This is a genomic window from Pedobacter psychrodurus (genome assembly GCF_004331735.1).
GTDB lineage: Bacteria > Bacteroidota > Bacteroidia > Sphingobacteriales > Sphingobacteriaceae > Pedobacter > Pedobacter psychrodurus.
In genome coordinates, this window is record NZ_SJSO01000004.1 from 288,357 (window position 1) to 346,027 (window position 57,671).

Genomic DNA, 57,671 nt, shown 5'->3' on the forward strand with positions numbered 1-57,671 from the left:
TAACTTTTACGGCAGAAAGTATTGCACCAACGATGATGAGCGATGGTTTAATGCATTACAAAACGGTTGACATCCCGATGGGCGAATTTTGGCTAAACAGCCCTACACATGATAAACCAAACGATATGTTGGATGCCATTTCAGGGGCACATATTTATGGAAAAAACATTATCCAGGCGGAGGCATTTACCACCGTTCGGATGGATTGGAACGAAAGTCCTGCAAATATGAAAACCTTGCAGGATCGTAATTATGCCCTTGGGATCAATAAACTGGTGTATCATGTTTTTACACATAATCCCTGGACAGATCGGAAACCAGGTATGACTTTAGATGGAGTGGGGCTTTACTTTCAACGCGATCAAACCTGGTGGAAGGCGGGAAAAGCCTGGATCGAATATGCAGAACGGACTCAAAATTTACTTCAACAGGGCAAACCAGTTGTCGACATCGCCGTTTTCACTGGAGAAGAATTACCCCGCCGTTCAGTTTTACCAGATCGTTTGGTTGAGACTTTGCCCGGCATTTTTGGTGCAGATGTAGTGGAGGCTGAAAAGAAACGTTTGGCAAATATTGGTGAACCTTTAAGGCAAATTCCTGCTGGTGTAACACATTCGGCAAACATGGCTGATCCCGAAAACTGGGTAAATCCACTGCGGGGCTATGCATACGATAGTTTTAATCCTGATGTATTGAGTACGGCAACCGTTAAAGATGGCAATGTTGTTTTTGAAAGCGGTGCAACTTATAAAATTTTGGTTATACCTGGTTTTATGAAAATGAATCCGAATTATCAATACATCAGCTATCAAACGATTAAAAAACTTTTAGAATTGATTAAGGCCGGTGCTAAAGTAATTATTGCAGATAAACCGCTGTACCAAAATGGAATTAAACAAGTTAATGAAACTGAATTCAATAAAGTTATAGAAGAAATTTGGGAAGGGAATTTTGAGTCTTATAAAAATAATGGTCGACCAGTTTATAAAAAGAAGTTAGGTTTAGGACAAATTTTTAAAGCCCCATTTTTTGGTGAAACATTCGGCGTTTTAGGATTGAATCCAGATTTTTATTCAATAGAAAATGGAGCCATTTCTGAACCAATTAGTTACGCAAAAAATGTCGCTTATACACATCGAAAAAATAGTGAACTTGATATTTATTTCCTCTCGAATCAAGAAAATAGGCCTAGGGAATTTAGGTTTTCATTACGTACAGCGGATAAAGTCCCAATGATTTATAATGCTGTAACCAATGAAAAAACTAAAATAAAACGGTGGTCTTTGATTGATGGTAGAACTGTTTTCAATTTAAAACTGGAAGCAAATCAATCTGTATTTATTCTATTTGAAGAATCAACAACCCAAAAGGCTTCTAAAGAGGGAAACAACTGGTCTAATTTTAAAACCATTCAAGATATTTCCAAATCATGGCAAGCCAAATTCGACACCGCTTATGCTGGCCCCTCAAAGCCTATCATTTTTAACGACTTAAGCGATTGGACAAAAAGCAGCGACAGTTTAGTGAAATACTATTCGGGAACTGCAACATACAGCAAAAATTTCACCTTCAATGGAGACCTTAAAGATAAAATCTGGCTTGATTTGGGTGATTTCTCTAGTATCGCCGAAGTAAAAATCAATGGAATAAACTGCGGTACGCTGTGGACTGCTCCACATCGGTTAGAAATTAGTAAAGCCATTAAAAAAGGCGAGAATCAAATTACTATTGAAGTGACCAATACCTGGGCTAACCGTTTAATAGGCGATAGCAAATTACCAGAAAATAAGAGAATTACCAAAACAACTGCGCCTTTTAGGTTAGAAGGTAAACCGTTAAATCCTGCAGGGTTATTAGGTCCAGTAATGATACAATTGGAAGAGTAAATGGGAGTTTAATATTTCAAAATAAATGAAAAAAATAATTGTATTACTTCTGGCTTTTACCCAAACTATTGTTTACGCTCAACAAAAGAAGGTGAAGGATAATTTTAATGTCCAGATCAGATTAGAAAGGGGCGATTTAAATAAAGATGGTTTAACCGACAAAACCGTAATTATGATGGATACGATCGATACAGTGGTTCCTTTAAGGTTGCAAATATTTTTTTTACAACCCAATAAGAAATTTAAATTGGTTTTCTCTTCAACTGATGTAATTGAACCCCAATATATAAACGGTACACATACTAAAAATACAATTCCATATTTTTTTATTGAAAATGGATTTTTATTAATGAACGCTGAAAAAAATGATGTTCGCTTTGAGTATAAATTCATCTACAAAAATGGAACTTTTCAATTGCTTAAAGTCTCTAGCGTAGTTTATGATGGGCAAAATTCGACAACTGAGACTGCATTTGATCTTTTAACAGGAGTTAGAACTGAAACTACAACGCCCTTAGGTTCCGGAAAAATCCTAAATAAAAATATAAAGAAAATGATGATCAGGCCATTACCTACGCTTCAAAATCTAAGGACTTTTGGTAATAAATTAGATTGATAACACTAAACTAGAAACATTTCCAGGTTAAAAACTAAAAAGTAATGAAAAAGCTACCTCATATAACCGAAAATTTTGTCCTGCAGACTTTACGATTTCAGGTAATTATTTGCACAACGCTTTTTCTAACGTTAAGCTCGAAAGCCCAAGACAAAGCTTTGGTTAACACATCAAATTCGCCATATGCGAAATTGCATAGCATCAATATGGCAGATGTAACCTGGACAAAAGGCTTTTGGGCCGATCGTTTCAAGGTAGCTACCGAAACCATGGTGCCGAATATGTGGGCCATTTACAACGATCCAAAAATCAGTCATGCTTTCCAAAATTTCAAAATTGCAGCAGGATTGGATACCGGATCTCATTCGGGACCATCATTCCACGACGGCGATTATTACAAAACTTTAGAAGCTGTTGCCGTGCTGTATGCCTCAACTAAAAATCAAAAGTTGAACGAAATGATGGATAAAGCCATTGTGGTGATCGGTAAATCACAGCGTGAAGATGGATACATTTATACCAAGGCCATGATTGAGCAGCGAAAAACCGGTTCTAAAAACCAATTTCAGGATCGGTTGAGCTTCGAATCGTACAATATCGGGCATTTAATGACAGCAGGATGCATTCATTTCCGTGCAACAGGAAAAACAACTTTGCTCAACATTGCTAAAAAGGCAACCAACTATTTGTATAATTTCTACAAATCGGCATCACCAACGCTTGCTCGAAACGCCATTTGTCCGTCGCATTATATGGGAGTAATAGAAATGTACCGCACGACAAAAGATCCCCGATATTTAGAATTGGCCAAACATTTAATTGCCATTAAAGGTAAAATTAATGATGGAACAGACGATAACCAGGATCGGATTCCATTTTTGCAGCAAACTAAAGCCATGGGCCATGCCGTAAGGGCAAATTATCTTTATGCTGGTGTAGCTGATCTTTATGCCGAAACAGGAAAAGATTCGCTTTTAAATGCTTTGAATTTAATGTGGGATGATGTAAACCAACATAAAATGTACATTACAGGTGGTTGCGGTTCGCTTTACGATGGTACTTCACCAGATGGTACTTCTTATAATCCAGCTGATGTACAGAAAATCCACCAGGCATTTGGTCGCGACTACCAATTACCCAATTTTACCGCCCATAACGAAACCTGTGCGAATATTGGTAACGTACTCTGGAACTGGCGGATGTTGCAGATTACCGGTAATGCCAAATATGCTGATGTAATGGAACTGGCTTTGCATAACAGTGTGCTATCGGGGATTAGTTTAGATGGAAAGAACTTTTTATACACCAATCCATTGGCGCAATCGGATGATTTACCTTTCAAACAGCGCTGGTCGAAAGATAGAGTGCCCTATATTGCATTATCAAATTGCTGTCCGCCAAATGTGGTGCGTACCATTGCCGAGGTAAGTGATTATGCTTATAGCGTTTCAGATAAAGGTCTGTGGTTTAATTTATATGGAGGTAATAATTTAAGTACTAAATTAGCGGATGGAACTAAGATTTCTTTAGCTGAAGAAACGAATTATCCATGGGATGGACAGATAAAAATTACAATTAAAGAAACAGGGAATAAACCATATGCTGTGTTTCTCAGAATCCCTGCCTGGACACATGATGCACAAATTAGTATTAATGGAAAAACCGAAAATATTAAAGCCATTTCTGGAACTTACGCAGAAATTAACCGCGTTTGGAAAAAGGGAGATGTGATCGAATTAAACCTGCCAATGGAGGCCACCTTGATTGAGGCAAATCCTTTAGTGGAAGAAAACAGAAACCAGATTGCCGTAAAGCGCGGACCGATTGTTTACTGTTTAGAATCGACAGATCTGCCTGGCAAAAGTATTTTCAATGCTTTTGTACCCACATCAACAAAGTTCGAGGCCAAATCCATAAATATCGACGGTGCCGAAATGATGAGCCTGGTTGGAAATGCAAAAATCGTAGAGCCCAACAATTGGAAAAATGTATTGTATAGACCAATTGATAACAAGAATGTACAGACAGAGATAAAACTGGTCCCGTATTTTGCATGGGGAAATAGAGGCCATTCGGAAATGTCCGTGTGGTTGCCTGTGAGTAGATAAATACGTGCGATCGTCATTTCGAGCGGAGTGCAACGCAGTCGAGAAATCTATAGTAGATCTCTCCATTTCGCTACGCTACAGTCGAGATGACGACTCTTTTAAAGATTCTATCAATTGATTGGATCAAATATTTAATTGTTAAAAACAGATGAAACTAAAACTCTTCATACTCCTGAACCTCGCATGTTGCTTCATTGCATCTGCAACGGTTAAACCTGCATCTATTTTTACCGATCATATGGTTTTGCAACAGCAAAGTAATGTGGCTATTTGGGGCTGGGCCAAACCATCAACCAAAGTAAAAATCAATACTTCCTGGAACAAAAAAAGTTATGCAGTTATTTCTGATCAAACTGGTAAATGGAAAGTTAAAGTTACAACGCCGACAGCTGGTGGTCCATATGATATTGAGCTAAACGATGGTGAAAAACTGATTTTAACCGATATCTTAATTGGTGAAGTTTGGTTTTGTAGCGGACAATCGAACATGGAAATGCCCATGAAAGGTTTTAAAAGTCAACCCATAATCGGTTCAAATGAGGTAATTTTAAAATCATCAAATAAAAATATCAGGTTATATACCGTTCCGCGATCGTCAATAATAGAAAGACAAGACAACAGTAAACCATCACCATGGAAATTGGCCGCACCAGAAACCGTTTCAAATTTTAGTGCAACAGCTTATTACTTTGGCTCATTATTGAGTGAAATACTAAATGTACCCATTGGAATCATCAACGATAGTTATGGTGGTTCAACTATTGAGGCATGGATGTCGCCTGAGGATTTAAAACCTTATACCGAAATCAAAATCCCATCAAAAGGAGATAGTATTAAGGAAGTTAGCCGTACACCAACAACTTTGTATAACGGCATGCTTTATCCGGTGATTGGTTACGGAATTAAAGGTGCCATCTGGTATCAGGGCGAATCTAACTACGACCGTCCGGACCGTTACGAAGATCTATTTCCAGCAATGGTTTATTCATGGCGTAAAAACTGGGATAATAATGGTGATTTTCCATTTTACTATGCTCAAATTGCACCCTATAATTACAACTTCTCATCGTTATCCAAAGGAAGCAAAAACAACAATTCTGCCTATTTGAGAGATGCCCAGCGCAAATCCTTAGCTAAAATTCCAAATTCCGGAATGGCAGTTTTATTGGATATTGGTGAAGAAAAATCAATCCACCCGGCAAATAAAAAACAAGGAGGAGAAAGGCTGGCCTATTTGGCACTGGCTCAAACTTACGGCATTAAGGGTTTTGGTTTTGCAAGTCCCACTTATGAGTCATTAACGATTGAAAAAAATATGGCTGTAATCAAGTTTCAAAATGTACCAAATGGATTAACTTCTTTTGGTAAAGAACTATCTTTATTCGAAATTGCAGGTGCCGATCAAAAATTCTATCCAGCAAAAGCAGCCATAAAAGGAAGTAGTGTAAATGTTTCAGCAGCAGAAGTTAAAGTGCCTGTTGCTGTTCGTTATGCATTTAAAGATTTTATAATTGGTGATTTATTTGGGAATGATGGTTTGCCGGTTTCTTCATTCCGTACCGATAACTGGGATAATTAATAATGATTTTAACCACTAAGACACAAAGCACACCAAGTATTTCGGCCAAGAACTTAAATGTTCTTAGCTGTTTGATATGGTTAAAATTTATTTTACATCCTGCCTTATCTGCCATCAGGTGTCTTAGGTCGTTAAAATCAATGCCTTTCTTTGTGTTCTTTGTGCCTTTGTGCTTGATCGCCTCAATTGCTTTTTCTCAAGAAAAAGATAATGTCGTGTGGACCACACAAAGTAGAAATTCATCAGAATCGATGCCTGTTGGTGGGGGAGATATTGGCCTAAACCTTTGGGTAGAAAAAGGCGAAGTATACGTCTATCTATCCCGTAGTGGAACATTCGACGAAAATAATACCTTACTCAAACTCGGTCGCGTAAAACTGAAGCTAAGCCCGAACCCATTCGAAGGAAAAATCTTTAAACAAGAATTGATCTTAAAAGATGGTTATGCCCAGATTTCAGGCTCAAATGGCAAACTAAATACTCAAATTAAGGTTTGGGTTGATGTTTTTAATCCTATCGTTCACCTTGATATTAAATCGAACCAGAAAGTTACTACCGAGGCCAGTTACGAAAGCTGGCGTTTTGAAGATCGGATAACAAAGGGTAAAGAAAATAACCAGAATTCGTACAAATGGGCACCCCAAGGCATTGTAAAAACATTTAAAGACGAAATAAGCCTAAAAAATAATGTCGTTCAATTCTACCATCAAAATAAGTCAGAAACCGTTTTCGATGTTACCGTAAAACAGCAAGGATTGGAAGATAGGAAAGCTGATCTATTTAATCCTTTAAAAAATCTCATCTTCGGCGGCTCCATGCAAGGCAATAATATGGTGCCGACTGGAAATTACGCTGGAATATACCTCAATACACCATTTAAAGCATGGACTTTAAGAAGTAAAACGCCTTCCGTTTCAAATCATATCATTATTACGTTTAATACCTCAAAAACGGAATCAATTAGCGAATGGGAGAAGGATTTAAATGCTGTAGAGAACAAAACCGACCAGAAAGCCAGTATAAAATGGTGGAATGCTTACTGGAAAAAAAGTTTCATTTACATTAATGCTAAAGACGAAACCGCAAATCAATCTGCTAAAAACTATCAATTGTTCCGGTATATGTTGGGTTGCAATGCCTTTGGAAAATACCCAACAAAATTTAACGGCGGACTTTTTACCTTTGATCCTCAATTAACCGATACCACTTTAAAATATACACCAGATTTCAGAAACTGGGGCGGTGGAACACATACCGCTCAAAATCAGCGATTGGTTTATTGGCCAATGTTAAAAAGCGGAGATTTCGACCTCATGAAACCTCAGTTCGATTTCTATTTGGATTTATTAAAAAATGCAGAAATTAGATCGGAAGCAGCCTGGGGGCATAAAGGCGCGAGTTTTACGGAACAGTTAGAGAATTTTGGCCTACCAAACCCTGCTGAATATGGTTGGAAACGCCCTGCAGATTTTAACAAAGGTATGGAATATAACGCGTGGTTGGAATATGAATGGGACACTGTGTTAGAATTCTGTATGATGATTTTAGAAACTGAAAGATACGCAGGTAAAAATATCGAAAAGTACCTTCCTTTAATCGAAAGCTCGCTTACTTTTTTTAAAGAACATTATACTTATTTAGCAAAACAGCGGGGAGCAAAAGCTTTAGATGCCGAAGGGCATTTGATATTATATCCAGGTTCAGCAGCCGAAACGTACAAAATGGCTTACAATTCCACTTCTACAATTGCAGCTTTAAAAACGGTTCTGGAAAGATTGATTGAGCAACCAACTTTAACTGTAACCAAGAAAGCAGAATGGGCAGCAATGTTGAAGACCATTCCACCAATCAATTTCAGGCAATTTGATGGTCACACCACCATTTCTCCTGCAAAGGTTTGGGAACGTATCAATAATACAGAAAGTCCTCAATTGTATCCTGTTTATCCCTGGGGTATCTACGGAATAGGTAAACCTGGTTTAGATATCGCTATAAATACTTTTAAATACGATACCGACGTGCTGAAATTCAGAAGTCATATCGGCTGGAAACAAGATAATATTTTTGCAGCAAGACTAGGTTTAACAGAAGATGCTGCGAAGCTAACAACCGCTAAATTAAAAGATTCAGATAGAAGATTTCCTGCATTTTGGGGACCAGGGTTCGATTGGACACCAGACCACAATTGGGGCGGATCAGGTATGATTGGCTTACAGGAAATGCTGATGCAAGCTGATGGAAAGAAAATATATTTGTTTCCAGCTTGGCCAAAAGATTGGGATGTTCATTTCAAGCTTTATGCGCCTTATCAAACCACCGTTGAAGGAACGTTAAAAGATGGGAAATTAGTAGATTTGAGAGTATTGCCTGAATCAAGAAAAACGGATATTATTAAAATGATTAACTAAGTATCGTCATCCTGAGAAATCAGTTTTTAGAAAAACAATGGAGTGACGATGACAGGATACGGGATATCGTCATTCCCAACCCGATAGCTATCGGGTTGATTGGGAATCATAATGCCTTGATAGGGGTTTGTAGGTTGCATTAAGATTCCCGCCTGCGCGGGAAAGACGACGATTTTCAGAATCTGTCATTGGTAACTTGTTTCAGGATCTTAACAATTAGACCCTGAAACAAATTCAGGGTGGCGACACACTAAAATAATTTAGAAAAAAATATGGATTTACAGTTAAAAGAAAAAGTTATTATCATCACGGGTGCTGCAAAAGGCATTGGCCGTAGTATTGCAGAGGTGTTTGCCAAAGAAAATGCAATTGCCGTAATTGTGGGTAGAAAAGCAGAAGACAATCAGAAAGTTGTTGATGCTATAACTGCAAATGGAGGAAAAGCAGCACAGTTTGTGGCTGAGCTATCCAACCCTGACGATTGTGAAACCGTTGTGAAAAACATTGTAGATCAGTTTGGTAGAATTGATGGCTTAGTGAATAACGCAGGAGTTAATGATGGCGTAGGTTTAGAAAGTGGAAACTATAAAGACTTTATGGCATCGTTACATAAAAATGTAGTGCATTATTATTTGATGGCGCACCATGCTTTGCCAGAATTGATTAAAAGCAAAGGTGCAATTGTAAATATTACTTCTAAAACAGCAGAAACAGGGCAAGGAAATACTTCTGCTTATGCAGCTGCTAATGGTGGAAGAAATGCATTAACCAGAGAATGGGCCGTAGAGTTGCTAAAATATGGAATCCGCGTAAATGCAGTTGTTGTTGCTGAATGTTGGACACCTGCTTACGAAACCTGGATTGAAACTTTGGATAATGCGGAAGAAAAATTAAAAGAAATTACTTCGAAAATTCCTTTGGAAAACAGAATGACAACAGCCGAAGAAATTGCAAATATGACGGCCTTTTTAATGTCGAAGAAATCAAGCCATACCACCGGGCAGATTATCCATGTTGATGGCGGTTATGTTCATTTAGATAGGGCTTTGGCTAATGCTTAATCCCACTGACAACGTCATTTCGAGCGGAGTGCAACGCAGCCGAGAAATCTATCTAAGCAGATCTCTCCATTCCACTGCGCTTCAGTCGAGATGACGATTTTTCTTATTTAATCATTAAATCAAAATGAAAACCCTTACTTGTACAACACCTGGAACTTTCGAATATTCAGAAACTGAAAAACCTGAACTTAAAAAAGACCATGCCATTATAAAAATTAAACGTATCGGTATCTGCGGGACTGATTTGCATGCTTTTGATGGCACACAGCCATTCTTTAATTATCCTAGGGTATTAGGTCATGAGCTTTCTGGAGAATTGGTTGAGGCCGATGGAGCAGCAGATTTTAAAATAGGAGAGGCCGTTACTTTTATCCCATATTTTAATTGTGGCGAATGCATTGCTTGCCGAATGAACAAACCAAACTGCTGCGTTAAAATGCAGGTTTGCGGTGTACATGTTGATGGTGGTATGCGTGAATATTTACAGGTTCCATCCAGAACGCTTTTACATGGCGAAGGATTGAGTTATGATGAACTCGCCCTAGTTGAACCGCTAGCCATCGGTGCGCATGGCGTTCGCAGGGCAGGTGTTCAGCCTGGAGAATTTGTTCTTGTTATTGGTGCCGGGCCAATTGGTTTAGGTACAATGGAATTTGCCAGAATTGCTGGAGCCAACGTAATCGCCTTAGATATTAATGAAGATCGCCTGGCTTTCTGTAAAGATAAATTAAAGGTTACCCATGTGGTTAATGCAATTCAGCCTGATGTAGTGCAACAACTTAGCGATATGACCAATGGCGATATGCCAACGGTAGTAATCGATGCGACAGGTAATCAGAAGGCTATTAACAATGCTATAAACTATATGGCACATGGAGCGAGGTTCGTTTTAATCGGCTTGCAAAAAGGGGATTTAATTTTTAACCATCCTGAGTTTCACAAGCGTGAATCGACATTAATGAGCAGTAGAAATGCCACCATTGAAGATTTTGAACATGTAATTAAATCGATGAAAGCTGGTTTGGTTAATCCTACAAATTACATTACCCATCAGGTTAAATTCGAAGAAATAAAAGATGAGTTTGAAAGTTGGTTAGATCCAAAGAATGGGGTGATTAAAGCAATGGTTAGTGTAGGATTGTAGATGGTATTTTAGTTACGCGTCCTCCTGAACTTGTTTCAGGATCTATCCTGGTGTACAACTTTTTAAAATTAGATTGATATTTAACAATGGGCATAGTATTAAGTACATCTAAAACCATGTATACAGCTATAACGAAAATACTTATATTTGTGATAGCATTAAGTTTAACTATAAGAATTTCTTATGAAAATAGGTGATAGAGTTTCAATTTCTCCACAGGTAACTGATCGAACAGATTGGATTGATGGCGTTATTATAGAAATAGAAAAAAATCCATTTGCAGGTATTGTTATTACGGCAAAATCAGATGACGGTGAAGTTTTCTTTGAAAAAGAAGATCTTTTTAAACTTTTGGGCGAGGAAGCATGTACGCACTAAGCTTTGATATGACCATTTCTGATTTAAAAAAAGAATATGGTGAAAAATATCATAGTGCTTATGCTGAAATAAAAAATCATTTGACAGCTAGCGGCTTTTATTGGATTCAAGGAAGCACCTATGTTACAGAAGGAAATTTGACGGCAGTTTATAGAGCCATCAATATTCTATCCAACATTGACTGGTTTAGAAAATCAGTAAGAGATATTAGAGCATTTAAGGTTGAGGATTTTTCGGATTTCACCTCTATTGTAAAAGGATAGATATTCATAAAAAGATCCTGAAACAAGTTCAGGATGATGATCCTTGCTAAATCTATTTTTCAATTTACTTTACCTAATAGATCTCTCCACTTCGCGTTGCTTCGGTCGAGATGACCATTTTTTATTATTGGAACCTTGCGATATAAAAAGATCCTGAAACAAGTCCAGGAGGACGATCAAAGGGGATGACAATCACAGAATGACGATCGCATAAAAAAGCCGATAATCTTATGGTTATCGGCTTTTAGATTAAGCGTTAATTAATAATTATTTATAAAAAACCTCATTCCAATGCAATTCATTTCTGAACTGATTGATTTTGGTATCAGCACCGATATTTACATATTCTAAGCCAGCAATATTCGCAAAATCCAACAAATGCTCGGTCGTTAAATTCTGGCTATAAGCGGTATGGTGGGCACCACCAGCATAAATCCATGCTGCACAACCTGTTTTCATATCAGGTAATGGTTTCCACAATACGCGTGCAACAGGCAAGTTTGGTAAATCATGTTCAGCTTCAACCGCTTTTACTTCATTCACTAACAGACGAAAACGGTTGCCCATATCAATTAAAGATGCATTTAAAGCATCGCCACCAGCGACATTAAAAACCAAACGGGCAGGATCAGCTTTACCACCAATACCCAATGGATGAACCTCTAAACTTGCTTTACCGCTAGCCAAAGAAGCATCAACCTCAAGCATGTGTGAGCCTAAAACCATCGAATTAGCCGGATCGAAGTGGTAGGTATAATCTTCCATAAATGCATTTCCACCAGCTAAACCTGCACCCATTACCTTACAGGCACGTACTAAAGCCGCAGTTTTCCAATCACCTTCACCCGCAAAACCATAACCATCGGCCATTAAACGTTGCGCTGCAATTCCTGGTAATTGAATCATACCATGCAAATCTTCAAAAGTATCTGAGAAACCTTTAAAGCCACCTTCTTCCAGGAATTTTCTTAATCCCAATTCAATTTTGGCTGCTTCGTAAACAGATGAATGTCTGGTACCACCAACTTTTAAATCATCGGCCATTTCGTAAGTAGCTTCGTATTCCTTTAATAAGGCCTGAATCGAATCCTCACTTATTCCATTAATTACCGCCACCAAATCACCTATACCATAAGTATTTACGGCAAATCCGAATTTCATTTCAGCTTCTACTTTATCGCCATCTGTAACCGCTACATAACGCATATTATCACCAAAGCGAGCGAATTTAGCGCCTTGCCAATCGTGCCAGCCAGCAGCAGCCCTGCACCAGGTATCAATCTGTTTTGCAACTTCTTCATCCTGCCAATGACCTACAACTACCTTACGGTCTTTACGCATGCGCGAAACCATAAAACCAAATTCACGGTCTCCATGAGCACTTTGGTTGAGGTTCATGAAATCCATATTGATGGTATTCCATGGAATATCGCGATTAAACTGTGTATGTAAATGCAATAAAGGTTTTTGCAAAACATTTAAGCCTCTGATCCACATTTTAGCAGGAGAGAAGGTATGCATCCAGGTCATTACCCCAATACAGTTCTCATCAATATTAGCTTGTTGCAAGGTTTCGAAAATTTCCTCTGTAGTTTTTACAATCGGCTTGTACACTACCGAAACAGAAATACTTCCGTTTTGGTTTAACGAATCGGCCACTTGTTGCGCGTGCGCCGCCACTTGTTTTAAGGTTTCTTCACCGTACAAATGTTGCGTACCCGTAATAAACCAAACTTGTAATTTTTTTAAATCAATCATTACTATTTATGTTATTTTTAATTTATATTCTATTTTAAACCTCGCAGGTTTTTAAAACCTACGAGGTTTCTTAAGCTGAATTTATTCCTTTTTTTTGAAAAGCAAGGTTCCGTATTTCATCGGTTAGGATAGTCCTGCTTTCCGTTTTATTTCACCCACCTGCGGTTGGGCTCATGCTCACTTCAATCAGGTTTAGCTCACTTAGGTAAACCTTAAAATGCTAAACCCGACAGTAGCGAGATGCCGATTTTTTTCAATCGGCAGATGCGGGGGCGGGGCTTTCATTGCCTAAGCACCACTGCAATTGCTTTCCTAATCCTTTAAACTTTATTATCCCCTCAAAACTCCGAACTAATAACTCAAAACTCATTTCTGTCCATAATAAGCTCCATCTCCATGTTTCCGCTTTCCGTTTTATTTCACCCACCTGCGGTTGGGCTCATGCTCACTTCAATCAGGTTTAGCTCACTTAGGTAAACCTTAAAGGTTAAACCCGACAGAAGCGGCAGCTCCCGATTCTTTACCGATGAATCGGCACTAAATTAGCATCGGGACTATAGCGAATGGCGGGGCTTTCGTTTCCTAAGCACCACTGTACTTGCTTTCCAAAACCCTTAATTCAATTTATGCAACCAAACTCCAAACTCCCAGCTCTAAACTCACTTCTGTCCATAATAAGCTCCATCTCCATGTTTCCGCTCGTAATGTTTCTCTATCAACGAATCTTTCAGCTTTGGTGCCTGCGGATTGATCTGTTCTGTTAACAAAGCCATTTGTGCCACGGTTTCTAAAACCGCACTATTGTAAACTGCTTTCTCGGCTGTTTTCCCCCAGGTAAAAGGAGCGTGGTTACCCACCAAAATCATTTCGACTTCTTTATAACTTAAACCTAGACTTTCAAAATGGTTCATGATCTGAAAACCCGTTTCATACTCGTAATTTCCTTTGATCATTTCATCAGCCATTGGTGGTGCACAAGGAATATCAACGGTTAAATGGTCGGCATGGGTGGTTCCGAAAATTGGAATTGCCCTTTGCGCCTGTGCCCAGGCTGTGCCATAAGTAGAGTGTGTATGCACAATTCCACCAATTTCTGCCCAGTGTTTATATAAAACCGCATGGGTTTTAGTATCCGACGAGGGACGTAAATCCCCTTCAACAGTATTTCCGTCAAAATCTACAATCACCATTTTTTCAGGTAACAAATCTTCGTAGGGCACACCACTTGGTTTAATGGCAAAAACACCTTTCGATCGATCTGCAGCACTCACATTTCCGAAGGTAAAAAGTACCAGCCCCAATTTGGGCAACTGCATGTTGGCCTGGTAAGCCTGCTCTTTTATATCTTGATAGTTGCTCATGATAAGTAAGGTTTTACATCTTTTTTATTGTATTTCTCCAGGTATCTGCCTAGCCCCAAATATTGTTGGTAATGCTGGCGGTAAAGTTTTTGCTTTTTAATATTGGGTTTGTATTCTTTCTCAAAACCTGTTCCCATGGCCGCCATCGCTGCTTCGATATTTGGATAAATACCTGCCGCTACAGCAGCAAACATAGCCGCACCTAATGCACAGGTATGCTCAAAACGGTGAATACGTATTGGCATTTCCAATACATCGGCCATCATTTGCATAATATAAGCCGATTTTTTTGCTACACCACCAATACCGATAATTCCTTTTACCGGAACGCCCTGTTCTTCAAAACGATCTACAATAGCTTTCGCACCAAAGCAGGTTGCTGCAGCTAACGCACGGAAAAACCGTGGCGCATCGGTCCCTAAACCTAAACCTGTTATCGCGCCTTTTAATTCTTGGTTTGCATCTGGTGTTCTACGACCGTTCAACCAATCGATAGCCAGTTCTGCATATTCCCCCTCTGGTAAAGCTGCAGCTTCGTTACTTAACCTAGCTATTATTTTTCCTTCGAGCTCTGCCTTTAATGCAGTAGCTGTAGCTTCATCAATTACATCAGATTCAGTAAGTAAATGGTTTAATGGCCAGCTGATTAAATTTTTAAACCAGGCATAAACATCGCCAAAAGCAGATTGACCAGCCTCTAAACCTGCCATACCCGGAATTACTGAGCCATTAACCTGTCCGCAGATGCCGTTAATCAATTTGCCATGTAAATCCTGGTTGGGTGCAACCAAGATATCACATGTACTTGTACCCATTACTTTACTCAAGTAGTAAGGCTCAATCTGTCCGCCAACTGCGCCCATGTGTGCATCAAATGCGCCAACACCAACAACTACATCAGTATCTAGACCCAGTTTTGTAGCCCACTCTTCGCTCAATGTTCCGGCAGGAATATCAGAAGTATAGGTATCGGTGAATAATTTATCTCTAAAGCCTGCTAATAGGGGGTCAAGACTACTAAAGAAATCTTCTGGCGGCAAACCATCAAACTCTTCTGCCCATAGTGCTTTATGCCCAGCAGCGCAACGGCTACGTTTCATTGCTGTAATATCGTTTCCACCACAAAGTAAAAAAGGTACCCAATCGCAATGTTCAACCCATGATGCTGCACCTTTTTTAATTGATTTATCAACCCTTAAAATGTGTAATAATTTAGACCAGAACCATTCTGACGAATAAATACCACCCACATATTTAAGGTAATTGGTGCTGAATTTTGTGGCATGTTCATTAATTTCTGCAGCTTCTTTTACAGACGTATGGTCTTTCCAAAGCACAAACATGGCATTTGGATTTTCTTCAAAATCTTTAGTTAAGGCAAGGGGAGTACCTGTTGCATCAACAGCGACCGGACTAGAACCAGTCGTATCAACTGAAATGCCTTTTACCAGATGTGCAATTTCAGCACCACCGGCTTTAGCCAGGCAATCTTTTATGGTGTGGGTTAAACCTTCAATATAATCTAATGGATGCTGGCGGAACTGATTAACAGCGGGTTTACAATATAACCCTTTCTGCCATCTTGGATAAAGAAAAACCGACGATGCTATTTCTTTTCCGTTTGCGGTATCGACTAGAACGGACCGGACAGAATCTGTCCCGTAATCCACTCCAATTACATAGTTTGCTGTGCTCATAACAATAAATAAATGTCTAATTAACGTTTATTTATTTGAATTAAGAAATTTTATTGATTTTTTAATCAAGAACCTTTATTTTAACATAATAGGGGCATTATTTTGTTTATGGGTTTTTGCATCCACTAGTGCTGGATATTTTTTAAATCCTAGTCTTTTTTCACTACAGGGTATAGAAATTTAAAAGAATTTGACACCGCCTGGTGCATAATCGTTGCATGGTTCTCCTGTGGTAAAAAATCGAAGTATACTTTTACACTTTTATTTTTGAACCCTTTTATTTTTTCAGTCAATAAATTTGCATCCACTTCCATTACCCTGGGTATTTCAGTTGGTGTTAGACCTTCCTTACCTACAGCAATGTAAACATCAGTTTGTTGCTTAAAAGTATTTTCCTTTATTTCTGAATCTTGATTCAACAACGAGCCATTATCCCACCATAAACTAGGACTAATAATAATGTATTTATTAAAAATTGCAGGTCTTTTAATCAGGATTTCAGTAGCCAGCAAACCGCCTAAAGATTGACCAATAAGGGTTTTGTTCGCATTCGTTTTATATTTTGCCTGAATATAGGGTTGAAGCTCTTTTTCAATAAAGGAAATAAATTTATCTGAATGGCCTGTTGTGGGATATCTTTTCTTGTCGCCCTCGATGGAGGTGTGGAAAGTAAAATCTCGTTTCCGATCTACAGTGGCAATGCCCACCACAATTGATTTAGGCACCTGATTTACCCATTCGAAACTGTTAAACTGCACAAGCCCTACAATATGAATGAAATCTTCATCGGCAGAACCATCAAGCAAATAAATTACCGGATATTTTGTGGTATCGTTTTGTTTATAGCCTTCGGGAAGGTAAATGTTCAAGATTCTTTTCTCAGCCAGTTCTTTTGATTGGATTTCGTCTATTAGGCCTAAAACAAATGGTTTACTTTTAGCAGTATCGGTTGATTTATTTTTTTGCCCGAAAACTACAGCAGTGGAAAAAGTTAAAAGAAGAATTAAAAATGCTTTATTCATATGTTAATTATAGGCTGTTTGGGGCGTTAAGACTTACTTAACTTGTCGACAGTTTTTTTGGAAAAATACAATTTTCATTTGGCCTGGTAAAATTGATGCTGCATTGCTATTAGAAAAACGATATGGTTTACGTTAATGGTGGTCAGGAGACTTCGAAAGAAATACAAAAGATTCAGATCGCGTCTAAGGAGTTTAGCCTTATCGTTTTTATATGGGATAATTTGTAAGTAGTTTTGCTTGTAGCAAAAAAATATTTATGAGCAATACCCCGCAGAAGTTAAAGCACCAGCAGGTGCAGTACCTTGAATTTCTTTCCCGCGACCTTGAAAAAGTCAAAGCATTTTATACAGCGGCTTTTGGATGGGTTTTTACCGATTACGGTCCTGAATATACCGCTTTTGAAGGGGATTTTGTAGACGGAGGTTTTACCATTGGAGCGCCGTTGAAAGGAAGCATCCTGGTTGTACTTTATTCGCAGGATTTAGAAGGAACCAAAACAAATGTGATCAATGCAGGAGGCGTGATTTCAAAAGAAATCTTTACTTTCCCAGGTGGACGCAGGTTTCAATTTCTTGATCCGGATGGTTATGAGCTTGCCGTGTGGTCGCTGTAATGGGCGGCTCCCTTCGCTATCGTTTTATAAGGTTATTATAGCGGTCAATTTTTAACAAAACAGCGCGTGAGGGGCCTACATTACCTGTCAAGCCATTTTTTAAATTCCGATACCTTGTTTTTACTGATCAATATAACCTCATCCGGCTCTGGCGAGACCACAATTTTCAGTTGGTTTTTGCCATAGATATAAATGGTTTTAATACAGTTAAGGCTAATGATAAACTGCCTGTTTGCACGGTAAAAGATCTCTCCGTCAAGCTGTTTCATTAGCTCATCAAGGCTTAATGCGGTAGCGTACCTTTTGCCATTGTGCGTGATGATATTAACAGCAGCACCATCTAAAAAGAAAAAGGCGATTTCAGTGATATCAAGGTGAATGAGTTCGTCTTTTAAATACGTGATCATCCGTTTCCGGGCAGTTTCCTTGTCTGGGTTTGATGAAACTACTGCATTTTCCTGTTGCAGCTTGGCCAACTGTTCATTTAAGTTGCCCAAAGTGTTCACTTTTTCATTCAGGCTACTGATCTCTAAGGAAACCGATTTTTCATATCGGCCATAAATCTGCCTGATCAGCATTAAACAACTGCCTATGATAATGACTGCAGTGGTGAAAAAACAAATAACAAACTGTGTGTAAAGGCCCGATAGTTCAGCCTGTAGTACTTCGATATTGGCATGTGCCGCCACGATCCAATCGCTGCCCTTAACCGGATAAATATTTACGATCTCTGAACTCCTGTTTTTCGCTTCCGAGAAACGCCTTGTACCGCCCATGCTTTTCTGCTGCGCAATGGCTTCATTAAAAGGTATTGATCCGTTTCTGGACTGAAGTATAGAATTGCCCCCTGCTATTTTCTGGCCGATGAGCGCCGGATTGGGGTGGCAGAGTTCGATGCCATTTTTATCATACATACAGATAAATTCGCTCTGGGTATCGGTGTTTTCTATACTTTGCTGCAGGTTGCGGATCACCTTTTGCTGCGCAAGTCCACTTTGCAGTTGTTGTTCGAGCAAGCGGCCGATTTCCCTGCTTTCCCTGGCGCCCGATTCCATTTTGCTGGCCCATAACTTCTCGGCAGCACTGTTATAAAGGTAACGGAAAGAAAAGTAACTGATCAGTGTTACCGTAACGCTTACAGTAACAAAAAGTAGCAGGTGTAATCGTCCTTTTAACATAGGAATTGGTTAAAAATATCCAGACAAAATTTAGCTGGACTTTAGTGGTCAAGGTCTTAAAAAGATCGGACTATTCAAAGCGGTTTATTCACCTTCAAGGCTAAATTTATCCCTTTTACAGAATTGCAATAGCATATTGGGTGCTTTGAAGACTAATTTTGAGCAGGTTAAAAAATAATCCATGAAACTCAAATTCAAAATCATAGGCTGTATGCTCAGCCTGGTGCTGCTGGCGCAACTGATCAGGCCCGAAGAAATAAGTTCAGTAAAAACAAAGCCGGTTAAAAGGCTGGCAGGTGTACCCGAAGAAGTGGCAAAGGTATTGGAAACTTCCTGTTTCGATTGTCACTCGTCTCAGACGAGATGGCGTTGGTTTGACCGGCTTACACCTGTTAATTTTTTGGTAGCCTCACATATTCGTGATGGGAGGAAAGCGCTTGATTTTTCGCAGTGGGACTCGCTCGCGACCCCACAACGAAATGCCATGTTGTATTTTGCATTAAACGGGATTCTTTCAAAGGAAATGCCCTTAAGCAGTTATACCGCGTTGCACCCTGCAGCAAAGTTAGATCAGAAAGAGATAGATCTGCTTAGAAATTATCTTTTAAATAATGTCGTAAGTAAACCTGCGAGCGTAGAAAGTAATTCAAACGGAGCAGACAAACCATTTATGATGGAAGTGAAAAAATCGCCAAACGGTATAGCTTACCTGCCCAATTACCGCAACTGGAAAGCAATAAGTACTACAGAGCGTTTCGACAATGGTACCATCCGTATCATTTTTGGCAACCCGATAGCGGTTGAAGCCATACACGAAGGAAAAACAAATCCATGGCCGGATGGAACCATTTTTGCCAAAACCGCGTGGAAACAGCAACAAGGCAAAGACGGAAGTGTTTATGCAGGCCAATTTGTTCAGGTGGAATTTATGATCAAAGATGTTAAGCGTTATGCCGGCACAAAAGGCTGGGGCTGGGCACGCTGGAAAGGAGAAAACCTTTTGCCTTATGGTAAAACGGTGAAATTTGATTCCGAATGCATCAGCTGCCACAGGCCAGAACGTGATAACGATTATGTATTTACCAGGCCGCTTGACATTAGGGATTTAAACAAAAAATAAGATGAGATTACCATTCACCGCAGGGGTATTTCCCCTTATTATATTGTTGATGACGGGCTGTAAGCCAAACACAACTGATCGGATCAATAACGCAGCTTCAATAACAAGTACTTCCAGACTTCCTGAAAATCCTTTGGAAATGACGCCAATGGCCGTTAGCCTGCAGCCTGACGCAAAAACAATGTCGACACTTTATGGCAACGGCATTGCCACAAAACGTTTAAGGGATGGCGCAGATTATGCTACCGGTTCGGTACTTTACCTAGTCACCTGGAAAGGAAAGGCTGATCCGGATTGGTTTGGTGCCCGTATTCCAGATCGGGTAACGACCATAGAGCGTATTTCGTTTGATCAGAACGGACAAAAAAGCTATGCTTTTTTTAAAGGACCAGCCTGGTATGCCGATACGGACATGAAAGAGGAGGAAAGGCGGGGCATCATTCTTTCCATACCAATTGCCACATCGCCTTAATGATTAATATTTCGTATTCATACGCTTCATTGGACATATGATGTATGAAGATTTTGGCCGCTGATTTCGGCACTTAACGCAAAGCGCATTAGACTGGCCGATGTAGACGGAAACCGGGGTAGATTGAGCGAGGCTTTTAAAAAATCACTAAGAATATACAGGGATGCTCTGGGCAACGCTTCGGGCAGGCTGGAGGATAAACTGTCTGTAAAACCGGAAATGTTCGAGCATTAATATCAGAATATTTTATTCCAGAAAAGCAATTGTTAACCGCAATGGCGTTCTACTTATACAGATTACTTAACGATTATTAATAGGCTGTTACAATTTCACCTTTCTTACAATAGCGTTAATTCCGCGTTTGTAAAAAAACAAGATTCCGTTTGCCCCTTAATTTAGATCATTCCATTCCGGATAGCCATAATTTTAGTATATTAGGATAATCAAAAAGGGATGATAAGCCAAATCAATCCATCTGATTAAAAATCCCAAAAAAAATTATTCTAATTCCACCTTCACGCCACATTTACCCCACGTTTAGGCCACCTTCCGGCCAGGCTTGCTTTGTACCTGCCTGCACACTGCTTCACACTTGCTTTTGTTGAGTTAAGGCCCTGTTGTAGATCAGGTGGGGCAAAGATTTGCTTCTCTTCTGATTGGCAGGTTAACAATAGCTCAATAAAAAGTAAAGAGAAGGTTATCTTAAGGTTTAGTTGGTTTATAGCTGTGTCGGAGCAGCTAGGGTTAAGGGAGAATAAACGGCTGTTCGGGATTTAGCATAGCGGAGTCCTTTTTAAACAAAAAATCCTCCAACGAAAGAAGGAGGATTTCTGTGATCCCACTGGGATGTGAACTTCGTTCAATTTTCAGCGTTTAAAGGCTATCTGGAAGGGGTTTTAAAAGTGACTCACCGAATCACTCACCTTTTTGTCTGCCGTAAAATATTTAGTTAAAATTAAAAGTTTCTAAAATCTCTTTCTCATGGGTAGCATAAGATTCAATCCCTAACCTGTACATTGTATTAAGCTTCTTAATTTTACTCTCCAACATATTTGTTCCATATTGAGGTTCATTGAAAGTATCATTAACCCTAGTAATTGAAAGCTCTGGAAATAATAGTTTTGTAACAACCTCTGTTGTATTGGAACTCGCAACCAAAATTCGACTGGCAATTTGGCCCATTTCAAACCAGCTAATTACTTTGTGTAGGCGATGGAGTGGCTTTTCAATATAGTTCCCCACTCCGATACTCAATACTTTAATCTCGCTATTTTCCAGATTCAATGCTTTCTTCGCATCTATTAATGCGAATAAAGTAGGATTGTTTGCAATAAAACCTCCATCAATGGCTACTAGTTCTTCCTTATTTTCAGTCTTGAGAGTCTTCTTAGAAAAAACTGGACAAGCAGCACACGACGCTTCTACAGCATCTAAAATAGTTACACCAAATCCTGGAATAAATGAGCTTTTAGTTCCATGCGCTCTTGCCACATCATTTTTAAATATTAGAGGCTTTTGAGTATTATAATTCGTTGCAATTATCCCAATACCTGTTTTAAATTCGTCAAATTTCTTTTCGCCAAAAATCTCCTCACCCAGTTTTCTTAATTTTTTGGATTTTCTCCCTGAACCATAGCATTTCATTATTGGCGGGATAAGTTGTAAATACTTCTGCTTTATTTGATCAACATCATACCCTAATGCTAGCATTGAAGCAATAATTGATCCTGTACTGGTACCATAAATAAGCTGAAATATTTCACATAACGGCTTTCCTGCAGCTGTCTCTATTTCTTTAAGCACCCCTAAAGTGTAAATTCCTTTAGAACCTCCTCCATCAAGGCACAATATATTTGTTGTTTTATTTGTTTTCATAATTTTTAATATTTGCCTACTGATTGAAATCAGTAGGCATGAATTTAAGATGCATCTCTAAAAAGCCTCTCAAAATTATTTTTATCCGCAAAAAGCATATGATTGTATGACGCGGCAACTGCAAGATTAATTTCTTTCACAACCATATAAAGCTTTAAAACTTCTCTTCTGTCGAGATATTCCAGCCCAAATAGTTTCCTAGTGCCATTTGGTACCATTGCATTCTCCATTTGTGAATCATCATTCAATAACCTAAATAGAAAGGATTCACATGAGGCCGACAGAGCTACTGGATTAAAATCACAAGCAATTAGTTCAAAGTTACTTTGAATATAAATTAGCCCAGCAGCGTCATAGCTTGATATATGTATGTCCTCTGAATCTTTAATTATATTCTTTATGTAGCGAACCAACATTTTGTATTTACCGCCAACAGTTCTATCCTTTCCATCGCATTTAGCAATATGTAAAAACGGAAAATTTTGAATGTATTTATTTGCTTTCTTGTCGTATAGTCTGATTCCTCTAGAAGTTAAATCAGTTTTTGCGTAAGAATCTGTATTATGTACCCAAGAAACAGGTACTAAGTCAATTTTTCTGTTCAAAGAACCTCCATCGATTGCAACAGCTTTTCCACCATCGTCGTCTATATTAACTGCAGGAAACTGTGTTTCAATGGTCTTGACAATATCCTCTCTGAGTTGCACCATGTCATTTTTAGCATCTCCAGAATAGGGGCTTAAGACTGGAAGCGGAGGTATAACAACGTGGTATCGGCCTGTGGCTACAAGTAAATCAATATCACTGTGCTGCTTAATGTGTACATTAAGTGGCACAGAGCCTTGGTACTCGAATTCTAGCCCACTATGCTTCCCTGATATGTTATTTTTGAGTTGTTCTATTACTCTATCACATTGTTTATATGTATTTTCGGTATATGATTTAGAAACAGGCTCCATTGCTTCAGATACATATAATATGCTGTCAGAAGTTTTTCCTGAAAAATTTTCAAATAAATCACCCTTGACCAAATCATCGCCAAATTTTCTACGTTGCATTGCCTGCAAGCTCTTTGTGAAATCAAATGCCATCGTTCTTCTCCTTTCTAACTCCCTTAAAAGGCGTACCATCCTGTTTAACATCCATAAACTTTCCTGTTTCAGTATCTCTTTTTACCCACTGTTCTGTTGTTGGGTTAAAGGTTTGCGAGCGGTCTTTTACTGCTCCATGTCGGCGGTTATCGCCAGGCTTTCCATTTGTTGCCATCGTATTTCTATTTATTAAATCTTAGTGCATAACGCACAGTAAAAACATACAGGCTTGCTAAAGCAAAACACAGTACGGAGCTACATAAGTAGCACATTATTAAATTCTATATATGACGTGTTTTTTCGTACAGGACAAGAGGTACGTGAGACCTCGAGGTACATCGGAAGAAAGGATTTTACGGTTTCCCGTAAGTTTTTTTTGTTATTGCGAAACAAAAAGCTTTATTTCGCGTTAAAATTGTGAAGATATCGTTTCTACTTTTCCGAGTACGGGCGAATTAAATTTCAAGGAGTTAAGTGGTGGTACACTTAACTCTTTACTTTTTATATCGATTCCTTTTAATCTTTAGCTTGTATTTTTCATACTAATTATATTATCAAATTTACTATTTATTTTAGTTTAAAAATTAGCGATTTCTCAACAAATTGATCATTTTCCCAACTCCCTAAAAAAAGCAATGAGCTGATGCACCGATGTGTAGGGTTGTGCATCTAATATATGTACTCCTGTGTGTTTTTTCTCCAATCGCTCTGCACGTTCAATAGCAAAGGTTAACCGATTTCCAAGTTCAGTAAAGTGATTTATCTTGGTTTTATGGTAATTTGGCCAATGCTGTTTCAAATATTTTAAACATTCCTCTCCACTATTAAAGGCTTTACCGCAATCCTCAAAATGCAGAATGAACCAATATTCGAGACTGATAGCAGTAAAAGCAAGTTTAAAGCCTTGCCTTAATGCATCCTCTATTACAAGTTGTAGGTGAGGAGAGTTGTCATGATCGAAAAACAACCAAACATCACTGTACGGTATTTTTTCTTTCTTCGCCTGCTTCTTTCTTTCTTTAGCTTCTTTTAATAAACTTGTTGGGTCGTTCTTTTTATAACGTACTACATCCACAGTAACGGTTCTTTGTAAATTACGTGGCAAAAATGCCGTGCGCAAAGCTTTAGAATATACCTCTTCGGTAACCCCCTCGCATAGAATTAATACCCGTGTATGTGATGCAACCCTTCTTTTCACCTAATCCTCCTGCATTTCTACTAAAAAGTTCTCATCCTGAATTACAGGGGTAGCACCTAGTCTACCTGCAATGTACCATTTATCTAAAGGTGTATCCGCACGCACACCTTCTATGTCGGAGCAACGGAACATGCTTGATGCTCCAAACTCGTCTTTCTCTACAAACCAAACCTGATCTCTTCTGAAGGTATCGTGAGATAACTGCGTAATATCATGTGTTGCAAAAATTAATTGTGCATTATTACGATTTATATCAGGGCGATGAAATAAGCGGATTAAAAAAGTAGTAATATCTGGATGAAGATTTTTCTCCAGTTCATCCACGATTAATACATGCCCTTGTTCTAAAGCTTCAATAATGACCCCGCCCAATGCAAATAGGTTTTTGGTTCCTGAAGATTCTTCATTTACATCAAAAGCCTTTTGCCCAACATGTTTGCCACCTTTATAGACTTTATGATATGTCTTAATATCATATTTATATTGATCAAGAAAACTTGCCTTGACTTCTTCAGGTATGTTAGCTGGAAACCGAAACATTTCCTCATTTGCTTCCTCTGCCGAAACCTGCGCTATGCCAGTATCTAATGCACAAATGAGCGCATTGAATTTTCGTGAGAAGCTGGAGTTTGCATCTTCAGCTAAGCGCTTAGCATATAAGCGTTTTAAATCTTCTTCTGCTAAACCTTCTAAAATTGGATATACCTTTAATTTGTTATCGAAAAAACGATAAGCATCTAATAAGACTTCCACATTGTTTTCTACCGCCTTAGATAAAAACAATTGGTTAGGCAAAGTCATGCGTTCTATGGTTTTTTTTCCTCCTCTATAGCTATCGCCAAATTTAATATCCTTACCTTTTTCACGACTAAAAAGCAATGCTTTATAGTTGCCATTATGCACATTCAGTTCTTCAGTTTCAATTTCTTTGCGGCTGTATGAAAGAAAATATGAATAGCGGGTGTCATTTGAAATAAACTCAATTTCAAAACTAACAGGATTGTTTTGATTATCTTCGTCTAATAAAAATGGCTCATACGGCGCAATTACTTTATCTAATTTAAAATCCGCTGAATTCAGGACTAAATATTCTAAAGCTTGGAAAGCCCTTAAAAAACCACTCTTACCTGAAGCATTTGCTCCATAAATAATTGTTGTAGTCAAGAACCTACTGTCTTGGTGCTCGAAATAATTTCCAACATGTCCCTTCAACGTTGACTTAGATATATCGAGTTCGATACGATCCCTTAACGACCTGAAGTTTTCAACTATAAACTTTACTAACATAATTCACTCATTATTCTTATACAAATATACTTAAAAATGGATATAAATACAATTTTTACGTAAAAAATGTTTTTTATAGCATGAAAACCAATCTCGATTTAATTATTCGAGATATTAATTGTGTATTTTTACCGCACATTTAATAGATAATTAAAGTAGAAATAAGGCAGAGATTAAGATCATACACCTTATTTCCAACCAATAATTCAATTAGATTGAGTTTTCTATTTAGAGGTGCAACAGTAGTTTTCAGGTGTAAAGTTCCCCCCCAAAAAAAAGTTGCTAGGTTATGATATCAAGGAGCGAATAGCTAAATTTATTATATTCCAATTTAAATACCCGCCAATTTTGTTTTCAAAAAATATTAATATGGCCTGATGCAATTTGTTATATATGTATGAAAACAAGCTACTTCAAACCCCGCAAACCACTTTCATTTTCTTCACACCCATATGATCTGGGAACATTTATGGGATTATGGCATAGCCATGATGACAACCATTCCTCCTAAAAATTTACAGAACGGATGAAAAGAAGTTTTTCTAAAAGGTTTAGCCATTCGTTCAGTCGGGACGGAAAATAAAGTTTTAATTGCGATCTTTTAAACGCTCACTGATCAGCCACGTAGCCTCGAACAGTTTGACCAATTGTTCGTAAACTGTGATTACTTCAGATTTGGACAGGCTTTCTTCCATGAAGGAGGTGCTCAGCGCATTGTGAAGCCATGTGTTAAGGATTTTTTTGTACCCATCCAGTTTATAGATCCTGAACATTTTCTTTAGTACAGATGAAGGCTTTACGATCTCCCGAATGCTCAGATTTTCAGGATAGTCCCGTAGCTTCTTCCTTTCCGTTTTGATGTACCATTTGGCGATATCATTTTCCTGTTTGTCATCGAAGTCGAGTCTGCCGAGCTTCTGGTTCTTTAAGAGCCAGGCGGCCTCTATGAGCTTTATGGTCAGTTCGTAATTATAGACAAGGTAGTCTGGTTTACATTTTTTTGATCCTTCGGATTCAAGCGCTGCGTCGTTTCGCCAGCGTTTCAGCATCTTCAAATGATTGGGCAACCAGGAGTGACTGAAAAAATCGTGTACCACTTTTATCGGATCTGTTATTTCATCATTGTCAAGATAAACAATCCGGTTGTCTGATATTCTTTTTATTTGCTTCTTCATGGTTTCAAATATTGATCTGTAATATTTTTTCGATCAGTACATGATCAGCGTTTTTTAAGACTGCATAGTCTGATGCCGATTTGGCAAGCAGTTCTATTTTTTCGTTGCACATCTCCTTTGCCAACAAAAGAAAAGATGCGACCCGTTGATAAAGATGCTCCGCATCCTGCCGGGAAACCGTAAAATCACCTTTATAACGTGAACCAGAATAACTTTTTGCCATTACATCAAATAACCGCTCATCTTCAAGAGTGGACAGGAAAAGTTGAAATGGCTTTTCAGAAAAGCATTGACACAAACGGAGCAGGCGGTAAAGGTTGTGGAACTCCGAACGGTAGGCGATATGAACCCTCACCAGACAGATACAAGTCTGTTCTACGGCCTGATGGAGCATAAAGGCACATATTCCAAACTGTTCCTTCTCCAGACATTCGGATGCGCACATCAGAAATCCGTTAGCCAGCGGTATGCGATGTTCATAATGTTTAAGCGCCTTGATTGCGCCCTTTGTGGGGATAAACGCAGATATTGGATCACTGTCTAACAGTCCATCCTTACTGTAGAGCAGTTTTCCATAGGTAAGCACTCCGATAAAAAAGCGGCTGTTTTGCTGTACTGCGTCCATAACCGATTGCTTGCCATGGGAGATCACAGTAATCGTTCCATGCTGATAATAGCTGTTGGCGAAATCCTGCATTTCATAATCTATTCGGGTTGCAGTTTCCGTAACCACCAATAGGCAATGGTCACATTTAAAATAGCCTTGATTGTCATTAAAGCAGCCTTGGAAATTATGCGTGGAGCTGTTCTGCGAAAAGCTGAAGATCTGGAGTGGTTCGAACTTCTGGGCGAGCCGTTGGATAAACGCCCTGAAATGGACAGCGTGTTCGGCCTCTGGTAATAATTTTGGTTCCATATTGATCTCATTTAATTTTAACATTAAATAAGCCTCAACAGGTGGATGCCACAATTACAATAGGGTTGGCAACCCACTCAGTCTAATGTAACTTGGCTCTGACAAAGCCACCCTTCCTTTCAGAAGGGCTCCCACAAAAAGACATAAGCGAGCACCAACCCTATAGCAAATATAGGGTTTTGGTTGCTCAACTTACTCTCGCGGGATTAAACTGTCAGATTTAGTTGCGAGGCTTGTTAGCAATTCCTTACCTTTTATAGAACTGCAATTTTGTAAATAGTTCTTTTTTTCTTCGTAGAGCTAATTTAAATAATATTAATCTTAATAGCAAATTTGCTATTAATTATTTTGTTTTATAGGTGTCTATTTGTTTGTGAAGTATTTAAAAGACGAAGAATTTATCAAGAAATTCGGCCAAAAGCTAAAGCAGGTGCGAGAAAGCAAAGGTCTATCTCAAGAACAGCTCTCATTGCTATCTGAAGTATCGCAAAGCCAGATTGCTAGAACCGAGCTAGGGCAGGTGAATACTAGTATTAGCCATGTTGCGATTTATGCCAAGTTTTTGAAGGTAGATCCAAAGGAGCTATTTGATTTCTCTACAGTTAAGAAATAGATCCTGAACTAACTTTCAGAGGCCTGGCCAGAATAACAAATGACATTTACGGTTTTCCGTAAGTTTATCAATCAATGCCTTAGTAACTTTGATTATATATTTTATTCAAAAATAAAAAGTTATGCAGATAGAAGGCGCAATAATAAAAGAGCAGGGACAAACATTTGCAGTTGTTATAGTAAAGGCTCATATACTTAGCTCCAACGAAAGAGAGAATGCGAGTCGGCAATTCTCCAAATATTTCCCAGGAATGCCAATTATTTTGATGGCACAAAATTCACGTGGAATCCCAACTTATTATGGGAGGAAAGATATAGTTGCTTTTTTATCCAGACTACAAATATCGCAAATACCTTGGAAAAAATTTACCTTCGGATAGAGATGGCATACCCCCTCTGTCCGTAGAGTTAAGCATAGCGTCTCTACGGATATTAGAATAAAATTGAACTTATAAACTCAAATAAAAGCGAGTCACAGACTCTTTTCTATTTACTAATCCGTAGAGCCCTACGGAACTCTACGGACAGGCATGTGAGTTCGCTGCATATTTTAGCAATTTCCTAAAAGCAAAACCCCTGCTAATCGTGCGATTGCAGGGTTTTATACATTTTGATAGTCTTTGCCGTGATCCCCGGAGGGAAATGTATACATCCTGATCTGTTTAAATTATAGCGTTAAACTTTGGGTAAGCTGTAACCGTTGTGATACTGGGCCAACAGGTATTTATCGTTGACCTTCTGGTCTGTAAACTGGTGTTTGGCATTGTCCCATGATAATTTTTGTCCGCTTCTGAAGGCAAGATTTCCCATTTGGGCAACGGTAGCTACATGCGCAGCATCCTGTATAGCGCAGTTCAGTTCTTCTTTTTTTCTGGATCTGACCACACTAAAGAAATTGACCATATGATTGTCCAGTCCATTATCTGAGGATTTAACAAAGGGCTTGCTCACTTTATTGCCGCTTACCTTTTCTTCAATAACTTCCCAGCCTTGCCTGTTGAGGATCAGCGTGCCGTTGTTACCGATATAGGCAATGCCATGGTTGCGGTTGTAAGAGCCGTTATCGATGCCCATGGCAGAATCCCATACCATATTGAACTTGTCAAACTCGTATAAAGTAGTCAGCGTATCGGGCGTTTCTTCATACAGATCGGGATAGGCGAAGCGGCCACCCAATGCAGATATGGTTTTTGGTACAGGTGAATTCATACCCAGCAAGCCATAATCCAATAAATGCACGCCCCAGTCGGTCATTAAGCCACCGGCATAATCCCAGAACCAGCGGAAATTGAAGTGATATCTGCTGGCATTGAATGCTCTTTTGTTCGCCGGCCCAAGCCACATGGCATAATCAACGCCTGCAGGGGGTAAGGTATCTGGTACTATGGGAGCAGGTTTCATCCAGCCCTGGTAACACCATACTTTTACTGTTCTGATATTTCCTAACTGGCCGCTCTTTACGAAATCAACAGCATCTTTAAAATGTTGCTGACTGCGCTGCCATTGACCTGCCTGTACAACCTTATTGTATTTTTCCTGTGCTTTAACCATGGTACTGCATTCTACAATAGAGTTGCCAACCGGCTTTTCAACATATACATCTTTACCTGCCTGTACTGCATGAATCATCATCAGGGCATGCCAGTGATCGGGTGTCCCGATAATTACCGCGTCGACATCTTTATTATCGAGCAGCGCACGATAATCTTTATATTTTTTTACTTTTGCGGCGTCAACATTCATCGACTTTAATTCGGCCATCCTTTCATCAAGCACATTGGCATCACTGTCGCACAGGGCGATCAGGTTTACGCCCGGTACTTTGAGGGCCGCTTTGAGGTCGGACCATCCCATGCCTTTGATTCCTATTACACCAATATTGATTTGGTCGTTTGCGCCAATAGTCTTACTGAAAAGGGCATAGGCAGGATTGTCTAAGGCAGAAAGCAGGGCAGTGGTTCCTACTGCGGTTGCAGCGTAGTTGAGGAAATTTCTACGGTTTAACATTTAATTTAGGTTAGATTTATACTGAAAGTAAATTACAAAATAATTAGTGGAGCATCCAGGATATCGTAAAATTAATAAGAATGTTACCAGGCAGGGGATCAAGGATCAAGCGGTAAAGTTGGGGGGGGATAAAACAAAAAAACCTCACATTTCTGTGAGGTTTTTTGTGACCCTTATGGTCGAAATCTCGAACACTTTTGTATCCGATTTAAAACCTATAATTAATTTGGCCGATGAATTAGATCACAGATATTGAAAGTTATCTAGTAGGGTTTTTTGTGATTTCACTACTATAGTATATTACTGAGTTCGTAAATTGTTTAAAATGGTATGTTGACTGGAGAAACTTATCGGAAAATTTGGAGTTTCAATGAGGACAATTTACATAGATATCAAATCATTGGAAAAATCGCCTGTCTATCAGAAAACTCTACTCTTTTAGATATTTACGGGGTTTATTTGTAACAATTAGAATTCAACAATAAAACCTATTGTAGGTGTAAATTGAGCCTCATCATTTTTAAGTAGCAAAGGAATAGCGTTGCTACCGTTAGATTTTATTGGCGAGCCGTCTGTTGTTTCAAAAGCAGTATTATCTGTAGTTCTCTGAAATGTATATGATGGAACTGCTGTGCTTTTTGCAGCGTACCAATTTGTTATATCAAGAAATAAATCAATGGTCACTTTTTTCAAATTCCATTTTTTATCTATCCTAATATCACTGCCATTAAACCCGTTTAAACGAAGAGAATTTAGTCTTGAATAATCAAATATTCCTTGCCCTTGAGATAAATAATTAGCTCTAGATTCTTCTTCATTAAAAGGTGTGTAAGGAGCACCGCCCTGATAACGGAATTTGATACCTAACTCCCAGTTACGGTTAAATTTATATCCGCTAGTAATGCTTAGTAAATGTCTATTGTCCCAACTGCTAGAGATCAATACATTATTTGCACCGCTATATTTACTTCTGAAATAAGTATAAGAGAAGATACCAAAGAAACGGTCGGTTAACTTTTTCTGTGCAAAAAATTCTAGGCCATAAGTATTACCTTTTCCATTAGTAATTACTGCTTCATTCCCTAACACATTAAAATCATTACCTAAGTTTGTTAATGATATACCATTACGAACGGATACAGGTACATTGTTATAATTTTTATAAAAGCCTTCTACTGTAAAGCGTAAGCCATCATTTGGTAAATACTCAATACCTGTTACATAATGGTCGCTTTTTTGATATTTGCTATTTTTATTCACTAAAGAATTATTGTTATCGGCAAAGCCTAAAATTGTATAGGGTGCGATTTTAAAATAACTACCTATTGAAGCGTTAGCTGTCCATTTGTCGGCTAAAACATAGCTTAATGAAACTCGAGGAGATAATGTTTCTAAAGGGTTGTCTCCGTTTGTTGTAAAGCTATTCATATCAGTACGTAAGCCTCCGCTTATACCTAAGCGATTATCAAAAAAGCGTTTACTTAATTGCATAAAAGCACCGTATTTTAAGAAATTATTTAATGGACTATTAAAATTGAGAGATACATTTGGTTGAATAATATTACCATTATTATCTCTAAGTTCTTTCCTTAAAACTGTGAATGTTTCATTATTATATTCTGCCAATTGCAACATTGCACCATAAGAAATCTTCCAACCGTTTTTGTTTTTGTTTATGTCTATTCTTAATTTGTTTTCAATCTCGGTTGAGTTTACAGATAATATTTGCTGAGATGGCAATTGCGATTTATTATCCTCAAACTGATTGATATTGTTATCAAAATAATTACGACTCAATGCAATATTCAAAAACCCATTGTTAAGCAATTTTTTAAAAGTTAAACCTGCTGTGTAGGTGTTTTGATCTATAAATGGCGCAGAATTAATAATATAAAGTTTTTCAGGAGTAGCTTGCTTAATTTCTCCAAATCTAAATTTGTCTAATGCTCCCAATCCTATAAATGATAAGGTGGTTTTTTCATCAATTTGATGTGTAATTTTTGTTTGAAAGTCCCAATAATTTGGGCGGATCGGTAAATCAATTAAAGAAAATAGCAATTGTAAATAGGAACGTCTTGCAGACGCCAGAAAGGTTGTTTTTTTATTTTTTGATAAAGGACCTTCAAACGTTGTAGCTAATTCTGTTGCACTTAGCCTTACATTACCTTGCACTTTATTTGGGTTTCCTGTACGTTGTTTAAATTGAAATACGGAACTTAATGCATTGTCATATCTTGCATCAAAAGCTGAAGAACTCAATTTCACATCTTCTATAAATGATACATTTAAAATACCTTGTGGGCCTCCAGAGCTTCCTTGTGTTTGAAAGTGATTGATAACTGGAACTTCAATACCGTCTAAATAAAATACATTTTCATTTGGACCACCACCTCTAATAATAATGTCGTTTCTAAAACCACCACCACCTGCACCGCCACCAACACCAGGTAAAGTTTGAATTACCTTACTGATATCAAAGTTGCCACCAGGGTTAGTCTTTATCTCTTCGGTAGTTAATCTTTGTACGCTCAAAGGCGTTTCTAACGTTGCTGCTTCAACAGTCCGTTTATTTGATTTTACCACTACTTCTGATAAAAGACTAGCTGTAGGTTCTAATTCTACGTTTACATTGTTTTCATTTCCCGAATTTATTGTGATGTTGTATAGCGTTACTGGTTTGTACCCAATATTTTTAAATGTGATATTATATGTTTTCAGTACTATTCCTGTGATTCTAAATGAACCGCTTGAATCTGCAACGGCAACTTTTGATGTCCCTTCTAAAAAGATTGTGCTGTTGGGAATTGGTTTTTGTGTTAATTTATCAATTACTTTTCCAGAAAAGCTACCGCTGTTTTGGGCGTTTACGATTATTGGAAATATTAACAGTATAGAAATAGTTATAATTTTTTTTAAAATTTTCATAAGTAATTTTTTACAATAAATGCTTTTTACAATAACTTATTTAAATAGTTCACATTAATGGATTGTATCTACAATACAACTTTGTTCTTATGTTAAAATAGTTTATTTGATTTTTTTTGTTTTTTTAGATATTTGGTATATTTTTTTTTTTTTAAAATAGCTTGCTTCCTTAAGAATTAGTCCTTTTTCTACCAAGCTCATCAAGATAAAAAACATCAGTCATCTCTTCGCTTACCTGCCATAAATTTTTGGCAACTTCCTCGTCATTTGTGTATTCATCAGCTTCTACTAGGGTAGGATAACCCCTTAATTGTTGAAAGCCATCTGGGCCAACAAATTCTCCGCCTTTTATATCATCACTTAGGGCAGCGTACAAAACAGGTAGTGCGCCAATTTCTGCAGGCTGTAAGAAAAGACTGCCTAAAGGCCTAATCAAACTAGGGAAGTACTGATCTAGGTTTGTTTTAGCTAGTCCAGGATGTGCAGCTACAGAAATGGTGCTATAATTTGCAAAAGCCAGCCTCTTATTTAGTTCAAAAGCAAACATTAAACAAGCTCGCTTACTTTGCCCGTAAGCTGTCCGTTTACTATAACCTTTAAGGCCATGTAAATCATCAAAGTTGATTTTAGCCCATTTAAAGGATAAACTGCTTAGGTTGACAATTCGTGATTTAGGCGTGCTTATAAGTAAAGGTAATAACAAGCCTGTTAATGCAAAATGACCAATATAATTAGTAGCAAGCTGGTTTTCAAAGCCGTCTTGCGTCACTTTATAAGGCGACATCATTATACCAGCATTGTTAATTAACAAGTCTAACTTATTGTAATGGATTTTAAAATCGTCGGCAAATTTTCTTACAATATCTAAGCTGCTTAAGTCAAGCATCATTAATTTGATGTTTGCTCTTGGGTGTTTACGTAATATTTTTGCCTTTACTTCTTCAGCTTTTTGCATATTTCTGCATGCCATAATCACCTCAAAATTTTTTTTCACCAAACCAATTGTAGTTTGGTATCCAATTCCGCTATTAGCACCGGTAACAATAGCTACTTTGCCTTGCTGAGAAGGTAACTTATCAATATTCCATTTATCCATTTATTTTATCAAATATTTAAGCTTAATGTAAAACCAAACTTGTTTATTTATCTAATGCTGAGTGTAAACTAGAATACTTTATACAGCTTTATTGCTTCCGGTTTTGATGTTGCTGTAAAAGCTATCAAACAAGATTCATATTTAGGCTCACCAAATGGCTTGTAATTATTTCCAAAGCCTACTGGTTCTTTTGGAATACCAATAAAATTCATGTCGGTTTCTCCATTTGAGTTTAGATCTTGATAGATGGTAACTGCATAGTTACCATAAGGTACTTGAAAAGAAGCTGTTTGAACTTCTTGGTTGGTTGATAAAACCACTTTCCGGTATGGATTTTTCAGCCAATTATTTTTGGCGTTGTAGATTTCTACAATAATTTTTCCGCTGTTTATTTTAATATTTGAGACTTTAATGTTTAAAGTCTCTTGCCCAAAAGATTTAAGGTTTGTTAGTGAAACCACCATGATAATGATGGCAATACTTTTTATAATTTGCTTCATTTTATGCTTTTTAGGATTTTTTGATATTATAAATATCAGCAACAAATGTAAAGATAGTTTAGCGCAGAATGTTATGAGGATTCTTGCACATGGTCGGACAAATCTTGCTTTAATAAGATTCTGTATTGAGAAGGTGTGAGGTTAGTAATTTGTTTGAAAAGCCTGCCAAAGTAAGAAGCATCAGAAAAATTTAATTGGAAAGCAATTTGAGTAATATCTTTTGAGAGGTCTTGCAATAGTACTTTACTGTTGTAAATCACCACTTCATTAATATGTTGTTTAGGTGCTTTGTTTGTTACTTGTTTTACACATCTGTTCAAATAATTTTCAGAAATAGCCAATAAATCCGCATAAAATTTCACGTCTCTATTGCGCATATAATTTTCATATAGCAATTCTTTAAAACGCATGGAGATTTCTGACTGACGATTTGATTTCGATAAGGAAGTTGGCCAGGTCTCCGCCAGTTTAATTACAATTGCTCTAATTAATGAAATTTCAGTTTGTTCAGAAGCTGAAAAATTATTTTTATGGTTAATCAATAATTGACAGCATTGGCATAACCAATCCATTTCCAATTTAGAGATAGCATGTTTTGGATTAAAAGTGAATCGGTTTAGTAAAGCTTTATCAGGGAAAATTTGAGACAAAAGAAGGCTATCAATGTAAATATAATAACCATCTGTTGAAGGAAGAATTGATTTTATTGCGTTTAAGTGCCCTTCCCTTATAAACAATACATCGTTTGCTTGTAGCTTTATTAAATCATTATCCACTTGTTGTTCGCCACCACCATCTAAAAAAAGCAGTAAAAAATTATAATCTGTTCTAAATAATGGAATAGGGACTTTTATGAAAGAAAAGGCAATATTTAAAGGATATATTTGAATTGGACTTTGTTTAAATTCAAAAGATTTTGTTGGATTACCCATAAATTGGTCAACAAAGCCTTCGAAGTTTACGATATCAAAATTTTTATTGCCCATGTTTATTCTTTTAAGATTTGTTGTGAAGGTATGTATAGCTTTTTTAGACAGCAGTATCCTGTTTAAATGGCATTCCTATACCTTTTTCTAAATAAAGTTTCAAACTATCCCAAAATTGTCTCCAGCCTGCTGAACAGATACTATAACAATCAATGTCAGGATTTAAGCCAATATGTGTTACTTGTATTTTAATATTTGTCTCTTCGGTATTTAGTTGCCAAACTACTATTGTATTAAGCCATTCCTTTTTATTATTTAATTCTGGAATATGAATTAGAGTGTCCGTAACATACCAAACTATTTTTTCATTTGGAATAATTTCTTCAATTCGCATAGTTTTAAAAACTGCAGACCCAAAGCGAACTGTAAACGACTCTTCTTTTTTGTTTGAAATGCCTTCAAACATTTCAGTCAACCAGTAAGGAATTTCTTCAGTAATACTTGTAAAAGCTTTGTAAATTGAAGTGTTTACAGATATTTCGTGTTAAAAATTATCCTGCTCTAAATGATTTTTTAGGGAATTGTTTATGATTTCATTCCAACCTTCTTCAAAATTATGTAATCCAAAGTTAGTATTTTCAAGAGGGAAAGTTTCAATTCCAGTAAGGGTTAGTCTCAATAATGTTTTTGCCCCTTGTTCAAATAGTTCAAACGTTACAAATGAAACTCCAGAATATCCGTCATATCGCCAGCTATAAGTAATTTTTCATTAGGAACTACTTCTGTTATTTCGCATAGATGTAAATATTCAATTCCTTTATCATGTCCTCCAGTAAATTGAAATTGGTAACCAACTTTTGCTTTAAAACCGTTAAGGTCAAAATATCAGTTTTTCAATTCAATGCTGTCCGTTAGTGCTTTCCAAACTTTTTTTGAAGGCACATTGAATAATCTTTCTAAGGCGATAGAATTATTCTTCAATTGTTTATTTTTTTGATTTATTTTTTATAATCAAATGCACTTCAAGTGCGTCTAATTTATTCGTCCAAAAAATTTTTGTATTTGTTCGCCCATTCTGAAACCTCAAGAAGTGTTTCCAATCTTGCTTCGCAATAGCGTTCTCTTTTCTCTGTCCTGATTTTAATTAGTCCACACTCTTTCAATATTTTTATATTAAAATAATTATCGAACTCAGGCTATTAGTGTGCTTAGTTGCTGTGCGTGGGATGCTGTGGATACAATAAACAGTATCCATAGGGTGTTTTGTAATTTTTCATCGCTTGTTCATATAGTTATTTGGTTATAGTTGGCTTAAGTTTAGCGCTTGCTTTAATACCGCTATACCGTATGTGCAAATATGGTTGCAGACTTAAATGATGACTTTCATTTTTTTTGCTAGGACTGATACAATTTTGCTGAAAGAGCATATTGCGCAGCACTTTAATTTAAGATTGAACGTCCGCAAATAGAGTTCAACAAATGGCAAATTAAGGTAAAGCATGACAAGTCAATAAAAAATACATTTGTCTAATACCAATTATAAACTGAGGGTAGTGATGGCAGATGCTTCACCAATCTATAACCTGCGAGCACTGATATGAAAGAATTTTATTTTAATAATAACATTAGTTTTTTTAAAACAATCGTCAAATCATTTCACCAATCTGCCAATCACATAGGCTTTCTAGGCAATTACCTAATGCATCAATCAAAAACCATTGTCGTTAAAAATCTATTGGTTTTTTTTATCACCATTTTACCACTATTCGCATGGTCGCAAACTGTTCAGGTAGGAACTTTAAAAGTTAATGTAGAGGGTAAAGACGATAATTTTAAGAGGATTTTAAGTGTATCAAAAATTGCCCCAGGTATAGTGGAGTTAACAATTAGTTTGAAAGCCAGTGAAATAGGGGTTCCAAAACCATTGATTATCACATTTAAACAACCATCTATTGATATTCAGAGTTATTTAACTCCACACGGTGTAAATGCAAGCGAAACATCTTCATTATATGATTATGAAATTTCGAGAATGATTCCTGTAAATTATGATGCAAAAACTAAGTTTACTTCAGCAACGATTGATCAGCCTAGTATGACTTTCTTTAATACAAATAGTCAGAATAGGTTAACCATTGCCGTTTCGGAGCTAATTTTTCCTGTGTCGTTTAATGCAGGAGAAAATGAGCAAAATGGAGTGGGTTTTGACTTAAAAATTGGTTTGTTTGAATATGCAAAGAAACCAATGGATGTATACAAAGTTAAGCTAAGATTTGATACCAGAAATATTCATTATAATCAAGCGCAGAGAGATTTATTAACTTGGTGGAAGAATGAGCATCAATTAAAAATCGCCAAGGTGCCTACAAAAGCACACATGCCTTTTTATTGTACTTGGTATGCACTAAAAGCAGATGGCGTAAATGCTAAAAATGTAGAAGAGCAGGCAAGGTTAGCTAAACAGCTGGGCTGCGAAACCATTATTGTAGATGATGGTTGGCAAAAGGCACAAGATGCAAAGGCAGGCTATTGTTTGTATAATGGAGATTGGGAGGTAGATACCGTTAGATTTACAGATTTTAAGGTGCATGTAAAAAAAGTGCAATCAATGGATATGAAATATATGCTTTGGGTTGGACCAAGTATGATAGGAGAAAAATCTAAGATTTATGATAAATTAAAGGATAAAATGCTTTATAAGGCAGAATGGGCAAAAGCATGGGTCGCAGATCCTCGATTTCCGGAGGTAAGGAAATATTTAGCTGAGCGCTTAATTACGCTAATGAAAGAAACTGGTATAGACGGGTTTAAGATTGATTTTATGGACCTTATAAATACCAGATATGCCAATAAAAATTTGGCACAAGGAAATGGGCGGGATTATGAAAGTGTAGAAGAAGCAACCGTAAAACTGCTTGATGACATTTATGCGGGCTGTACGGCCATAAATCCAGATGTATTGATAGAGTTTAGACAGTTTTACACCAGCCCGGTTATGCAGCAATATGCCAATATGTTTCGTGCCGTAGATTGTCCAAATGATGTAATGGAAAACAGAACACGTACCTTAGATACTAGAAATTTAAATTACCAGGTTATTCATGCCGATCCGTTGGCTTGGAATGAAAATGAAAACGTACAAGCTGCTGCTTTACAATTATTACATACCATGCTATCGGTACCTCAAGTATCTACAGATTTAACCAAAATGAATGCCGAACATCTTAAAATGCTAACTTTTTTACTAAAACAGTGGCGAACTTTTAATGTGGCATTAACTAGGGGAGAAGCCTATAACTACGGGCCGGATTCTCATTATACTTGGTCCGAAACATCATCAAAAGATCAAACTGTGGTAGTTGCTTATCAGCCTACCATTTTGAACCCTAGAAATTTAGAAAAAAATGCATTAATCATAAACGGAACTCATCAAAATAAATTGGTACTTGACCTCAGCAAGAATTTTGGTATGAGAACCATTATGGTTTATGCTTGTACTGGGGAGTTTGTTAGAAAAGAAAAAATAAATTTTAATGGGCTGGTAAAAATTAATGTGCCAGGTTCTGGAATTATTAGAGTGCTATAACTTAAGTTAATATTTTATATAAGCTAATTTCAATCTTAAAATGGAAAATTAGGAACTATGAATTATTTATTAGATGAAGAAGCTTCAGGTTTTGCAACCGGAATTACCATTGCTGTTGATGTAGGGTTTTTAGCGAATGGCGGAATTTAATAATCTTAAGTAGACAATAATCCTAAAAGTTCACTATCCACAAAATTTACATAAGGAGAAAAAAATGAAGGTTTTTTTTTGAAGTTTATCACTAAAGCAAATATAATATTAAGAAGTGCAAATATAGATAAATGCCAAGGCGCTATTCTATTCTATTTTTGTTAACAAGCATTTAAGGATAATGATCAAATTATTGATTATTTCAAAAGATGCTCGGCCAAATATTTAATTTCTGTATTTAATCAATATCTTAAGAAATTTTTTGGCACGAAATCCTGCAATAATTAATTTGTAGAAATGGTTTATTTAATATAAAATTTGATTAAAACAGAGATGTCATTTAAAAATATTTTAGCAATAGCTTTTGTAATTTCAATTTTTACCTTCCTTTCATTTTCAATTCAAAAGAAGCATCAATACCCATTTCAAAATAGCACTTTACCAACAGAAGTAAGGGTAGATAACTTAGTTGGCCTGTTAACGCTAGAAGAAAAAATATCTCAAATGGTTAATAATTCTCCGGCCATTAAGCGATTAAACATTCCTGCTTACAACTGGTGGAACGAAACTTTACACGGAGTAGCCCGTAGTTCATACAATGTAACATCCTATCCTCAAGCTATTGCAATGGCTGCCACTTGGGATACAACATCGCTTAAAACTATGGCGAATTACAGTGCAATAGAAGGTAGAGCGATATATAACGATTCTAAAAGACAAGGGAAAACCGGTATATATTTAGGGCTAACTTATTGGACACCTAACATTAATATTTTTAGAGATCCAAGATGGGGTAGAGGACAAGAAACTTATGGCGAAGACCCATACCTAACCGGAACATTGGGAAAAGCATTTGTTAGGGGTTTAGAAGGCGATCATCCAAAATACCTTAAAGCATCAGCCTGTGCAAAACATTTTGCAGTACATAGCGGTCCAGAATGGAACAGAAGTACATTTAATGCCAAAGTATCTGATTTTGATTTATGGGATACCTATTTGCCGGCATTTAGAGATTTGATAGTTGATGCTAAAGTAAGTGGCGTAATGTGTGCATATAATGCTTTTGATGGCCAACCGTGTTGTGGAAGCGATAAATTAATGCAGAAAATTTTGCGTGATGATTGGAAGTTTACAGGTTATGTAACGTCAGATTGTGGTGGGATTAGTCATTTTTGGCGAACACATAAAACTCATCCAAGCAAAGAGGCCGCCGCCGCTGATGCCGTTTTACACGGTACTGATTGCGAGTGTTCAGGCGACCCAACGTATAGGGCATTGTTAAAAGCAGTTAATGATGGCTTGATCACCGAAAAAGAAATCACGACTTCTGTTAAAAGACTTTTTACCATCCGTTTTAGGCTCGGTATGTTTGATGAGGATAAAGAAGTTCCTTTTTCTAAAATTGACACTTCTGTTTTGGAGAGCGCTGCACACAAGACACATGCATTAAAAATGGCTCGCCAGTCGATGGTGTTGTTGAAAAATGAACCTTTCAAGCAAAAATTTGCTAATGTTCTGCCTTTCGGTAAAGGAGTTAAAAAGATTGCACTCGTTGGCCCAAATGCTGATGATAAAACTGTAATGTTGGCCAATTATTATGGTTTTCCATCGTATATTTCATCAGTTTTAGATGGTATTCGCAGTAAAAAAGGTATCGAGGTTATTTACGAGAAAGGTTGTAATCTGATAGATAACAAGGTTTTTAAGCCAAACTGGAAGGGTAATAAATTTAGCTTTGAGGGCAAGCCAGGATTCCAGGTATCATATTTTAAGAATAATAAATGGGAAGGCAAACCAGCTGTTGTTTCAAGAGTACCTAAAATCGACTTCCAATGGGGAGATGGCGAGCAAGTTGCAGAAGGAATTATTGCCAATCAATTCTCCATGCGCTTTATCGCCGATTATAAAGCCGATCAATCTGGAGATGTGGTGTTCGAGCTAAAAGGTGATGATAATGTAAAGTTATTTGTAAATGGTGAAAAGCAAATCGATACGGATTTAAAGGGAGGTTACTATACGCTTAAAGCACAAAAAGGTAAAATATATAAACTCGTGATCGATTACCTGCAGTATAGCGATAACGCAGAAATCGAATTTAACATGGGTACTATCGAAACAGCTAGTCCCGCAACCATTGCATCAAGAGTTAAAGATGCCGATGTGATTGTTTTTGTAGGTGGGATAGCTGCAAGTTTAGAAGGTGAGGCGATGCCGGTATCGGTTGAAGGATTTAAAGGTGGAGACCGTACCAATATTGAGTTGCCAAAAATACAGACCAATATGATGAAAGCTTTAAAAGCCACAGGCAAACCAGTTGTATTTGTAAATATGAGCGGCGGAGCAATGGGTTTTGAATGGGAAGCAGCCAATTTACCAGTTATTTTGCAAGCATGGTATGGCGGTCAGGCCGGTGGGCAGGCCATAGCCGATGTCCTTTTTGGCGACTATAATCCAGCAGGAAGATTACCAGTAACATTTTATAAAAACGTAAGCGATTTGCCAGACTTCGAGGATTATAGTATGGATAACCGTACTTACCGTTATTTCAAAGGAGAACCATTATTTGCATTCGGGCATGGATTAAGTTATACCACTTTTAAATACAGCAACCTTAAAATTTCAAAGTCTCCAAAATCTAATGAAATATTGGTCTCGGTAAATATTACAAATACTGGTAAAATTGCTGGCGATGAGGTGGCTCAACTTTATTTGGCTCACAAGAATAATTCGTATAAAACGCCTATTAGAACATTGAAAGGTTATCAGCGTAATTATTTTAAAGCTGGAGAAACAAAACAATTGCAATTCAAATTGGGCTACAACGAACTCAGCGAAGTGAACAGCCTTGGAAAATTAGAACTTATGAAAGGCAGTTTAGATATAGCGGTAGGCGGTGCTCAACCAAATGCAAAGTTAATTTCGGAAGGCAAATCTATACAAAAACAATTTGTTTTTAACTAGAATACAAAAGCTTAAACTGGTATGAAAAAAATTATATTCTTCATTTTAATACTAAGCCTTTACAGAATTAACTCTTTCGCTGTGGTTCAGTCAAATCAAGATCCAAGAAAAAATATTTGGGTATTTATATTGGCAGGACAATCTAATATGGCAGGTAGAGCTAAAATTGAACCTCAGGATACAGTTACAAATAAAAGGATTTTGCTAATGAACTCCAATGGTAAGATAGCCATAGCAAAGGAGCCTCTACATTCTTATGAACCTGATATGGCTGGTTTAGATTGTGGTCTATCGTTTGGTAACATGCTACTTAAAAATGTGCCCGATTCTGTTTCAATTTTATTGGTTCCCGCTGCGGTTGGTGGTAGTTCAATAGATCAATGGCTTGGTGATTCATTGCATAGGGGAGTAAAATTGTTTACTAATTTTACACAATTGGTAAAAATGTGTGGCCAATATGGACAATTAAAGGCCATATTGTGGCATCAAGGAGAAAGCGATGCCAATCCAAAAAAAGCATTGTTTTATCAAAAAAAGCTTCAAAATTTGTTTGCTAAATTTAGAAGTGAGACCGATAACTTAAAATTACCAATACTAACTGCCTCAATAGGTACCTTTAAGCTGCAAAATACTGATCAAAAGCTAATCAATAAAGCTATAAAAGATAACGCAATAGAAGATCCAAATACTTTTTTGATTAAAACCGATGATTTATCAGACCGCGGCGATGAACTTCATTATGATTCAAAATCACAAAGAAAAATGGGCAAAAGATTTGCAAAGATGTACAAACGGATATTAAAAAATAAAAGGAATATTATATAAAAATTTTACCAATAAATAGAACTTATCTACCCAATGAAATATAAAATCAACTTTATCCTTGGCATCGTTTTTTTAACAAATGTTATCATCGCCAAGGCTCAAACCAAGCTTTATCAACTGCTTTCGCCTGATACAAAAATAGCTTTGAATATCTCAGCAGGGGCTACGCTTACTTACAGCGTAAATTATAATAAAAAGCAAGTTTTGCTACCAAGTAAGCTTTCTGTCTCGCTAGGTGATGGTAAAATATTAGGTGTAAATAACAAAGTTGAAAAAATTTTAAAAAGAAGTGTTGAGCAAGATATCAAACCCCAATATGGGATGGCAGCTAATTACAAAGATGTTTATAATGAAATTGCCATCAAATTTAAAGGTAATTACGAAGTAATATTTAGAGTTTTTAATAATGGTGTGGCCTATCGCTTTAAAACAGCTTTGCCTGGCAGAATTAAAGTAAACGAAGAGCAGATTAACTATCAGCTTACTGCTGATGCTGAGGCGTGGATACAAACCACCAATTCGTTTCAGTTTAGTTACGAAGAACAGTTTTTTAAGAAGAAAATTTCTTCCCTGATAGGTAAGCCAATTGCCTCATTGCCTTTTGTTACAGAGAGTAACGGCATAAAGGTGGCTATTACGGAATCAGATTTATTAGATTATCCAGGTTACTATTTAACCTATGCTGGCAATAACACACTAAAAGGAATTTCTCCAAAATTTATTTTAAAGGATACCACTGGCGGACAAGACAATTTTAATAAGCTTTCTTTATTGGATGCGGATTACATTGCTGAAACAGAAGGTACCAGAGATTTTCCTTGGAGGTTAATGATTTTGGAACAAAATGATAAGGATCTTCTGTACAACAATTTAGTCTATCTACTAGCCAGCGAAAGTAAAATTGAAGATACCTCTTGGATTAAGCCAGGTAAAGTATCATGGGATTGGTGGAATGCGAATAACCTTACTGGAGTTGATTTTAAATCCGGTTTTAACACAGCAACTTATAAATATTTTATCGACTTCGCAGCTGAGAACAAGCTAGAGTACATCATGATGGACGAAGGTTGGAGTGATCAATTCGATTTATTAAAAGTAAACGATGGTTCTGTAGTTACCAGCGGTACAACAGCTTTGTCGGGCACATTAGATATGCCTTATCTGTTTAACTATGCAAAGCAAAAAGGTGTTGGCATTATTCTTTGGTGCGTTTGGCATACCTTAGACAGACAAATGATTGAAGCGTTGGATCAATTTCAGAAATGGGGAGTTAAAGGGGTGAAGGTTGATTTCATGAATCGCGATGATCAAACTGTTGTTCGTTTTTATGAGAGGTTGGCCAAAGAGGCTGCCAAACGTAAAATGATCATTGATTTTCATGCAGCTTATAAACCAACTGGATTAGAAAGAACCTACCCTAACATACTTAACTTTGAAGCTGTGCAAGGGCTGGAATGGAACAAATTTTCTGATGTTGATATTTTAACCCAAGCAACAATTTTACCTTTTACCAGAATGTTGGCCGGACCGATGGATTACACACCTGGTGGCTTGTACAATTCAAATTTATTAGACTATAGAAAGAGCTTTTTCAGGCCAATGACCTTAGGAACAAGGTGTAATCAATTGGCTATGTTTACAATGTATTATGCTCCATTTGAGATGCTTGCAGATGCGCCAACTGCATATCAAAAAGAGCCAGAAATTCTAGCTTACCTAGCTGCGATGCCAAATACTTGGGATGAAACCATTCCCTTAGAGGGTAAAATTGGCGATCATGCAGTCATCGCTAGAAGAAAAGGCAGTACTTGGCATATAGCGGGCTTAAATAATTGGACGGGTAAAAATGTTAAAATTAAATTCGATTTTTTAGATGCAGGAGATTACCAAGCCACCATATTTTCTGACGGCATTAACGCCAACAGAATAGGAAGCGATTACAAAAAAACTACTCAAAAGATTGATAAAGCTTCTTCGCTTGAATTACAAATGGCCAACGGTGGTGGCTTTGCAATTAAGTTAGAAAAGATAAAATAAAAGATGATGGATAATTCAAAAAAAATAGTTGTTTTAATAGGGTTTTTAATTGCTTTTTATAGTTGTAAAGCACAGCAAAACAAAATTGCTGCAGTAAAAAGCGACCAACCAGAATTAGTTGTTTCTTTCCCGTTTTTGGGTAACGTAAAACCTAAAATGGCAAATGAGATTGATTCATCTAATTGGATAATTGGTTGCGAAACCTTGGACCGTGATTTTGCAGATTACGATTCTTACAAAGAATATCTGGTTCCTTTGGGGATCAGAAGGATTAGACTGCAAGGTGGATGGGCTAAAACAGAAAAAATTAAAGGTCAATATGATTGGAAATGGTTAGATCATATTATCAATGATGCCGTAAAACGTGGTCTAAGGCCTTGGCTGCAAATTTCGTATGGTAACCCAATCTACCCTGGCGGAGGAGGTTCTGCATTGGGTGCAGGTTTGCCTCATTCTGAAGAAGCATTAACAGCTTGGGATAATTTTGCCACTTCAATGGTAAGTAGGTATAAAGATAGGGTAGAGGAATGGGAAATTTGGAATGAAGGAAATTTTGGAGATAACCTGCAAAACACCCCTGAGTTTGTTGCTGCAATTAATATCAGAACGATTGACATCATCAAAAAACTACAGCCGAATGCTAAAGTTTCTGGGCTATCCCTAGGACACATCGATTTAAAATATGCAGACCAATTTTTTAAAATTCTAAAGGATAAAAACAAACTGCATCTTTTTGATAATATCACTTACCATGATTATGTCTATAATCCTGATGCTAATGATTTATTGGTAGAAAAGCTTAGGGACATTTTAAAAAAATACGATAGCAAGGTAAAATTAAGGCAAGGAGAAAACGGGGCACCCTCTGGTCCTGGTTTTGGAAGAGGTGCTCTTGGAGATTACAATTGGACGGAGCTTTCTCAAGCAAAATGGAATACACGTAGAATGCTGAGCAATTTAGGTCATGATGTAGAATCGAGTGTGTTTACGATCTCAGATATTGCTTACACTAGCGGGCCTATTAAATTGTTAAACATAAAAGGGCTACTGCAATCAGACTCTACAAAAAAAATAATTCGCCCAAAATTAGCTTATCGATCTGTACAGGTTATTGCTTCAATTTTCGATCATAATTTAGAACGCATTACTGATATACATGCAACTTATGAGCGAAATATTAAAGTAGAAAAAGACGGCRTACGAKATACCAAAGGAACAGATAGAAGTTTAGCTGTTTACGGTTACAGACATAAAAAAACAAAGCAGCAAATTTATACTATTTGGTCTGATGAAGGTATCCCGACAAATAACAATGAAGTAAAGACACTAGATTTTTCCTTTATCAACGGTAATTTCAGTCAACCTGTTGTTGTAGATGTGATTACGGGAAAAGTTTTTGAGGTGCCAAAAAGTAATTGGAGTAAAGAAGGTAATATCTTCAATTTTAAAAAAATACCAATCTATGACGGGCCTATACTTATTGCAGATAAAAGCCTAATCAATTTATAAAAACAATGTGATTTTATATGAAAAAATTTAAAACCCTATTATTAATATCAGTTATTGCATTGTTGCTGATTAACGATGCTAAGGCCCAATCAAATCTAATTACTAATGTGCTAAACAGAAAAACGATTAGTTTAAATGGAACGTGGCAATATATTATCGATCCCTATGAAACAGGTTTTTATGATTATCGCCGGGAGGAAAGAAATGCAAATGATAGAGAAGCATATTGGAATACAGATAAGTTTGATAATAAAACAGATAGAAAAGAATTTGGCTTTATAGATAAATATGCTATAAAAGTTCCAGGAGATTGGAACTCCCAAGACGAAAAATTTGTGTATTACGAAGGAACGGTATGGTATAAAAAATCATTTGATGTTGATTTGGCAACCAGTAACGAAAGGGTTTTTTTGCACTTTGGTGCTGTTAACTACAAGGCAGATGTTTACCTGAATGGTAAAAAATTAGGCATGCATAAAGGAGGGTTTACGGCATTTAATTTTGAAATACCAAAGACACTGTTAAAAGCAAAAGATAATTTTTTAGTTGTTAAAGTTGATAATAAAAGATCCATTGACGAAATACCAACCATCAACACCGATTGGTGGAACTATGGCGGTATTACAAGAGATGTGAACCTAGTTTTTGTTCCTCAAAATTTTGTGCAGGATTATAGTGTGCAGCTTGCTAAAGGCAGTTACGCCGGCAAATTTAAAACCATAGAAGGTTGGATAAAATTAAATACAAAAGGACAGGAAAATGTATGGTTAGAAATCCCAGAATTAAAAATAAAGCAAGAATTAACCATAAATGGAGATAGTGTTGCTTTTAGTGTTAAATCATCTTCGCTACAATTGTGGTCTTCGAAAACACCTAAATTATATCAGGTCATCATCCGTACTAAAAATGAGAAAATCATAGATAAAATTGGTTTCCGTAACATCGAGATACAAGGAGGTAAATTGATACTGAATGGCAAGCCAGTTTTTTTAAGGGGAATATCGGTACATGAAGAAATACCAAACGATGTAAGGCGAGCCTATAGTTATAAAGATGCACAACATTTACTAGGGCAAGCTAAAGAGCTAAATGCGAATATGGTTCGTTTGGCACATTATCCGCATAATGAATACATGACAAGGGCGGCAGATTCTTTGGGTATTATGGTTTGGTCTGAAATACCCGTGTATTGGACAATTGATTTTAAAAGTGAAGAGGTGTTGGCAAAAGCAAAAACACAACTCGAGGAAATGATTACCCGAGATAGAAATAGGGCTAGTATTATTATATGGTCTGTGGGTAATGAAACTCCAGTAAATAAAGAAAGAACATTATTTATGAGCAGGTTAGTGAAAAAGGTAAAAGAAATGGACCAGAGTCGAATAGTAGCAGCAGCTTTAGAAAGTTTTGGCATACAGGGCGTTCAAACAATTGAAGATCCGTTAGGGGAATTTACTGATATCGTAGCTGTAAATCAATATATAGGTTGGTATGGCGGATTACCAGATAATAGCAGAAAAGTAAGTTGGGCAACCAAATATGATAAGCCATTATTTTTTAGTGAAACTGGAGCCGAAGGTTTTTCAGGTCTTCACGCAGATAGTTTAACTCGTTTTTCAGAAGAATTTCAAGAGTGGTACTATAAAGAACAGGTAGGTATGTTTAAGAGGATGCCGGCTAATTTCGCTGGTTTATCGCCATGGATTTTAAATGATTTTCGTTCCCCACGCCGTAATCATCCTGTTTATCAGGAAGGTTGGAACAATAAGGGCCTATTTGACCATAATGGTAAAAAGAAAAAAGCTTTTTATGTATTAAAGGCTTATTATGATGAGATGGAAAAGCTGTACGATAAATAGTGAGATTTTTGCTAAGGAAAATCAGAAATGAATAGAAAAGAGTGGCTTAAATTTTCTGCTGTAGCATTAACTTCTGTATTGGTATCGGATAAACTATGGTCTAAAAATAAGCCTGGTAGTTTAAATTATTTGATGGCAGAAATAACATCAGCACCTTTATTATCGCTTGGGGATAATACAATTCCATTTAATTGGACTGTGGCAGAAATTAAACCAGATAATGTTGGGCTGCAAATGAACTGGAGCCAAAAATTAGAAAAAAATACAGACGCCTATTTTAGATTAACCAGCGCAACTGATATTAGGGAAGAGTGTATTATTGAGTTGTCTCTTGCAAGCACAAAAAGAAAAATAGGGCAATTAGATATTAAGTATGCGCACTATATGCAACCTTTTGAAATAATTATCCCCCCCGTATTAATGCCGTTAATTTTACAGGAAGGAATAACGCTAAAAATGATAAAAGGAACAAAGCCATTTTGGTTTTTTGCATCCACAACAGTTTCAAGCGATGTTCCTAAGGAATTTTTACCTCATTTATTAATTGCAGAAGGAAAGTTTAACAACGATGAATGGAAAAACAGATTATTGTCTTTCGCGTCCATATCAACTTTTGGTTGGATGGAGGGCTGCGTTTTAGATGGTATCTCTTCTTTGTCAAAAAAACACATCAAGGCACAAGAAATTTTAAATTTACATTTAGATAAATATTTTGCAAATAATACGTTGGTGTATGAAAACCTTAACAATAAACGCTCTTTTGAAAAGATAACCACTGTAGAAAGTATTCTTCCATTTGCCATTCTCGCTGCTACGAATGCTCAACATGCCATGTTGCAGCAAGCTATTGATTTTTGTAAAACCCATGCAAATGCAGAAGGAGTAATAGCAGACGAAACTGGAAATAACCGCCGATTAAAAACGGAGGAATGTTATACCATTTCTTATCCATTGGCAATTTTGGCACAAAAATTAAAACAGCCCGAATTAGCACATTTAGCTATAGCAAACTTAAAGGCTAGGGTTCGTTTATTGGCAAAACCTAATTTCATTTATCAAAATGCTAAAGAAAAGGGTAACCCAGAATATGGGAATTGGGCAAGAGGTGTGGGTTGGTACTTATTGGGCATGGCAAAATCATTAGCGGTGCTACCAAACAACGAAGTAACCCAGCTGCTTCGTGCCGAATTGCAAATGGCGGCAGAATTTGCCATCACACACCAACAAAAAAATGGGTTATGGAATAATTTTCTACACCAAGCAGAAACAGGGATTGACACCTCAGGCTCTGCAAGTATTGCCGCTGCTTTAGCTTATGGGGCATCAAAAAATCTTTTACCTAATTCATGTAAACAAGCCGCTTATAAAAGCTGGAAAGGTTTACAGGCGTATTTTACACCAGATGGTTTTTTAAAAGGCACAGCGCAGGTTAATAAAGGAGGTGAAGCTTTACAAAGAAGTGGATTTAGGGTAATTTCTCCTTATACTTTAGGCTTTTTAGGGGTGTTAGAAAACAGCTTAAAGACATATAATTAGAAATAAAATATTAGATAACAATCATCATGAAAATAAAATTTATTATAGCTGGTTTATTTATTATAACGGCCCTAACAAAAGTGTATGGACAAAAAAATCAGTTGTTACAAAAAGAGTTAATCGCACTTAAACCAGTTGATGCATTCCCGTTAGATGCAGCTATAAACTATAGGTTTAACGATGCAAATAAAGATAAACAAGCCAGTGTTTTTAGCGCAAAGAATAGTGAAAATGGTCAACCTTCATTTACTGCCGAAATTTTTTCTGCCACAAACAGTCATTACAATGTTCAATCATCATGGTTAAATGGTAAACCCATAAAAAAAGGAGATGTAATTTTAGCTAGATTGTCTGTAAGATCGATTTATGCTAAGCAGGAATCAGGTGAGGCGGTGCTCTATTTTTATGTGCAGCAAGCAAATCCCCCTCAAGAAAAAAGTATCATGATAGAATTAAGTGTGGGTCCAGAGTGGAAAACAATAGACATCCCTTTTAAGGCATTAAATGATATGCCTGTTGGGGCAGGTTCTATTTGTATATCTTATGGTTCGCTAGCACAAAAGGTAGAAATTTCTGATATAAAGCTTTTAAATTTTGAGAACAAAACCACCTTAGAAAAATTACCAACTACAAAATTTTCTTATGTTGGTAGAGAAGCTAATGCAGAATGGCGTCAAAAAGCTTTAAAAAGAATCGAAGAAATTCGTACTGCTCCACTAAATATACAAGTAAATGATGCTAATGGAATACCTTTAAAAGGCGCCAGTGTAACAGCTCGTTTAGTAGATCCTGAATTTATTTTTGGTACTGCCGCTACAGTAAATTACATGTATAAAAACGATGCAGAATCAAGAAAATACCTAGACTCACTTAAAACTTTGTTTAATGCAGTAACGATAGATAACAATCTAAAATGGCCTGTCTGGATGAATCCTGAAAAAAGGGAACAAACTAAGATTGCCATGAAATGGATTGAAGACAATAAGCTAAAATTAAGAGGTCATAATTTAGTTTGGCCAGGTAAAAAGTTCACACCACCGTACTACGCTAGACAAAAAGACTTCGGACCCAATTTTGCAGACTCCATCCGTAAGCACATTCAGGAAATTGCCACTTTTACCAAAGGCAAGGTTTATGCATGGGATGTGATTAATGAAATGATGCATGAAACCGACTATTTTAAAGTAATGCCACGCAGCCAGGCCGTAGAGTGGTTTAAGCAGGCTAAAAGCATAGATCCTGCAGCAAAGTTGTATCTCAATGAATATAGTATGCTAAATAGTGTGGCAAGTCTAAGGAATATCGATAAATTTTTGGCCTTAATAGATGAATTAAAAAAGGGCGGTGCACCTGTTGAAGCTATTGGTATTCAAGGACATGTAGGCAGGCAACCCCGTGATCCTGCTCAAGTAATTACTGATTTAGATAAGTTTAATGATTTAGGCTTACCAATTCAAATTACAGAATTTGACGTAAACACACCAGATGATGACCTTCAGGCTGATTATACAAGAGATTTTTTAATTGCTTGTTATAGCCATCACTTAGTTACAGGTTTTACCATGTGGGGTTTTTGGGAAAGTGCACATTGGAAGCCAGATGCGGCTATGTATCGAAAAAATTGGACTCCAAAACCAAATGCAGGAGTGTGGAGAGATTTAGTTTTAAAAGAATGGCGAACCAATATCAATAAATTCACTACTGCGGAGGGTAAAATTTCAGATAGAGGGCATCTTGGGCTTTATGAAATTACGGTTACCAAAGATGGTAAAACAGTAAGGATACCTTATCAACTCACTAAAACTTCTAAACCAGTTAAAATAAAATTATAGAACAAGGGTGTATCACTTTATATACTGTAATTACAGATGGAAGGTAAATCACAAAATAAATAAAAGAGGCGAAGCACTATAGAAATGGATTTTAAGGTAATTTCTCCTCCACCTTGGGCTTTCTTGGTGTTTTGATAATTAAATCTAACAGGTAACAATTAAGAAGTTTATTAAACAAAATGATTAAAAGAAGACAGTTTCTAAAGGCTACAGGTGTTATTGGGCTAGTTTAACGGCTGCACCAAGTATTGGATATGCAATCTTTTAGTTGGACAAACCTTTTTCTCAACGTCCTGCCCTTAAAAATAGAAAGTTTGTGAGTAAGGCAATTGAAGATAAAAAGTGAAGTAGGTGGTAAGGCTGATACTTATGTAATTACGGGCGATATAGATGCCATGTAGTTAAGGGATTCTTCGGCTCAGGTTTGGATAGCTAATTAAGAAATTGTTTAAATTTATCCCAAGGGGATGCCTTTGGCATAGGTCAAATTAGCACGTTGGCGTCCCCGCCAACAATAGTATCCTAAACCTAATGGTAATAAATATACCGTCATTTTTAAACAGTTTCTAATACTACGGGTCTTAAATTTTTGCGGTAAACAGATGGTTTTATGCCTTTAACTTTTATAAACTGCTTATTAAAATTTGCAATGGTATTAAACCCGCTTGCATAACTTATTTGTAAAATAGTCTCTTCAGAATCTATCAATGATTGACAAGCGTAACCTATTTTCATTTCATTAACAAATTCTATATATGTTTTCTTTGTTTTTCTTTTAAAATACCTGCAAAATGCGGGTATACTTAAATTGGCAATATCAGCAATCGTTTTCAGGCTAATCTGGTTTCTGAAATTTAAAATGGTATACTCAAAAACCTTATTTATTTTATGATTGGAGAAGTGATTAAATTCTGTAATTGTAGATAATGTGGCTTTTTCGTTTACTCTACTCATTAACAACATACATTGGCAAAGCAAGGTTATCCTTTCAAAACCTGTTGCGCTAGAAAGTGCGGTCATTAGTAAATTTAGCTGCTTATTTATTATTCCTTGAAATTTAAAACCCAATACAGCATCAGCTAACAAAGTCTTTATTTCAGAAAATTCAGGAAGTGCCAAAAAATCCTTTCCTAAAACATCAGGTTTAAAATGGATTACCAGCGCACTGCAGGTTTCAATGTCATCATCTTTTTTAAATTCATGGGGTACATTGGATCCTAAGAAAAATATATCTCCAGCATTAAACTCACCTATATAATTACCAATAAAACACATCCCTTTTCCATCCAATTGCAACACCAACTCATGTTCTTCGTGTTGATGCCATGCTGTTTCAAAATATGGCGAAGTATATTTTCTTGCTACAAAAGAGGCCTGATCGTTTAATGGTAATTTTTGAACCAATGGCCTCATACTATTGTTTTTTTATCATTTTTTAGTTTAACAATTACGAATATGGTCAATATAGTTTAAGTATTAAATAGAAAAGTGGTAGACCATTAGTTTTTTGCAGGATATATTTGAGTAACTAAATATAAATTTGATATGGAAACATTTAAATTAAGCCCACAAGATGAGGCTAATTATAAACAGGATGGTTTTCTTATTGTAAGAAGTTGTTTTTCAGATAAAGAGACCGATTTGCTCTATAAACTAGCAAGTGATGAATCGGTTGTAGATCGGTCTATGGATTTCAACGATATGGCTGGGAACCGAACTCGGCTAACCTTATGGTTTACTCCTGGAAACGATTCCTTTGGATTGATGTCAAGATCTGAAAGAATGGTAAATGCCGTTAAAACTCTTTTGGGGGATAAAGGTGAGGTTTGTCATTTTCATTCAAAGGTAATGCAAAAGGAACCAAAAGTTGGTGGTGCTTGGGAGTGGCATCAAGATTATGGTTATTGGTATAAAAATGGCTTTTTATATCCTGAGGCCATGATTTCGGTAATGGTTGCTTTAACCGAAGCTACCGTAGATAATGGTTGTTTACAGGTTTTAAAAGGAAGCCATTTAATGCAAAGGTTTGAGCATGGTTTTGCAGGAGAGCAACAGGGAGCCGATCAAGCATTTGTCGATGCCGCATCAGCAGTTTGTGATCTTGCATACGTGGAACTTAAACCTGGCGATGTACTATTTTTTCATAGTAATTTGTTACATCGTTCTGCAGCAAATACATCTGAGCAATCACGGTGGTCAATTATATCTGCCTATAACTTAAGTTACAACATCCCATTTAGAGAAAAAAATAAATCTTGCATTACCCCAATTGATATGGTTGCAGATAAATGTTTATTAGAAAGTGGAATAAAAAAGATTAATGGTGCAGATTTTTTATCAAAAGAACAAGAAATTACCTTGCACGTAAAAAAATAACGCTATAATCTTTAAGTTTATAAATGAAACTGAATTTTTTTTGTCCTCGTTGGGGCTGTGAAACATTGTCCTGGGCAGATTTCTTTGTTAAAGTGAAGTCAGCAGGTTATGATGGGGTGGAAATAGGGTTTCCCTATGATTTAAGTGAAATTGAGCGGCATGAAATTTTAAATGGACTTGCAGCGCATAAGCTAGAGGTAATTGGGCAACATTGGCAAACTGTTAATAGCGATTTCGAAGCACATAAGAAAGAATTTGAAAGTCACTTAAAAAGTTTGGTAGAGTTAAAGCCACTTTTTATAAATTCTCAAACAGGAAAGGATTACTATACATTTGACCAAAACCTCAAGCTTTTTGCCATTGCAGATCAGATAAGCGCTAGTTCTGGTGTTAAAATTCTCCATGAAACACATCGTGGTAAATGGTCATTTGCAGCACATATTGCTCAATCCTATTTAGAGCTTAACCCTAAATTAAGGATTACGCTTGATATTTCTCATTGGTTTGCCGTTGCTGAAAGCCTTTTAGAAGATCAGGAAAAGGCTGTGCAAATGGCTATTTTAAAAACCGACCATCTACATGCAAGGATAGGATTTGAGGAAGGTCCACAGGTAATGGATCCTAGATCACCAGAAAATGAACGTATATTGCTTAGGCACCTGCAGATATGGGATAGGGTAATTTCATTGAAAAGAGAAAATAAGGAAACCCATTTTACCATTACGCCAGAATATGGTGCCCCACCTTACCAACATTTAATGCCATTTAGTAACTTGCCCATTACCAATCAATGGGATATAAATCTCTGGATGAAAGATCTTTTAAAAGAGAGATATTCAAAATAGAGATTTCCACTATCAAAACTATGCTGTTGCCTTTAACTAACCAATATAAGTATGAAGTCCTTTTTCTTTTTCTTGTTAATCTTATTGTTCAATCTAAAATCCAATGCCCAAACTATTGGTAATTGGTTCTTTTCTAAAAAGGGATTGCCTGTTTACAACTATACAGGAACATTGCCATATGCAGCGGTGGATAAGCAAGGGAAGGATGCAGAACAGCCAGCAGATCCTTTTTTTTTATTGGGTAATTATAGGGCTACCTTAATTACCCATGCCAGTGGGAGGTATCAATTTATTACAGCCGAAAGGGTTTGGGCAAGAATAAATGGTGATGCTGACCAAACCAACTATGGTTGGAATGAGGCAAGTATTGCGTTTAAAAATGATAAAAAATTAAGAAAAGTAACCTTAACAGGGGTTAACTCTGTTGCGGCAGACCAAAACGCATCAAAAAAGTATTTTGGAATCGGCTTTGCCAGATACAGCTACCAATTGGCTAACTCAATCCATTGTACTCGAACCATATCAGTTAAGCCATCAGCAAAAGTAAATGCCGGCAACCCTTCTTTTGTGGTTACTATAAGTTTGAAGAATAATGGCAAGAAAGCACAGCGGTTAACCTACTCAGAGCGCATGCTGGTTAACTACACACAAAATAGCTTACAATATACTGATATTACAAAAAGGCCTATTTTATATCATTCAAAAATTACTATAGATCAGAATAAAAAGATTGCTCTTGCAAAGATTAATTATCAGACAAATACTTTCCTGGTAATTCCAAATAAAGCACAAAGATTTATATATGATATAGCTCCTCCTTCTGTTTTCATGGTAGTTAAAAATAACAATCCTCAAGAAATTTCTACGGTATCTGCACAAAATGACACATTGGCAACTAAGGTTGATATTTTTATCAAGCCCAATGAAACAAAGGTGTTTAATGTTGTAATTGGTTTGGCAGATGATAAAAGCTTTGAGGGGGTGCAAAAACAGGTGGATGACCTATTTTTAGATGCAAGCTCAAGCTCGGTAGAGGAAGGTCTGTTTGCTCAGCAATGGAAGGAAAAGCTTCCTGACCTGTCTACAGAAAAGAATGAGGTTTTACGCAGAGAAATGCTTTGGAATGCACATGTTATAGAGGCCTCGGCTAAATACAGTGAATATTATAAAGAAACGTCCATTCCGCAAGGTACAGTTTATAGCTATCATTTCGGTGATAATATTTCATTGAGGGATCATTTGCAGGCAGCTTTGCCCGCATGTTATACCAATCCGGAATTAGCAAAGTCATGCATTCGGTACGTAATTAAACATTCTGACTTTGATGGAGAGATTAAAAGGGGTAATTCAGGCTTTGGCTATACACCTCCATCGATATATAAAGAAAGTGATCCTCAGCTCTACTTTTTTAATACAATTGCAGAATATCTTTTAATCACCAAGGATTATAATTTTTTAAATGAAAAGGTATCTTTTTACCCAGCCGAAAATGAGCGACAGGATGTGGTTATTAATATGTTGAAAAAATATTTTATTTACTTAAGAGATGAGGTAGGTACTGGATCGCATGGTTTGGTAAAGATGCTGAATTCTGATTGGAGCGATAGCTTTTTTCATAAATATTCGCCCAACGTTTTTGCCGGTACTGCAGAGTCTCACCTTAATTCAGCAATGGTACTTGCGGTTTTTCCTAAATTGATAAAGGAATTGAAAAATTCTGGCAATACCGAGGCTCGGGAATTGGTAAGCTCGATGGAAGATTACAGGAAAAGTATAGAAACCGCATTCATGAAGGATTTAGGAACCCGTAAATTTGCTGCAAGAGCTTATTTAAATGAGAATTTAAAGTTTGGTATAAATGAGGTTTGCATAGAGCCACAAGG

General features: G+C 36.9%; 45 protein-coding genes (2 of these 45 cut by a window edge). 25 read left to right on the forward strand and 20 right to left on the reverse strand.

From position 1 onward, the window contains the following. The 9 genes from EZ456_RS06390 to EZ456_RS06430 form a co-directional block, all read left to right on the forward strand. Positions 1-1,886, forward strand: the 3' portion of a protein-coding gene (locus EZ456_RS06390; protein WP_131528435.1) for a glycosyl hydrolase. 1,534 nt of this gene lie to the left of the window's left edge; only the last 1,886 of its 3,420 coding nucleotides appear in the window; its start codon lies off the left edge, out of view; its stop codon occupies positions 1,884-1,886. Between the two features lie 25 nt (positions 1,887-1,911). Further along, a complete protein-coding gene (locus EZ456_RS06395) occupies positions 1,912-2,502 on the forward strand; it encodes a hypothetical protein (RefSeq protein ID WP_131528437.1) in 591 nt (196 codons plus the stop codon). A gap of 44 nt (positions 2,503-2,546) precedes the next feature. Beyond that, positions 2,547-4,610, forward strand: coding sequence for an aceric acid hydrolase (locus EZ456_RS06400; RefSeq protein ID WP_225876485.1), 2,064 nt, complete (start codon positions 2,547-2,549; stop codon positions 4,608-4,610). Positions 4,611-4,758: 148 nt separating this feature from the next. After that, positions 4,759-6,189 carry a sialate O-acetylesterase gene (locus tag EZ456_RS06405; RefSeq protein WP_131528439.1) on the forward strand — a complete coding sequence of 477 codons (1,431 nt, stop codon included), beginning with the start codon at positions 4,759-4,761 and terminating at the stop codon, positions 6,187-6,189. Positions 6,190-6,191: 2 nt separating this feature from the next. Next, positions 6,192-8,597, forward strand: coding sequence for a DUF5703 domain-containing protein (locus tag EZ456_RS06410; protein WP_225876486.1), 2,406 nt, complete (start codon positions 6,192-6,194; stop codon positions 8,595-8,597). A 272-nt stretch (positions 8,598-8,869) separates the two neighbouring features. Continuing rightward, positions 8,870-9,658, forward strand: a complete 789-nt coding sequence (locus EZ456_RS06415) for an SDR family oxidoreductase (RefSeq protein ID WP_131528443.1) — start codon at positions 8,870-8,872, stop codon at positions 9,656-9,658. Between the two features lie 124 nt (positions 9,659-9,782). Beyond that, positions 9,783-10,802, forward strand: coding sequence for a zinc-binding alcohol dehydrogenase family protein (locus tag EZ456_RS06420; RefSeq protein WP_131528445.1), 1,020 nt, complete (start codon positions 9,783-9,785; stop codon positions 10,800-10,802). Between the two features lie 183 nt (positions 10,803-10,985). Continuing rightward, complete coding sequence (locus EZ456_RS06425; RefSeq protein WP_131528447.1) at positions 10,986-11,180, forward strand: transcriptional regulator; 195 nt, start codon at positions 10,986-10,988, stop codon at positions 11,178-11,180. An 8-nt stretch (positions 11,181-11,188) separates the two neighbouring features. Next, a complete protein-coding gene (locus EZ456_RS06430; RefSeq protein WP_317129997.1) occupies positions 11,189-11,443 on the forward strand; it encodes a virulence protein in 255 nt (84 codons plus the stop codon). 267 nt (positions 11,444-11,710) lie between these two features. Here EZ456_RS06430 and araA read toward each other — a convergent pair whose 3' ends face one another. The 4 genes from araA to EZ456_RS06450 all read right to left on the reverse strand — a co-directional run bounded on the left by araA (position 11,711) and on the right by EZ456_RS06450 (position 17,281). Next, positions 11,711-13,201: an L-arabinose isomerase gene (gene araA, locus EZ456_RS06435; protein ID WP_131528451.1), complete on the reverse strand. Its 1,491-nt coding sequence runs from the start codon at positions 13,199-13,201 to the stop codon at positions 11,711-11,713. A 659-nt stretch (positions 13,202-13,860) separates the two neighbouring features. After that, positions 13,861-14,562 carry an L-ribulose-5-phosphate 4-epimerase gene (locus EZ456_RS06440; protein WP_131528453.1) on the reverse strand — a complete coding sequence of 234 codons (702 nt, stop codon included), beginning with the start codon at positions 14,560-14,562 and terminating at the stop codon, positions 13,861-13,863. After that, positions 14,559-16,259, reverse strand: coding sequence for a ribulokinase (locus tag EZ456_RS06445; RefSeq protein ID WP_131528455.1), 1,701 nt, complete (start codon positions 16,257-16,259; stop codon positions 14,559-14,561). The genes EZ456_RS06440 and EZ456_RS06445 overlap by 4 nt, the downstream gene beginning before the upstream one ends. A gap of 149 nt (positions 16,260-16,408) precedes the next feature. Further along, positions 16,409-17,281: an alpha/beta hydrolase gene (locus EZ456_RS06450; RefSeq protein WP_131528457.1), complete on the reverse strand. Its 873-nt coding sequence runs from the start codon at positions 17,279-17,281 to the stop codon at positions 16,409-16,411. Positions 17,282-17,537: 256 nt separating this feature from the next. Here EZ456_RS06450 and EZ456_RS06455 point away from each other — a divergent pair, with 256 nt between their 5' ends. Then, the gene (locus EZ456_RS06455; protein WP_131528459.1) at positions 17,538-17,894 is read left to right on the forward strand and encodes a VOC family protein; all 357 of its coding nucleotides are present in this window, start codon (positions 17,538-17,540) and stop codon (positions 17,892-17,894) included. A gap of 80 nt (positions 17,895-17,974) precedes the next feature. Here the strand turns inward: EZ456_RS06455 and EZ456_RS06460 are convergent, their stop codons facing one another. After that, the gene (locus EZ456_RS06460; RefSeq protein WP_131528461.1) at positions 17,975-19,072 is read right to left on the reverse strand and encodes a LytTR family transcriptional regulator; all 1,098 of its coding nucleotides are present in this window, start codon (positions 19,070-19,072) and stop codon (positions 17,975-17,977) included. A 181-nt stretch (positions 19,073-19,253) separates the two neighbouring features. Here EZ456_RS06460 and EZ456_RS06465 point away from each other — a divergent pair, with 181 nt between their 5' ends. Both EZ456_RS06465 and EZ456_RS06470 read left to right on the forward strand, forming a co-directional pair. Then, the gene (locus EZ456_RS06465) at positions 19,254-20,192 is read left to right on the forward strand and encodes a cytochrome P460 family protein (protein ID WP_131528463.1); all 939 of its coding nucleotides are present in this window, start codon (positions 19,254-19,256) and stop codon (positions 20,190-20,192) included. A 1-nt stretch (position 20,193) separates the two neighbouring features. Further along, the gene (locus EZ456_RS06470) at positions 20,194-20,664 is read left to right on the forward strand and encodes a hypothetical protein (protein ID WP_131528466.1); all 471 of its coding nucleotides are present in this window, start codon (positions 20,194-20,196) and stop codon (positions 20,662-20,664) included. A 945-nt stretch (positions 20,665-21,609) separates the two neighbouring features. Here EZ456_RS06470 and EZ456_RS06475 read toward each other — a convergent pair. From EZ456_RS06475 to EZ456_RS06505, 7 genes are all read right to left on the reverse strand, one after another. Then, the gene (locus EZ456_RS06475) at positions 21,610-22,539 is read right to left on the reverse strand and encodes a patatin-like phospholipase family protein (protein ID WP_131528468.1); all 930 of its coding nucleotides are present in this window, start codon (positions 22,537-22,539) and stop codon (positions 21,610-21,612) included. Between the two features lie 44 nt (positions 22,540-22,583). Continuing rightward, on the reverse strand, positions 22,584-23,630 hold the full coding sequence (locus tag EZ456_RS06480; protein WP_131528470.1) for a nucleotidyltransferase family protein: 1,047 nt from the start codon (positions 23,628-23,630) through the stop codon (positions 22,584-22,586). After that, entirely contained in the window at positions 23,620-23,805 is a 186-nt protein-coding gene (locus EZ456_RS06485; RefSeq protein WP_131528472.1) for a hypothetical protein, read from the reverse strand. The genes EZ456_RS06480 and EZ456_RS06485 overlap by 11 nt, the downstream gene beginning before the upstream one ends. A gap of 432 nt (positions 23,806-24,237) precedes the next feature. Continuing rightward, the gene (locus EZ456_RS06490; RefSeq protein WP_131528474.1) at positions 24,238-24,828 is read right to left on the reverse strand and encodes an RloB family protein; all 591 of its coding nucleotides are present in this window, start codon (positions 24,826-24,828) and stop codon (positions 24,238-24,240) included. Continuing rightward, entirely contained in the window at positions 24,829-26,115 is a 1,287-nt protein-coding gene (locus EZ456_RS06495; RefSeq protein WP_131528476.1) for an AAA family ATPase, read from the reverse strand. A 587-nt stretch (positions 26,116-26,702) separates the two neighbouring features. Then, on the reverse strand, positions 26,703-27,290 hold the full coding sequence (locus EZ456_RS06500; RefSeq protein WP_131528477.1) for a hypothetical protein: 588 nt from the start codon (positions 27,288-27,290) through the stop codon (positions 26,703-26,705). Positions 27,291-27,294: 4 nt separating this feature from the next. Further along, positions 27,295-28,206 (reverse strand): HEPN domain-containing protein, encoded by a 912-nt coding sequence (locus EZ456_RS06505; RefSeq protein WP_165501258.1) that lies wholly within the window; start codon positions 28,204-28,206, stop codon positions 27,295-27,297. Between the two features lie 373 nt (positions 28,207-28,579). Here EZ456_RS06505 and EZ456_RS06510 point away from each other — a divergent pair, with 373 nt between their 5' ends. Continuing rightward, complete coding sequence (locus EZ456_RS06510; RefSeq protein ID WP_205945037.1) at positions 28,580-28,819, forward strand: helix-turn-helix domain-containing protein; 240 nt, start codon at positions 28,580-28,582, stop codon at positions 28,817-28,819. A gap of 121 nt (positions 28,820-28,940) precedes the next feature. Then, entirely contained in the window at positions 28,941-29,198 is a 258-nt protein-coding gene (locus EZ456_RS06515; protein ID WP_131528480.1) for a hypothetical protein, read from the forward strand. Between the two features lie 295 nt (positions 29,199-29,493). On the opposite strand, the gene EZ456_RS06520 is transcribed toward EZ456_RS06515, so the two are convergent. The 7 genes from EZ456_RS06520 to EZ456_RS25795 all read right to left on the reverse strand — a co-directional run bounded on the left by EZ456_RS06520 (position 29,494) and on the right by EZ456_RS25795 (position 37,035). Beyond that, a complete protein-coding gene (locus tag EZ456_RS06520; RefSeq protein WP_131528481.1) occupies positions 29,494-30,825 on the reverse strand; it encodes a Gfo/Idh/MocA family protein in 1,332 nt (443 codons plus the stop codon). Positions 30,826-31,293: 468 nt separating this feature from the next. Continuing rightward, the gene (locus EZ456_RS06525; protein ID WP_131528482.1) at positions 31,294-33,750 is read right to left on the reverse strand and encodes a TonB-dependent receptor; all 2,457 of its coding nucleotides are present in this window, start codon (positions 33,748-33,750) and stop codon (positions 31,294-31,296) included. Positions 33,751-33,919: 169 nt separating this feature from the next. Then, complete coding sequence (locus EZ456_RS06530) at positions 33,920-34,846, reverse strand: oxidoreductase (protein WP_131528483.1); 927 nt, start codon at positions 34,844-34,846, stop codon at positions 33,920-33,922. A 68-nt stretch (positions 34,847-34,914) separates the two neighbouring features. Continuing rightward, positions 34,915-35,346: a DUF2141 domain-containing protein gene (locus EZ456_RS06535; RefSeq protein WP_131528484.1), complete on the reverse strand. Its 432-nt coding sequence runs from the start codon at positions 35,344-35,346 to the stop codon at positions 34,915-34,917. 71 nt (positions 35,347-35,417) lie between these two features. Then, positions 35,418-36,332: a helix-turn-helix domain-containing protein gene (locus EZ456_RS06540; RefSeq protein ID WP_131528485.1), complete on the reverse strand. Its 915-nt coding sequence runs from the start codon at positions 36,330-36,332 to the stop codon at positions 35,418-35,420. A 43-nt stretch (positions 36,333-36,375) separates the two neighbouring features. Next, the gene (locus tag EZ456_RS06545) at positions 36,376-36,810 is read right to left on the reverse strand and encodes an SRPBCC domain-containing protein (RefSeq protein ID WP_131528486.1); all 435 of its coding nucleotides are present in this window, start codon (positions 36,808-36,810) and stop codon (positions 36,376-36,378) included. A gap of 6 nt (positions 36,811-36,816) precedes the next feature. After that, entirely contained in the window at positions 36,817-37,035 is a 219-nt protein-coding gene (locus EZ456_RS25795) for an SRPBCC family protein (RefSeq protein WP_205945043.1), read from the reverse strand. Positions 37,036-37,971: 936 nt separating this feature from the next. Between EZ456_RS25795 and EZ456_RS06555 the strand changes: the two genes are divergently transcribed. From EZ456_RS06555 to EZ456_RS06590, 8 genes are all read left to right on the forward strand, one after another. After that, complete coding sequence (locus EZ456_RS06555; RefSeq protein WP_165501260.1) at positions 37,972-39,858, forward strand: glycoside hydrolase family 36 protein; 1,887 nt, start codon at positions 37,972-37,974, stop codon at positions 39,856-39,858. 483 nt (positions 39,859-40,341) lie between these two features. Beyond that, entirely contained in the window at positions 40,342-42,969 is a 2,628-nt protein-coding gene (locus EZ456_RS06560; protein WP_131528488.1) for a glycoside hydrolase family 3 C-terminal domain-containing protein, read from the forward strand. A gap of 21 nt (positions 42,970-42,990) precedes the next feature. Then, a complete protein-coding gene (locus EZ456_RS06565) occupies positions 42,991-43,794 on the forward strand; it encodes a sialate O-acetylesterase (RefSeq protein ID WP_131528489.1) in 804 nt (267 codons plus the stop codon). Positions 43,795-43,827: 33 nt separating this feature from the next. Beyond that, on the forward strand, positions 43,828-45,831 hold the full coding sequence (locus EZ456_RS06570) for a glycoside hydrolase family 97 protein (RefSeq protein ID WP_131528490.1): 2,004 nt from the start codon (positions 43,828-43,830) through the stop codon (positions 45,829-45,831). Positions 45,832-45,837: 6 nt separating this feature from the next. Further along, positions 45,838-47,340, forward strand: coding sequence for an alpha-amylase family protein (locus EZ456_RS06575; protein ID WP_205945038.1), 1,503 nt, complete (start codon positions 45,838-45,840; stop codon positions 47,338-47,340). Between the two features lie 17 nt (positions 47,341-47,357). Continuing rightward, positions 47,358-49,199: a glycoside hydrolase family 2 protein gene (locus tag EZ456_RS06580; RefSeq protein ID WP_131528491.1), complete on the forward strand. Its 1,842-nt coding sequence runs from the start codon at positions 47,358-47,360 to the stop codon at positions 49,197-49,199. Between the two features lie 27 nt (positions 49,200-49,226). Next, on the forward strand, positions 49,227-50,735 hold the full coding sequence (locus EZ456_RS06585) for a glycoside hydrolase family 88 protein (protein WP_131528493.1): 1,509 nt from the start codon (positions 49,227-49,229) through the stop codon (positions 50,733-50,735). Positions 50,736-50,761: 26 nt separating this feature from the next. Then, entirely contained in the window at positions 50,762-52,567 is a 1,806-nt protein-coding gene (locus tag EZ456_RS06590; RefSeq protein ID WP_131528494.1) for an endo-1,4-beta-xylanase, read from the forward strand. Positions 52,568-53,122: 555 nt separating this feature from the next. Here the strand turns inward: EZ456_RS06590 and EZ456_RS06600 are convergent. Beyond that, complete coding sequence (locus EZ456_RS06600) at positions 53,123-53,971, reverse strand: AraC family transcriptional regulator (protein ID WP_165501261.1); 849 nt, start codon at positions 53,969-53,971, stop codon at positions 53,123-53,125. Positions 53,972-54,112: 141 nt separating this feature from the next. Here EZ456_RS06600 and EZ456_RS06605 point away from each other — a divergent pair, with 141 nt between their 5' ends. The 3 genes in view from EZ456_RS06605 to EZ456_RS06615 are tightly spaced (at most 51 nt apart) and all read left to right on the forward strand, a layout consistent with a single transcriptional unit that may run on beyond the window. Further along, the gene (locus tag EZ456_RS06605; RefSeq protein ID WP_131528497.1) at positions 54,113-54,943 is read left to right on the forward strand and encodes a phytanoyl-CoA dioxygenase family protein; all 831 of its coding nucleotides are present in this window, start codon (positions 54,113-54,115) and stop codon (positions 54,941-54,943) included. A gap of 23 nt (positions 54,944-54,966) precedes the next feature. Continuing rightward, positions 54,967-55,788, forward strand: a complete 822-nt coding sequence (locus EZ456_RS06610) for a sugar phosphate isomerase/epimerase family protein (RefSeq protein ID WP_131528498.1) — start codon at positions 54,967-54,969, stop codon at positions 55,786-55,788. 51 nt (positions 55,789-55,839) lie between these two features. Further along, positions 55,840-57,671 carry the 5' portion of a GH36-type glycosyl hydrolase domain-containing protein gene (locus EZ456_RS06615; protein WP_131528499.1) on the forward strand. Its footprint extends 439 nt past the window's final position, so 1,832 of the gene's 2,271 nt are visible here — the first part of the coding sequence; its start codon is at positions 55,840-55,842; its stop codon lies beyond the right edge, outside the window.

Excerpts from the sequence above, each read along its gene's own strand:
- EZ456_RS06465 (WP_131528463.1), top strand. The coding sequence starts at position 19,254 with ATGAAACTCAAATTCAAAATCATAGGCTGTATGCTCAGCCTGGTGCTG.
- EZ456_RS06590 (WP_131528494.1), top strand. The coding sequence starts at position 50,762 with ATGAAAATAAAATTTATTATAGCTGGTTTATTTATTATAACGGCCCTA.
- EZ456_RS06580 (WP_131528491.1), top strand. The coding sequence starts at position 47,358 with ATGAAAAAATTTAAAACCCTATTATTAATATCAGTTATTGCATTGTTG.
- EZ456_RS06450 (WP_131528457.1), bottom strand. The coding sequence starts at position 17,281 with ATGAATAAAGCATTTTTAATTCTTCTTTTAACTTTTTCCACTGCTGTA.
- EZ456_RS06560 (WP_131528488.1), top strand. The coding sequence starts at position 40,342 with ATGTCATTTAAAAATATTTTAGCAATAGCTTTTGTAATTTCAATTTTT.
- EZ456_RS06445 (WP_131528455.1), bottom strand. The coding sequence starts at position 16,259 with ATGAGCACAGCAAACTATGTAATTGGAGTGGATTACGGGACAGATTCT.
- EZ456_RS06415 (WP_131528443.1), top strand. The coding sequence starts at position 8,870 with ATGGATTTACAGTTAAAAGAAAAAGTTATTATCATCACGGGTGCTGCA.
- EZ456_RS06425 (WP_131528447.1), top strand. The coding sequence starts at position 10,986 with ATGAAAATAGGTGATAGAGTTTCAATTTCTCCACAGGTAACTGATCGA.
- EZ456_RS06470 (WP_131528466.1), top strand. The coding sequence starts at position 20,194 with ATGAGATTACCATTCACCGCAGGGGTATTTCCCCTTATTATATTGTTG.
- EZ456_RS06500 (WP_131528477.1), bottom strand. The coding sequence starts at position 27,290 with ATGAAGAAGCAAATAAAAAGAATATCAGACAACCGGATTGTTTATCTT.
- EZ456_RS06455 (WP_131528459.1), top strand. The coding sequence starts at position 17,538 with ATGAGCAATACCCCGCAGAAGTTAAAGCACCAGCAGGTGCAGTACCTT.
- EZ456_RS06530 (WP_131528483.1), bottom strand. The coding sequence starts at position 34,846 with ATGGATAAATGGAATATTGATAAGTTACCTTCTCAGCAAGGCAAAGTA.
- EZ456_RS06565 (WP_131528489.1), top strand. The coding sequence starts at position 42,991 with ATGAAAAAAATTATATTCTTCATTTTAATACTAAGCCTTTACAGAATT.
- EZ456_RS06520 (WP_131528481.1), bottom strand. The coding sequence starts at position 30,825 with ATGTTAAACCGTAGAAATTTCCTCAACTACGCTGCAACCGCAGTAGGA.
- EZ456_RS06485 (WP_131528472.1), bottom strand. The coding sequence starts at position 23,805 with ATGGCAACAAATGGAAAGCCTGGCGATAACCGCCGACATGGAGCAGTA.
- EZ456_RS06555 (WP_165501260.1), top strand. The coding sequence starts at position 37,972 with ATGCATCAATCAAAAACCATTGTCGTTAAAAATCTATTGGTTTTTTTT.
- EZ456_RS06495 (WP_131528476.1), bottom strand. The coding sequence starts at position 26,115 with ATGTTAGTAAAGTTTATAGTTGAAAACTTCAGGTCGTTAAGGGATCGT.
- EZ456_RS06525 (WP_131528482.1), bottom strand. The coding sequence starts at position 33,750 with ATGAAAATTTTAAAAAAAATTATAACTATTTCTATACTGTTAATATTT.
- EZ456_RS06400 (WP_225876485.1), top strand. The coding sequence starts at position 2,547 with ATGAAAAAGCTACCTCATATAACCGAAAATTTTGTCCTGCAGACTTTA.
- EZ456_RS06460 (WP_131528461.1), bottom strand. The coding sequence starts at position 19,072 with ATGTTAAAAGGACGATTACACCTGCTACTTTTTGTTACTGTAAGCGTT.
- EZ456_RS06420 (WP_131528445.1), top strand. The coding sequence starts at position 9,783 with ATGAAAACCCTTACTTGTACAACACCTGGAACTTTCGAATATTCAGAA.
- EZ456_RS06405 (WP_131528439.1), top strand. The coding sequence starts at position 4,759 with ATGAAACTAAAACTCTTCATACTCCTGAACCTCGCATGTTGCTTCATT.
- EZ456_RS06395 (WP_131528437.1), top strand. The coding sequence starts at position 1,912 with ATGAAAAAAATAATTGTATTACTTCTGGCTTTTACCCAAACTATTGTT.
- EZ456_RS06410 (WP_225876486.1), top strand. The coding sequence starts at position 6,192 with ATGATTTTAACCACTAAGACACAAAGCACACCAAGTATTTCGGCCAAG.
- EZ456_RS06610 (WP_131528498.1), top strand. The coding sequence starts at position 54,967 with ATGAAACTGAATTTTTTTTGTCCTCGTTGGGGCTGTGAAACATTGTCC.
- EZ456_RS06430 (WP_317129997.1), top strand. The coding sequence starts at position 11,189 with ATGACCATTTCTGATTTAAAAAAAGAATATGGTGAAAAATATCATAGT.
- EZ456_RS06475 (WP_131528468.1), bottom strand. The coding sequence starts at position 22,539 with ATGAAAACAAATAAAACAACAAATATATTGTGCCTTGATGGAGGAGGT.
- EZ456_RS06570 (WP_131528490.1), top strand. The coding sequence starts at position 43,828 with ATGAAATATAAAATCAACTTTATCCTTGGCATCGTTTTTTTAACAAAT.
- EZ456_RS06515 (WP_131528480.1), top strand. The coding sequence starts at position 28,941 with ATGCAGATAGAAGGCGCAATAATAAAAGAGCAGGGACAAACATTTGCA.
- araA (WP_131528451.1), bottom strand. The coding sequence starts at position 13,201 with ATGATTGATTTAAAAAAATTACAAGTTTGGTTTATTACGGGTACGCAA.
- EZ456_RS06505 (WP_165501258.1), bottom strand. The coding sequence starts at position 28,206 with ATGGAACCAAAATTATTACCAGAGGCCGAACACGCTGTCCATTTCAGG.
- EZ456_RS06585 (WP_131528493.1), top strand. The coding sequence starts at position 49,227 with ATGAATAGAAAAGAGTGGCTTAAATTTTCTGCTGTAGCATTAACTTCT.
- EZ456_RS06480 (WP_131528470.1), bottom strand. The coding sequence starts at position 23,630 with ATGGCATTTGATTTCACAAAGAGCTTGCAGGCAATGCAACGTAGAAAA.
- EZ456_RS06440 (WP_131528453.1), bottom strand. The coding sequence starts at position 14,562 with ATGAGCAACTATCAAGATATAAAAGAGCAGGCTTACCAGGCCAACATG.
- EZ456_RS06605 (WP_131528497.1), top strand. The coding sequence starts at position 54,113 with ATGGAAACATTTAAATTAAGCCCACAAGATGAGGCTAATTATAAACAG.
- EZ456_RS06540 (WP_131528485.1), bottom strand. The coding sequence starts at position 36,332 with ATGGGCAATAAAAATTTTGATATCGTAAACTTCGAAGGCTTTGTTGAC.
- EZ456_RS06535 (WP_131528484.1), bottom strand. The coding sequence starts at position 35,346 with ATGAAGCAAATTATAAAAAGTATTGCCATCATTATCATGGTGGTTTCA.